The 57,671-nt window shown below is 44.3% G+C and carries 48 protein-coding genes; 25 read left to right on the forward strand and 23 right to left on the reverse strand.

The annotated features are described in order from the left end of the window. The first annotated feature begins 81 nt into the window (after positions 1 to 81). Positions 82 to 963 carry a LysR substrate-binding domain-containing protein gene (locus tag MD535_RS04920; RefSeq protein ID WP_265673816.1) on the forward strand — a complete coding sequence of 294 codons (882 nt, stop codon included), beginning with the start codon at positions 82 to 84 and terminating at the stop codon, positions 961 to 963. A gap of 113 nt (positions 964 to 1,076) precedes the next feature. Here the strand turns inward: MD535_RS04920 and MD535_RS04925 are convergent, their stop codons facing one another. The 3 genes from MD535_RS04925 to MD535_RS04935 all read right to left on the reverse strand — a co-directional run bounded on the left by MD535_RS04925 (position 1,077) and on the right by MD535_RS04935 (position 5,129). After that, positions 1,077 to 1,973 carry a hypothetical protein gene (locus MD535_RS04925; protein ID WP_265673817.1) on the reverse strand — a complete coding sequence of 299 codons (897 nt, stop codon included), beginning with the start codon at positions 1,971 to 1,973 and terminating at the stop codon, positions 1,077 to 1,079. Positions 1,974 to 2,274: 301 nt separating this feature from the next. Beyond that, entirely contained in the window at positions 2,275 to 3,471 is a 1,197-nt protein-coding gene (locus MD535_RS04930) for a porin (protein WP_265673818.1), read from the reverse strand. 410 nt (positions 3,472 to 3,881) lie between these two features. Then, positions 3,882 to 5,129, reverse strand: coding sequence for a porin (locus MD535_RS04935; protein ID WP_265673819.1), 1,248 nt, complete (start codon positions 5,127 to 5,129; stop codon positions 3,882 to 3,884). 626 nt (positions 5,130 to 5,755) lie between these two features. On the opposite strand from MD535_RS04935, the gene MD535_RS04940 reads away from it, so the two are divergent. From MD535_RS04940 to MD535_RS04955, 4 genes are all read left to right on the forward strand, one after another. Then, the gene (locus MD535_RS04940; RefSeq protein ID WP_265673820.1) at positions 5,756 to 6,700 is read left to right on the forward strand and encodes an aldo/keto reductase; all 945 of its coding nucleotides are present in this window, start codon (positions 5,756 to 5,758) and stop codon (positions 6,698 to 6,700) included. A gap of 445 nt (positions 6,701 to 7,145) precedes the next feature. Beyond that, positions 7,146 to 8,429, forward strand: coding sequence for a peptidoglycan DD-metalloendopeptidase family protein (locus MD535_RS04945; RefSeq protein ID WP_390902894.1), 1,284 nt, complete (start codon positions 7,146 to 7,148; stop codon positions 8,427 to 8,429). A 19-nt stretch (positions 8,430 to 8,448) separates the two neighbouring features. Continuing rightward, complete coding sequence (locus MD535_RS04950; protein WP_265673822.1) at positions 8,449 to 9,099, forward strand: DUF1007 family protein; 651 nt, start codon at positions 8,449 to 8,451, stop codon at positions 9,097 to 9,099. Further along, positions 9,089 to 10,024 carry a hypothetical protein gene (locus MD535_RS04955; protein ID WP_265673823.1) on the forward strand — a complete coding sequence of 312 codons (936 nt, stop codon included), beginning with the start codon at positions 9,089 to 9,091 and terminating at the stop codon, positions 10,022 to 10,024. Before MD535_RS04950 ends, MD535_RS04955 begins: the two co-directional genes overlap by 11 nt. A gap of 132 nt (positions 10,025 to 10,156) precedes the next feature. Here MD535_RS04955 and ylqF read toward each other — a convergent pair whose 3' ends face one another. Beyond that, positions 10,157 to 11,095, reverse strand: a complete 939-nt coding sequence (ylqF, locus tag MD535_RS04960; RefSeq protein WP_265673824.1) for a ribosome biogenesis GTPase YlqF — start codon at positions 11,093 to 11,095, stop codon at positions 10,157 to 10,159. 290 nt (positions 11,096 to 11,385) lie between these two features. Here ylqF and MD535_RS04965 point away from each other — a divergent pair, with 290 nt between their 5' ends. Continuing rightward, entirely contained in the window at positions 11,386 to 11,577 is a 192-nt protein-coding gene (locus tag MD535_RS04965) for a hypothetical protein (protein WP_265673825.1), read from the forward strand. A gap of 30 nt (positions 11,578 to 11,607) precedes the next feature. After that, the gene (locus MD535_RS04970) at positions 11,608 to 13,662 is read left to right on the forward strand and encodes a di-heme-cytochrome C peroxidase (RefSeq protein WP_265673826.1); all 2,055 of its coding nucleotides are present in this window, start codon (positions 11,608 to 11,610) and stop codon (positions 13,660 to 13,662) included. A 188-nt stretch (positions 13,663 to 13,850) separates the two neighbouring features. On the opposite strand, the gene MD535_RS04975 is transcribed toward MD535_RS04970, so the two are convergent. The 7 genes from MD535_RS04975 to MD535_RS05005 all read right to left on the reverse strand — a co-directional run bounded on the left by MD535_RS04975 (position 13,851) and on the right by MD535_RS05005 (position 22,301). Then, positions 13,851 to 15,719, reverse strand: coding sequence for a cellulose-binding domain-containing protein (locus MD535_RS04975; protein ID WP_265673827.1), 1,869 nt, complete (start codon positions 15,717 to 15,719; stop codon positions 13,851 to 13,853). A gap of 98 nt (positions 15,720 to 15,817) precedes the next feature. Continuing rightward, positions 15,818 to 16,516 carry an Lcl C-terminal domain-containing protein gene (locus tag MD535_RS04980; RefSeq protein ID WP_265673828.1) on the reverse strand — a complete coding sequence of 233 codons (699 nt, stop codon included), beginning with the start codon at positions 16,514 to 16,516 and terminating at the stop codon, positions 15,818 to 15,820. Beyond that, the gene (locus MD535_RS04985) at positions 16,513 to 17,952 is read right to left on the reverse strand and encodes an ethylbenzene dehydrogenase-related protein (protein ID WP_265673829.1); all 1,440 of its coding nucleotides are present in this window, start codon (positions 17,950 to 17,952) and stop codon (positions 16,513 to 16,515) included. The genes MD535_RS04980 and MD535_RS04985 overlap by 4 nt, the downstream gene beginning before the upstream one ends. A 490-nt stretch (positions 17,953 to 18,442) precedes the next feature. Continuing rightward, on the reverse strand, positions 18,443 to 19,072 hold the full coding sequence (locus MD535_RS04990) for a heme-binding beta-barrel domain-containing protein (protein WP_265673830.1): 630 nt from the start codon (positions 19,070 to 19,072) through the stop codon (positions 18,443 to 18,445). A 458-nt stretch (positions 19,073 to 19,530) separates the two neighbouring features. Beyond that, complete coding sequence (gene nagA, locus MD535_RS04995; protein ID WP_265673831.1) at positions 19,531 to 20,670, reverse strand: N-acetylglucosamine-6-phosphate deacetylase; 1,140 nt, start codon at positions 20,668 to 20,670, stop codon at positions 19,531 to 19,533. Between the two features lie 87 nt (positions 20,671 to 20,757). After that, positions 20,758 to 21,618, reverse strand: a complete 861-nt coding sequence (locus MD535_RS05000; protein WP_265673832.1) for an N-acetylmannosamine kinase — start codon at positions 21,616 to 21,618, stop codon at positions 20,758 to 20,760. Beyond that, positions 21,618 to 22,301 carry an N-acetylmannosamine-6-phosphate 2-epimerase gene (locus MD535_RS05005; protein WP_390902895.1) on the reverse strand — a complete coding sequence of 228 codons (684 nt, stop codon included), beginning with the start codon at positions 22,299 to 22,301 and terminating at the stop codon, positions 21,618 to 21,620. The genes MD535_RS05000 and MD535_RS05005 overlap by 1 nt, the downstream gene beginning before the upstream one ends. 252 nt (positions 22,302 to 22,553) lie before the next feature. Here MD535_RS05005 and MD535_RS05010 point away from each other — a divergent pair, with 252 nt between their 5' ends. The 8 genes from MD535_RS05010 (at position 22,554) to MD535_RS05045 (ending at position 31,920) form a co-directional block, all read left to right on the forward strand. After that, the gene (locus MD535_RS05010; RefSeq protein ID WP_265673834.1) at positions 22,554 to 23,519 is read left to right on the forward strand and encodes a sialic acid TRAP transporter substrate-binding protein SiaP; all 966 of its coding nucleotides are present in this window, start codon (positions 22,554 to 22,556) and stop codon (positions 23,517 to 23,519) included. A 73-nt stretch (positions 23,520 to 23,592) separates the two neighbouring features. After that, positions 23,593 to 24,114, forward strand: coding sequence for a TRAP transporter small permease (locus MD535_RS05015; protein WP_265673835.1), 522 nt, complete (start codon positions 23,593 to 23,595; stop codon positions 24,112 to 24,114). Between the two features lie 8 nt (positions 24,115 to 24,122). Continuing rightward, positions 24,123 to 25,406: a TRAP transporter large permease gene (locus MD535_RS05020; RefSeq protein ID WP_265673836.1), complete on the forward strand. Its 1,284-nt coding sequence runs from the start codon at positions 24,123 to 24,125 to the stop codon at positions 25,404 to 25,406. 150 nt (positions 25,407 to 25,556) lie between these two features. Next, complete coding sequence (locus tag MD535_RS05025) at positions 25,557 to 26,447, forward strand: dihydrodipicolinate synthase family protein (protein ID WP_265673837.1); 891 nt, start codon at positions 25,557 to 25,559, stop codon at positions 26,445 to 26,447. Positions 26,448 to 26,667: 220 nt separating this feature from the next. Then, positions 26,668 to 27,504 carry a MurR/RpiR family transcriptional regulator gene (locus MD535_RS05030; RefSeq protein WP_265673838.1) on the forward strand — a complete coding sequence of 279 codons (837 nt, stop codon included), beginning with the start codon at positions 26,668 to 26,670 and terminating at the stop codon, positions 27,502 to 27,504. A gap of 239 nt (positions 27,505 to 27,743) precedes the next feature. Then, on the forward strand, positions 27,744 to 28,922 hold the full coding sequence (locus tag MD535_RS05035; RefSeq protein WP_265673839.1) for an N-acetylneuraminate epimerase: 1,179 nt from the start codon (positions 27,744 to 27,746) through the stop codon (positions 28,920 to 28,922). Positions 28,923 to 28,931: 9 nt separating this feature from the next. Then, positions 28,932 to 30,020: a YjhT family mutarotase gene (locus tag MD535_RS05040; RefSeq protein WP_265673840.1), complete on the forward strand. Its 1,089-nt coding sequence runs from the start codon at positions 28,932 to 28,934 to the stop codon at positions 30,018 to 30,020. A 115-nt stretch (positions 30,021 to 30,135) separates the two neighbouring features. Continuing rightward, entirely contained in the window at positions 30,136 to 31,920 is a 1,785-nt protein-coding gene (locus MD535_RS05045) for an exo-alpha-sialidase (RefSeq protein ID WP_265673841.1), read from the forward strand. A gap of 99 nt (positions 31,921 to 32,019) precedes the next feature. Here MD535_RS05045 and MD535_RS05050 read toward each other — a convergent pair whose 3' ends face one another. From MD535_RS05050 to MD535_RS05065, 4 genes are all read right to left on the reverse strand, one after another. Next, positions 32,020 to 33,111 (reverse strand): ABC transporter ATP-binding protein, encoded by a 1,092-nt coding sequence (locus MD535_RS05050; RefSeq protein WP_265673842.1) that lies wholly within the window; start codon positions 33,109 to 33,111, stop codon positions 32,020 to 32,022. A gap of 5 nt (positions 33,112 to 33,116) precedes the next feature. After that, on the reverse strand, positions 33,117 to 33,974 hold the full coding sequence (locus tag MD535_RS05055; protein ID WP_265673926.1) for a carbohydrate ABC transporter permease: 858 nt from the start codon (positions 33,972 to 33,974) through the stop codon (positions 33,117 to 33,119). Positions 33,975 to 34,025: 51 nt separating this feature from the next. Further along, a complete protein-coding gene (locus MD535_RS05060; RefSeq protein ID WP_265673843.1) occupies positions 34,026 to 34,919 on the reverse strand; it encodes a carbohydrate ABC transporter permease in 894 nt (297 codons plus the stop codon). A gap of 68 nt (positions 34,920 to 34,987) precedes the next feature. Further along, positions 34,988 to 36,214, reverse strand: a complete 1,227-nt coding sequence (locus tag MD535_RS05065) for an ABC transporter substrate-binding protein (protein WP_265673844.1) — start codon at positions 36,212 to 36,214, stop codon at positions 34,988 to 34,990. 250 nt (positions 36,215 to 36,464) lie between these two features. On the opposite strand from MD535_RS05065, the gene MD535_RS05070 reads away from it, so the two are divergent. Then, on the forward strand, positions 36,465 to 37,472 hold the full coding sequence (locus MD535_RS05070) for a LacI family DNA-binding transcriptional regulator (RefSeq protein WP_265673845.1): 1,008 nt from the start codon (positions 36,465 to 36,467) through the stop codon (positions 37,470 to 37,472). Between the two features lie 95 nt (positions 37,473 to 37,567). After that, positions 37,568 to 39,931, forward strand: coding sequence for a GH36-type glycosyl hydrolase domain-containing protein (locus MD535_RS05075; RefSeq protein ID WP_265673846.1), 2,364 nt, complete (start codon positions 37,568 to 37,570; stop codon positions 39,929 to 39,931). A 143-nt stretch (positions 39,932 to 40,074) separates the two neighbouring features. Here the strand turns inward: MD535_RS05075 and rnb are convergent, their stop codons facing one another. Further along, positions 40,075 to 42,087 (reverse strand): exoribonuclease II, encoded by a 2,013-nt coding sequence (rnb, locus tag MD535_RS05080; protein WP_265673847.1) that lies wholly within the window; start codon positions 42,085 to 42,087, stop codon positions 40,075 to 40,077. A gap of 376 nt (positions 42,088 to 42,463) precedes the next feature. Here rnb and MD535_RS05085 point away from each other — a divergent pair, with 376 nt between their 5' ends. After that, positions 42,464 to 44,383, forward strand: coding sequence for a DEAD/DEAH box helicase (locus MD535_RS05085; RefSeq protein ID WP_313897272.1), 1,920 nt, complete (start codon positions 42,464 to 42,466; stop codon positions 44,381 to 44,383). Between the two features lie 283 nt (positions 44,384 to 44,666). Continuing rightward, complete coding sequence (locus MD535_RS05090; protein ID WP_265673848.1) at positions 44,667 to 45,860, forward strand: acetate/propionate family kinase; 1,194 nt, start codon at positions 44,667 to 44,669, stop codon at positions 45,858 to 45,860. A gap of 260 nt (positions 45,861 to 46,120) precedes the next feature. Here the strand turns inward: MD535_RS05090 and MD535_RS05095 are convergent, their stop codons facing one another. Further along, the gene (locus MD535_RS05095) at positions 46,121 to 47,038 is read right to left on the reverse strand and encodes an ornithine cyclodeaminase family protein (protein WP_265673849.1); all 918 of its coding nucleotides are present in this window, start codon (positions 47,036 to 47,038) and stop codon (positions 46,121 to 46,123) included. Position 47,039: 1 nt separating this feature from the next. Continuing rightward, positions 47,040 to 48,194, reverse strand: coding sequence for a DSD1 family PLP-dependent enzyme (locus MD535_RS05100; RefSeq protein ID WP_265673850.1), 1,155 nt, complete (start codon positions 48,192 to 48,194; stop codon positions 47,040 to 47,042). Positions 48,195 to 48,337: 143 nt separating this feature from the next. Between MD535_RS05100 and MD535_RS05105 the strand changes: the two genes are divergently transcribed. After that, complete coding sequence (locus tag MD535_RS05105; protein WP_265673851.1) at positions 48,338 to 49,246, forward strand: LysR substrate-binding domain-containing protein; 909 nt, start codon at positions 48,338 to 48,340, stop codon at positions 49,244 to 49,246. Between the two features lie 79 nt (positions 49,247 to 49,325). On the opposite strand, the gene MD535_RS05110 is transcribed toward MD535_RS05105, so the two are convergent. Next, positions 49,326 to 49,787 (reverse strand): hypothetical protein, encoded by a 462-nt coding sequence (locus tag MD535_RS05110; protein WP_265673852.1) that lies wholly within the window; start codon positions 49,785 to 49,787, stop codon positions 49,326 to 49,328. Between the two features lie 110 nt (positions 49,788 to 49,897). Further along, complete coding sequence (locus MD535_RS05115) at positions 49,898 to 50,236, reverse strand: protease inhibitor I42 family protein (RefSeq protein WP_265673853.1); 339 nt, start codon at positions 50,234 to 50,236, stop codon at positions 49,898 to 49,900. A gap of 315 nt (positions 50,237 to 50,551) precedes the next feature. On the opposite strand from MD535_RS05115, the gene MD535_RS05120 reads away from it, so the two are divergent. After that, positions 50,552 to 50,794 carry a hypothetical protein gene (locus MD535_RS05120; RefSeq protein WP_265673854.1) on the forward strand — a complete coding sequence of 81 codons (243 nt, stop codon included), beginning with the start codon at positions 50,552 to 50,554 and terminating at the stop codon, positions 50,792 to 50,794. Positions 50,795 to 50,943: 149 nt separating this feature from the next. On the opposite strand, the gene MD535_RS05125 is transcribed toward MD535_RS05120, so the two are convergent. Beyond that, positions 50,944 to 51,504, reverse strand: coding sequence for a DUF2301 domain-containing membrane protein (locus tag MD535_RS05125; RefSeq protein ID WP_265673855.1), 561 nt, complete (start codon positions 51,502 to 51,504; stop codon positions 50,944 to 50,946). Positions 51,505 to 51,696: 192 nt separating this feature from the next. Here MD535_RS05125 and MD535_RS05130 point away from each other — a divergent pair, with 192 nt between their 5' ends. Further along, entirely contained in the window at positions 51,697 to 52,698 is a 1,002-nt protein-coding gene (locus MD535_RS05130; RefSeq protein WP_265673856.1) for a Gfo/Idh/MocA family protein, read from the forward strand. A gap of 125 nt (positions 52,699 to 52,823) precedes the next feature. On the opposite strand, the gene MD535_RS05135 is transcribed toward MD535_RS05130, so the two are convergent. Continuing rightward, positions 52,824 to 53,084, reverse strand: a complete 261-nt coding sequence (locus tag MD535_RS05135) for a DNA polymerase III subunit epsilon (RefSeq protein WP_250618517.1) — start codon at positions 53,082 to 53,084, stop codon at positions 52,824 to 52,826. A 434-nt stretch (positions 53,085 to 53,518) separates the two neighbouring features. Between MD535_RS05135 and MD535_RS05140 the strand changes: the two genes are divergently transcribed. Further along, positions 53,519 to 54,262 carry a class I SAM-dependent DNA methyltransferase gene (locus tag MD535_RS05140; RefSeq protein ID WP_265673857.1) on the forward strand — a complete coding sequence of 248 codons (744 nt, stop codon included), beginning with the start codon at positions 53,519 to 53,521 and terminating at the stop codon, positions 54,260 to 54,262. Between the two features lie 83 nt (positions 54,263 to 54,345). Here MD535_RS05140 and MD535_RS05145 read toward each other — a convergent pair whose 3' ends face one another. Beyond that, on the reverse strand, positions 54,346 to 55,410 hold the full coding sequence (locus MD535_RS05145; RefSeq protein WP_265673858.1) for an NAD(P)H-dependent flavin oxidoreductase: 1,065 nt from the start codon (positions 55,408 to 55,410) through the stop codon (positions 54,346 to 54,348). 361 nt (positions 55,411 to 55,771) lie between these two features. Between MD535_RS05145 and MD535_RS05150 the strand changes: the two genes are divergently transcribed. Together MD535_RS05150 and MD535_RS05155 are read left to right on the forward strand one after the other, a co-directional pair. Next, complete coding sequence (locus MD535_RS05150) at positions 55,772 to 57,229, forward strand: lipid-binding SYLF domain-containing protein (RefSeq protein ID WP_265673859.1); 1,458 nt, start codon at positions 55,772 to 55,774, stop codon at positions 57,227 to 57,229. Positions 57,230 to 57,499: 270 nt separating this feature from the next. Further along, positions 57,500 to 57,667, forward strand: a complete 168-nt coding sequence (locus MD535_RS05155) for a hypothetical protein (protein WP_265673860.1) — start codon at positions 57,500 to 57,502, stop codon at positions 57,665 to 57,667. Positions 57,668 to 57,671: the final 4 nt, after the last annotated feature.

Here is a 57,671-nt window from a genome sequence, read left to right on the forward strand (position 1 = left end):
TTTGCTGCTTTACCAAAGGATAGGGATATTTTAGGATGAAGTTAAATGATAAATATTTTTTTAGTATGAGTTATTTAGATAATGAAATTACCTCCATTGAGAGCGGTACACTGCTTTGAATCCGTCGCTCGAAACTTAAGTTTTTCGACTGCGGCGGCGGAACTGAGTGTGACGCAAAGTGCGGTGAGCCATCAGATCCGTCTACTTGAGGATTACTTAGGTGAAATACTGTTTATTCGGCAAGGGAGGAAATTATCCCTATCGGAAAGTGGAGAGCAGTACCTAGAAGAAGTGAGCCCTGCTATCGCTTCCATTGCCAAAGCGAGCCAGAGAATTAGAGAAGGTGAGCAAGGGACAATCCGTTTGGCGTTATACAGTTCCCTTGCGGTGAAATGGCTTATACCACGCTTATCGGAATTCAAGCGACTCTACCCAGATATTGAGCTAACACTAAACATGGTGGCAGAGGATCCCGATCTTTCCGATAAAACGGGAGATTGCTTTATTACCGTTGAACAACCTACGCGAAACTACGTGGCCGTGCCGCTTTATAATGAAGTCCTTTATCCGGTTTGCAGTCAAAAAATATGGAAAGAAATCCACGATAAACCGTTACCAGAGGCGATTTGGGATTATCCCATACTGTCAACCGATTCGGTATTTAGAGAAAGGGGGAGAGATTGGAAAAAATGGTGCGAAGCAGGGGGAATTGAGTTACCAAAAACCATCGATATGCAGCATTTTAGTCATATGTTGCTTGCAGTAGAAGCGGCTAAATATGACCAAGGAATCACATTTGCTAATGGCTATATGGTCACGGAGCGCGATCTGCAAGATTTGGTCATGATACCGTCACACGGTTTGGAAACCGGGGATCATTTCTACTTTGTTTACAAAAATAGCCGAGCCCGTCAGCCTGAAATCAAAAAATTGGCTAACTGGTTGCAGCAACAATGCGTCTAAGAATGCGTATCTCATTACGTTTAATAATACGCGAACTTAACCCCCAAGATAGCACAAGTGACGGTCTCTCCTGACACAACGCGATAGACTGTGTGAGCGTCAGGAGATTTCGGTTAAACCATCTCTTCTACGTGATGGATGTTATGCAGCAGTTGCAGAACTTTGTCGATAGAAAAATGTTTGTCGACGGCTAAGGTAAATTCACACAGTGCGACTTTAATGATCAACACGTTTAATTCAGGGAAGTTGGGGTGGGGTTCCAATGCAATACTTTCGATAAGCCCCAAGCGTATAAAGGTGTGACCAAATTTGTAATTGGCATCCTTGATATCAATAATGTGCTTACCCTGATTGGCGATGATTAAATCAACACCATCAGTCATTATCATCGAGCGAAGCAGTTTGTATTGTACGAAGTTATGGTACAGATCCATCAGACTACTGCGTTTGCGCTCGGTGAGCGACAGCTCGCTTTGATAGGCCAAAATGTGTAAAGGATCGATGGGCTTTTCAGTACCGCAATAAAAACTGTAGGTCACTTTGTCGAGTAAGCTGTGATCATTCAACTCGTTAGAAACTGGGTAATGCTTACGTGGTGAAACCATTTCCCGTAGCAGTTTGATGACATGGCTCGCGACGTCTTGAGAAACAAGGTTGTACTTGATCACCATCTCACCTTGAATGGACTGCAATCCGATATAGTTATCAAGTAAATCTCCTCCGTGAGTGAGAAAGAGCACGTCGGTATACCACATTTTTTCAGCCTGAATGCGTTCCCCATCAATCTTTAGATGCAAAATAAAGTCATTTTGAATGATGACGACTTCAGGATAGAGCAACATGCCTGGTTTCATGTTCCTTCTTTCTTGGTGAACTGGAATTTTGAAGCTATAGACGGCATCGTCAAAGAAATGCTGTTGCTCGGAAAATTGCGGAGGAATATCTTGTTCTGACCGGATTTCGACCAACCAAGGGCCGAACTGGTCATACTCTTTTTTTAGGTCGTACATACCTTACCTTCCTTGCTGTCTAGTAATTAATCAATACAACTCTATGTAAAATAATAGCACTTTGTTGTGATCTTTCTCGAAAGACACCAGAAAGGGTATGGATATGAGCGGAAAATTAAAGGGAAATGGCGCGTTCCGGGCTCCTAGAGATCGATATGAGATTGGTGTGAGGAGGGAAGGGACAGGAGAAAGAGGAAACAAGAGAAATGGCCTCTTGTTTCCATGTTTAGTTGGGCTTCTTTGTTTGGAATGAGTTATTCGTAATGAGTTGTCTGAAGTTAGCTGCTTAGGCAGCCCTTAGTTAGAAAAATACTGCTGCGCCAAGGAAGAAGTGAGTGTTCCTGCCATAATAGTCATGAACCCCACCTGTTACCCAATTTGTTGAGTTGTTTAACGTGACAGCATCAGAGTATGACTCTAGGTAGAGCTCTCCCCAAGGAACAGGCGCCCATGCGGTGCCGAGGTTAAACATAGAGGTTTTGGTGGCAACGGCGTTGGTGGTGTTGTCTCGCTCAATGCCAAACTCGTACCCACCATAAATGCGCACAGAATCGGAAACGTATAGGTTTGCGCCTAGACCAAAGTTGTCGGTGGTGGTATTTAAGTCGGTGCCACCGGTGCCGTTGCGCGCTTCAAATCGTTCAAATCGAGCAGACAGGGAAGCGTCGCCGTCTAAGAAGTGCTGCTCTACACCAAGTGCCAATTGTTTAATATTGGCATTATTTAGTGTGATCTCTTGGTTTGCATCGCCGAGCAAATCAATCACCTTTCCTGAAATATCGTTGGCTTGGTTATAGGCCGCGACAAAATAAGTCCCAAGGGACGTTGTGTAAGTAGTGGCGGCGCCAAACCCACTATCGATGGTGATTTCGTCACTCACAGCTGGCAGAAATGCACCAAAGTTCAGACGGTTACCAAATCCAATGTGGTCTTCGGACCGCTTGGCTTGGTATTGCAGCCCAATATAGAAGTTATCGGTTTCTTTCTTCCATATCAGGGTGTTTTTAGTGCGGCGACTACCCAGTTGGTCTGACTGCATCATGTTTAATCCGCCAGCAAAATAGGCGTAGTAACCGACGTCGGATTTTACGTAGGGGCTTTCTTGGCGACCAATCGTAATGTCGCCATAGGTCGTATGGCCAAAGCCTACATAGGTTTGTCGTTGGGCTAAAGCGACATCGGATTCATCGGATTGGGTGCCAAAGTTGACATCGTATTCAAGTTTAACAATGGCGCGATAATCTCCGAGGGTATGGGTGATGTCAAATCCAATCCAAGAGCCGGGATCTTCGATGTAGAGGTTGCCAGACTCGTAACCAATGGCATCGCCACTGCCCATTGGAGATTCTGGGTCATAATGATAGCTGCTCAAATGCGCGGCAATGGCACCATACATCGTCAGATCTGTGTTGTCATCGCTGTAGAGCTCCACTGCAGTGGAAGAAAAAGTTGCCAAAGCTAGTAGGGAAAGGGCGTGCGAAAAATTTAATTGCTTCATATTTTTGTACTTATATTAGGTAATTAAAAGCGAGTGTTTGTTTAAAACACCAGCGACTACTTTATTAATTAGATAATACTTTGATTATTGATATGTATAATATTTGTTAATCTGATTAACGGCCTTAATAACCAATAATTATCGCAAGCAGTCTATTAATAAAATGCCATTGTATTCATGAGGTTTATCACAGTTTATTTTTTTATAAGTTTTTATGCATTCGATTATCACGGGGTAATTGAGGCGTTGTATTGATAAATTGAATTGATGATGTGATTTTTATCATTACTGGTAGTTATAACGAGTTTGAGGTGAATATGAGTGATTTGGAGTATTGTTGAAGAGATGTAAAAAAGCCCTTAAGAGAACTTAAGGGCTGAATTGGTCGTTACGTTTTATCTAGATTAGGCTTAGAAGAATACGGCTGCGCCTAGGAAGAAGTGTGTGCCTTTTGACTCTGCACCAATTTCACCGGTCGTATAGTTAGCTGCTTTGTTTAGCTTAAGATCATCAGTGTAGCTCTCTAGGTACACTTCACCCCATGGTACTGGCGCCCACGCTGTACCAATATTAAACATTGAGACTTCTGAAGTAGTTGAATCTGTTTTATTATCCGTTTCCTTGGCCATTTCATATCCACCATAAATACGTACACTCTCAGATACATATAGGTTGGCACCTAGGCCGAAGTTATGTGTGCTACTGTCAAACGCGTTAAGACCATCTTTAGCTTCGAATTGCTCAAATCGAGCAGATAACGATAAAGCACCGTCCATTAGGTGCTGTTCAATAGCGATAGCATATTGCTTAATGTCTGCGTCTGTTGCTGTGATATTTCCTGATTGCGTTACACCATAATCACCTTCTGATAGGTAGTCGTACATTTTACCGTTGATACCATTCGCTTGGTTGTAAGAAACGGCCACGTAAGTTGCAGTGTCAAATGTATAAGTTACTGCAGCACCGAATCCATCATCGATTTGGATTGCAGGCCCGTATTTCAACTCAGTACCGTCGAACTCACCACCAACCAAGAAAGAACCAAAGTTCAATCCATTACCAAACTTAATGTTGTCTACAGAACGTTTCGCTTGGTATTGAAGACCCACGTACAAGTTGTCAAAATCGTGTTGCCATACAATCGTGTTTGGAGAGCGGCGGCTTCCCAACTCATCGGATTGCATCATGTTTAAACCGCCTGCCCAGTAGGCGTAGTAGCCTTTGTCTGTTTTCATGTACGGGCTTTCTTGGCGACCAATGGTCACACTACCAAAGTCTTCATGGCGGAATCCTGCATAGGTGATTCGGTCACTAAGTGCTTCTTGTTCCGTAAAATCGGCGTTGATATCCGTTTTGGTGCCAAAGTTCACATCCCACTCTAAACGTGCCAGTGCTGACCATTTACCGATAGTGTGCGTTACATCAAAACCAAAATAAGAGCCTGGATCTTCAATATGGGTGGCATCGCTGTTGTAGTCGAGACCTGCAGGGTTACCAATAATCGTTGATTCATCGTAATCGTACTTGCTGACTTGTGCAGCAATTGCACCTGTCATATTAACAACGGTTCCTTCGTTATTATAAAGCTCAATCGCGCCAACTTGTGAAGCGGCAAATACACTGATTGCAAGCGTAGAAAGTTTAAATAGACCTTTCATAGTTAGTTCCTTTTTATTGTTATCCATTTTTGGAGTTTATTACCCCATTTAAAAATAGGTTCTATTTTTAAATACCACTGTTGGGGGACAGGTTTACATATTGCTAGTATTTCAGTTTTGTATATTTTTCTTGTATTCCAATTCGCGAATTCATCTACGCGTCATTTGAGTTAAGTGTAAAATATTTCTTTCAAACAGGTGTTTAATCTAGGTCACATAAATTGGACCGATGTTTTTTTAACTATTATGTTTGTCAATAGTTGAGAGGGGGTAACTGACAGGAAATAAGATTGGTGTTAACTGGATGTTTCTCGTTATAGGTGCGTTGTTATTGTTTTAGGTTTTTGGATTACTTCTGTGAATGATAAAAATAACTCTTTCGGGTTGTCTGCTAATGGGTCTTCCTCGGTTGCTGGCCTGCTGGCCTGCTGGCCTGCTGGGTATTTGATTGCTTGCTGGGTATTGGTTGAGCATTGGCTGGGTTGATGGTTTTTTACCTTTTGTGTGTCATTTTTAGGTGCGGTGGCGCGGGGATAAGGGTGTTATTCACTAAATGCGGTAATTATCCATTGAGGGCAATGTGAAAGCAGCTTAGGATATCGCTAGGTAAAATAAGGAGTAAACCTATGGTTTCAACAGCGGTTTCAACATCAGCTTCAAAAGCAGTTTCGAAAGTCACCACTGCGCCAAGTGGGCCAGAGCTGTCACAGTTGGTTCAGGGGTATTGGCGACTAGCTGATTGGGGTATGACCCCTCAGGAACGATTAACCTTTCTCAAACAGCATATTGAACTCGGTGTAACAACGGTTGATCACGCCGACATTTATGGCAATTATGAATGTGAACAGTTGTTTGGTGAAGCATTAGCGCTAGATAGCCAAATCAGGGATGAGATTCAAATCATCACTAAATGCGATATCAATTTATGCAGTGAAAAATTTGCTGCTCGCAAAATCAATCATTACGACACCAGTGCAAAACACATCTACCAGTCTGTAGATAATTCCTTGCAGCGACTTGGGGTTAATGAGATAGATGTGTTGTTGATACACCGCCCAGACGTATTAATGGATGCCGATGAAGTGGCAGAAGCGTTTACTGAACTGCATAAAGTCGGCAAAGTGAAGCATTTTGGTGTGTCCAATTTCTCACCTCGTCAATTTGACTTGCTGCAGTCCCGTCTTAGCAAACCATTAGTGACCAACCAGGTGGAAATCAATCCACTGAACTTTGAAGTGGCTCATGATGGTACGCTTGACCAGCTACAGCAACTTCGCGTTTCTCCAATGGCGTTGTCAACACTGGCTGGTGGCGAAATATTCTCCGGACAATCTGAGCAAGTACAACGTGTTCGCGGTGAATTGGAAGCGATTCGTCAAGAGGTGGGTGCGAGCAGTATTGATCAAATTATTTTCGCTTGGGTGAAGCGCTTGCCGTCAAAGCCCCTGCCTATTGTAGGCTCAGGTAAAATTGATCGTGTTAAAGCGGCGGTAGAGGCAATGGATATTGAGCTTACCCGTGAGCAATGGTATCGAGTTTGGGTGGCGTCTAAAGGCCATGGTGTGCCATAAGCATCATTCGATAAAAGTGCATTAACAAACAGAGACGAATTGAATTTTCTTAACGTTTCCGTTTAGTGCCTTAAATACAACCGCACGTGCTAGGTCTAACTACCTAAATGAAGTGACTTCATTATGCTGTGCGGTTTTTTGTGCCTAAAATCTGAATCCTCCCTTTACCCTTCAATAAAAGACGACGGCTTTATCAGTTTATTTCTTTGTTTCTTTCTCTATGTATTCTTTACCATAGAACCATAGAACCATAGAACCATAGAACCATAGAACCATAGAACCATCTTAGAAACGAGTATGTCGTTAAAGTACGCACTCTGATTGTTCTTTTTTGTATTGTTATGTTATAACGTAACAAATTTACGTAATTCGCTCATTACCTATGTTGTACAGACCCTTTCATTTAGCCATTAGCCTAATTTGTTTCACTGTTATTCTTGTTGGCATGACACTCACCAGTGGTCGATCTTTTATTGCAGATGCCTTCTCACTCGCTACTTACCCGCAGAACGACGACTACACGGTAAAAATCACCCCGTTTGATACCAAGCTTTTACTTGATTCAGATCTTGAATCGGTATCAGAGCTCAACATGGCCAATGTTGAACGTATTCATTACCGTATTCAATCCGGCGACTCGTTAAGTACGATTTTCGAAACACTGGCCCTGCCGCTCGCAACGATACCTGAACTGTTGTCGGCGGATATCTCAGATTTAAAGCTCGATAATCTTGTGCCAAAGAAACGCTTAGAGTTTGTTGTCGATAGGTCAACAAGTCAGCTTATCGCACTGACTTATCACCATAGCCTGGTTGAACGATCAGTCTATTCTCGTATCAGCAATGATGAAGAACCAAACCAAACACTGTTTCATTATGACTTCATAGAAGAGCAGGGGCAGTGGAAACCACGTATGTACATAGGCGAAATTGTTGGAAGTTTCTCTGTATCTGCCAATAAGCAAGGGTTGAGCTCTCGCCAAATCGCAACCATTAGTCGTGTTATGGCTGAAAAAATCAATTTTTCCCGTGATTTAAGGCGTGGAGACAAGTTTGAAGTATTGGTGAATGAACAATATCTAGGCTCGTATTCAACTGGAAACTCCGAGATACAAGGTGTCCGCTTTTATATAGGTAAAGATGTTGTGTCCGCCTTTTTAGCGCGAGATGGTCGATTCTATGATCGTGACGGAAACAGCTTAGAGCAAGCTTTCAATCGATACCCTGTTGCCAAAGAATATCGCAGGATCACATCGCCTTTTAATCGCGACAGAAAGCACCCAGTTACGGGAAGAGTCTCACCTCATAATGGTACCGATTTCGCGACGCCGGTAGGGGCGCCAATCTACTCGACAGGGGATGGTAAAGTGTTGGCGCTAAGGAAGCACCCATACGCGGGAAAATACTTAGTGATTGAACACAATAGTATTTATACCACACGTTACCTACATCTAAGCCGCTTTCTCGTTAAGAAGGGCGATGTAGTTAAGCGCGGGCAGAAAATTGCGTTGTCTGGTGATACCGGTCGTCTAACGGGTCCGCATCTTCACTTTGAGGTGCTAGTGCGCAACCGGCCCGTTGATCCGATGCGGGTAGATTTGCCATTGGCACAATCGCTAGCCGATAAAGAGCAGGACTCATTTTCGATGCTGATCGCCACTTTTGACGATGTCTCTTCACAGCAATGGCAGCGTCGCGGCGACGATCTGGCGGCTCGACATGCTTCTTAGTATGGGGCGCATACATAGGATGATTGGTCATCGAAAACATCGTGCAATAAAGCTCGTTCGGTTATTTTTGTTAGTGATGGTGCTGTCACCATTTTGCTACGGTCATCCACACTCTTGGATAAGCCATACCTTAACTATTCATGGAGAAGGTACTCGTGTAGATAGCCTCGAAATGGAGTGGGTGTTTGATCCTTTTACCAGTGCTTATGCATTGGATGGCGACTTTTCTATCTTCGAGAGTGAGGAGCGTGCATCACAAGAAGCACGGCGTTTAATGTCGAATTTGCTTAATACCCATTATTTTACCTATCTGTATCTGAATGGTGAGCCACTTAAGTTTCGAATACCTACATCGTACTCTTTAAAAAAGCGTGGTAAGAGAATGGTATTGGTATTTTTGCTTCCGCTTTCTAAATCAGTTGAACTTTCCACGCAGAGCTTGGCTATTCAGACTTATGACAACACCTACTTTATTGATATTGCGTGGAAATCTTCACGGGCGATCAAGCTAGATTCGAGTGTCGCTTCTCAATGTCACGTCGGCTTAGCACAGCCCTCGCCATCGCAAGACATTCAAAATTACGCCATGTCGCTCGCAAGAGACAGCGAAGAAGATGCGGATCTGGGCCAGCACTTTAGCCAAACGGTGAGTATCTATTGTGGTAAATAATCGACATCGAATTAAGTTTGCTTGCACGATAGTGCTTTTAAGCGTGTTGCTGATAGGTGGACTGTATTGGATTGCCGAGAACTGGGTTTACCTGCGTTGGAGTTTTCAATCGCTGCAACGGACGTTGTTAGAGCACCTCACTGACGCCCTTGAAGTGAATCAGCCAGAAGAAGGGGAGCAATGGTTCAGCGTAAGTGGCTGGAGTGGCTCACAATGGTGGGTGGTTCTTGCGGTTTGTGGCTACGGTTTTGTTCACTCACTGGGTCCTGGTCATGGTAAGTCGGTATTGCTTATTGCTATGCACGCCTCTAAACCGACGCTACGCCGGATAGCGGGTTTTGCTTTGGCAATCAATGTCGTGCAGGGTCTTAGTACTTGGCTGGTGGCATCTGCCTTGCAGTGGGTTTTAGTCTTAGGGTTTAAAGACACCATAACGTTAGTGGGCAATCTTAATCAGTGGGTTGGTGCAGGGATGCTCGCAATCGGGCTATTTGGCGTACTTAAACGAGTGGTATTTTTGTTGAGGCAAAGCGATCAAGTAAAGCAGATTGAACCGTCCATGCTATTTACTAGCAGAGCGTCCAATATTTCGTCGTCCTATTGGGTGATGCTGGTTGTGGCGCTTCGGCCATGTCTAAGTACTAGCCTGATATTTCTCTATACCGCTATGTGGTTCGAACAATCCATTGCAAATCTATTGTTAATTGCCAGCTTTGTGGGCAGTTTTTTATCTTTGCTGTTGGTCTCTATTTTAGCGCTAAGTGTCCAACGCCGTTTTGTCGTTCAAACAAAAGACAACGGGGCAGAGTCACTAGCGCATCAAAACTGGCAAAGTATAACCGTGCTAGCAATCAACCTCTTTTATATGGGGTTAGGCTGGACATTGTTAGTAAATGCAAAGGTGACAATGTCACCGATATTCTAGTGGTATGATTTTGAGGTAGTGCTTTAACTTAAGGCGCGGGTCTGTCTCGAGAGACAGGGTTGGCGAATACAAAAACGCTCTCATGAAAGAGAGCGTTTTATTGAGTGACTTTTGAGCGGATAGTGGTATTAACTAGCGCTTATTCTTCAAATAGCGCTTACGGCGTTCTTCTTTTTTCTTAATTTTCGCTTCTGTCTTACGAGCTTCTTCAATCTCGACTTCAATCAACTCTTTGGTGATCATTTCAGGCAGCTCAAGCGTAATCTGTCCAAGCGTGCCACTGCGTAGCTCATGCAGCAAAATCTCAGAAGCTTTGTGAAGATTGACACGACCACCGGATTGCAGCGCACCACGCTTCTTACCAATCAACTCCATGAGTTCTAGGTCAGATTCTGGTAGCTCTTCATCAATTTGGTAGCGATCTTTAAGTCGCTCTGCATAGTACTGCGCAAGGTATTCAACTGTATAAAAGGCCACTTCATCGTATTCAATCGCGGTATCTTTTACTGCACCGGTAGCCGCAAGGCGGAATCCACTGTGCGGGTTTTCCACTTTTGGCCACAGTACTCCTGGGGTATCAGATAGCACGACCCCATTTTGCAGGTTGATTCGTTGCTGGCGGCGAGTAACCGCAGGCTGGTTACCAGTAACGGCGATAGTGCGACCCGCAAGGCTATTAATGATGGTGGATTTACCCACGTTAGGGATACCCATGATCATGGTACGAATGTTTTTACCAATCGCTTCGCGATTTGGAGCCAGCTTTCGACAAAGCTCAAGGATTTGCTGCACTTCATGCTGATTACTGGTGGTAATCGCAATGGCTTTCACACCTTGCTCTTTTTCTAAGTGTGCAATCCACAACTCAGTTTTTTCTGGATCGGCTAAGTCACGTTTGTTCAACACTTTAACGACCGGCTTATCGCCTCTTAGGCTCGCTATTGTTGGGTTCTCACTACTAAAAGGGATTCGAGCATCAAGGACTTCGATGATGACATCGACTTGCGGAATCACTTCCTCAATTTCTTTAAGTGCCTTGTGCATGTGGCCCGGAAACCATTGAATGGACATGAATGAAACCCTCAGTGTTAAATTTTTTGCCCATTTTAGGGGGATCGTAGAGATAGTAAAGGGCTAGCGGTGTTTGATTGCCATTTATTGCTAAGAAAAATCTAGTAGAGGCTTTGTCTGTGATGTTGAGATACGCCCCGTATTTCGAGTTAAAACAGGCGATTGAAGGGAACTGTATACTTTTGTTCTGCTTTGTTGAGTTGTAATGAGCTGTAATAACCCTTTCGTTCCTCTTGTATTAGTTTTTGAAGATAGTTTTTAAAAAAGTAGCAGCCGATAAAGGAATGACCATGAGTCAACAATCAAACCACATGAGTGTTAATGAGCAAGATGGGTTCTCTGCCAAAGGGATGCAGAACATTCCAGTCTTAGAAACATGGAAAGGCGGGGTTGAGCGGTATAGCACAGAGGACAAGCTTAATACGCGACTGAAGAAAAAACCTTCGCTAAGGGTTGCGCTAAAACAGTCGGAAACGGTTTAACCCTTTTAACTAACGGAGATAGGTAAGATTATGAAAATGTGCAATTTTAGTTTGTTGATTGCGGTTTCGATTGGTTTAGTAGCTGGCAGTACCCATGCCGCGGATACTATAGAACAGCAAAAAATAGACAGTAGCTTGATAGGAGAAAGGATACTGGCGATGGAGGCAAAGGGTCTACTTGATTTGATTCCGTATCAAACGGGATCCGAACTCGTTTATCCTGAACCTGTAGCGGATAGTGTTAACGGTGCTGTGAATTTGCAGCAAGGGTGGACACTAGCATCACAGCAAGAATTTTACTATACCACCCAAGGTTCCCAGATCCTTCCATATAAGTGGTATTTACACTTAGAGCAGAGTGACAGCGTGGCGCTTTTTCGCAGTGATGCCAATATTCAACAATATGGTTATATCGCGAGTGAGGCAAGCGAACTGAATCCGGATGGTTTAAGTGTTGGCTTTGCAAAAGATGTGGGTAGCGATGGAAAAGCGTGGGTGGGGTTAACCTGTGCAGCCTGTCATACAACGGAAGTTACCTACCAAGATTTGCGAATGCGGATTGATGGTGGGCCGACAATGGCGGATTTTCAGACATTTAATGTCGATTTGGTGGCTGCACTAACCGCAACGTTAGCTGATCCTGAAAAATTTTCCCGCTTTGCTGACAACATGTTGCTAGACAAGAATACATCAAGCTCCGAACAAGCGGCATTAAAGAAGGCGTTGCAGGAACAAATTGTCGTATTGAGTAATCGTAACATGATCAATGTCCCTAACGACCAACAAGTACCCTACGGTTATGGAAGGCTAGACGCGATCGGTGCGATTTTCAATCAAGTTTTGAGTGTTTTTACTGCTGAGCCGACGAATGCTCGCCCAGCAAATGCGCCAGTCAGTTACCCCTTTATCTGGGGGACGCATCAGTCTGATTATGTTCAGTGGACGGGATTTGCGCCTAACGGGCCGTTAAGTATTGGAGCTTTGATTCGAAATGGTGGCGAGGTACTTGGGGTTTATGGAAAAATCGATATCAATAGCCAGAGTCATGGGCTTGGCTATAGTAGCTCGATAGACTTTAACGGATTGGGCCTATTAGAAGCTCGCGTTGCGCAGCTGAGATCCCCACAATGGCCGAGTGAAGCAAAGTTAGCGGCATTCCAGATTGATACAGACAAAAGCCAAGCAGGGAAAGCTCTGTATGATAAAGAATGTGCAAGTTGTCACACTACTGTTGCGCGTGCTGACGAAGGGCAAAATTACCAAGCCGTGTTAACGCCGCTTTCGGAAATACAAACCGACTCTCAAGAAATCTTAAACTTAGTGGCGTTGAGAAACGCTGATAACTACCAAGGTCGTAAAGAAGCAATCGTGGCGGGGCCAACGATAGGGTATACCACTCTTGGTCTTAATCCGTTGGTGAATTCTGTGGTTGGTAGTGCTATCGATCAACTTGAAGATGCCGCACGAGCCGCATTCGTACAGTATATGGGAGGCAAGTTAGCGGCTAATGAGAACAACGGAATTAACGTATCTGATAAAGATAAAGCACTCCAGCAAGCAGAAGTGGTCGCTGAGTTTGCGGCTCTCAAAGATGCTTATGGTGAGCTCATTAAGGTGTATAAAAGGTGTGAGGCGTATCGAGCTGGTTCAACTAAATGTTCTCAAGCGCTTGAGCTCACGATTAAATTGGTGAAAGGCAAGGCGCTAGCCAAAGATATAGACAGTCAAATAACCCAGTTTTTTGAGTCCCAAAAACCGAGTCCAGTTAACGAAGAAGTCCTAACAGGACAGGTATATAAAGCACGGCCACTTAATGGTATTTGGGCAACGGCTCCGTATCTACATAATGGGTCAGTATTGAGCTTGATGGAGTTGCTTACTCCGCCAAAAGAACGTTTAAAAACATTCTACGTAGGAAGTCGCGAACTTGATCCTGTTAACGTGGGTTTCGTCAATGAACAAACGGAGCACTCTTCACTGCTTGATACGTCTTTGTTGGGTAATAATAATCAGGGCCATGTGTATGGCACACAACTGTCCGTTCAAGAAAAGCAAACGTTAGTGGAGTATATGAAAACGTTGTAACGAAATACTTACTCGTAGCGGTACGCCTATCGTTGACAATGCTCAGTATTAAATGAGCATTGTCTTTTTCATCGATCTCACTTTTTAGTTTGTGAGTTGAAGAAAACAGATTCACAGTAAAAGAATAATAAGGCCCCTAACCAATAAAGACCCACCACCGAATGCATTTGATGGGTCTTAAGCCTATTTTATTGGCAAACCGTACTCCAGCTGTTGTCGCTGCCGGGTATGGTTTGAGTCCAGTATTTGGCTTGGTAGATACTGTCTTGATACACCATTTTATCACCACTGCTTGCGTGACTCGGGTTACCTTGCCAGTCTAGCTGTGGCCAATTTGGATAGACATCAATACCGGTAACGTCGCAAGTACCACCTCCGTTTCCCCCACCAGTATTGCCATCGACTTCACCCGTCACTTTAAGCGTGACAGAAGAGAAGCTTGAGTAACCTTTTAACATGACAAAGTAAGTATCGGACGTTGGAGTAGTGTATTGGCATGACTCTGCGTTACCGCTTTTATAAGGGCGGCAATCATAGCGAGTTGAGCTGGCTTTTTGACCCGGGTTAACATAAAGATCGACGTCGCCAGAACCGCCACTGGTAGAAATAGACAGGTTTTTGGTTCCTGCTGGCACAGGGATAGAGAAGTGAATCTCCGCAGACGATGAACCCGCTAGCCCAGACTTGGTTTCGCCGATGGCTATTTCCTTGGATGTTGGGGGATCAACTGGGCCGCCATTACCAGAATCAATAATGCTGAGTCCGTTGGTTGCTTTGCTTAGAACAAGGGAGTCTCCTATGTCACTGGCTGACCACCACTGAATACTTCCGGGCAGCATTAATGGGTCGAGGTCTCGCTGTGATTTCGTTAGTGTCTCTGCGCCTGAGCTAAATTGTGCGGTGCGAACCGTGAGTTTTTCTTGCGTGACACTGATAACTTTAAACTGCTGGATACTGGCAAAATCGATTGTCCAACTTTTAGGATCATTGGCGGAACGAGCAGGTGCACCCCAACTACCTTCACCAACATAGACGGTCCCACCCGTTGTCGTGCTAGTAAAGCCAATACCAGAGGGCTTCAGCGCTTGTGTGATTTTATTGATATGAGTGTCAGACTCAACCACAAGGTTAACCCCATGATTGTAGAAAAGCTGTGCCCACCAACTCACCAGAATGGTGTTGTCTGACTTTCCGGTGTAATGGGGATACATGGGTTTGTGGTACTGCGCCATTCTCCATTTTGCTGAGCCGGCATTTATCGATAAGTCTTGTGAAAGCCACTGGTTCATGCTGTTGGCATGGCTAGACCAGCCACTATTTTTAAATTGACTATTGAGCGTGTAGACCCGTAGCAATGGCGAGATATTAAATGCGCCGAACGTGTCTTTGGCATCACAGTAATTATCACTATTATAATCTACGCCAAATACCTGACATAACGTGTTGTAATTGCGATCTTCGTGATTACCATGAGTGGCGATAAATGGGTAGATGCGTTTGTAAGCCGTGCCTTCGATAACATCATTTGAAAAGGTGAGTTGCCAATCCGACAAATACTCAGACATTTCACTGGCGGTGTTGGCATTGGTGTAATCGCCGCCATGCATAATAAAAAGAGGTCTTATTTTGGCAACGAGCTGGTTGCCTTTGCGTCTTGTCGTCCAACCGGTTCGAGTGTCTCCTCCCGCTATCACCGTATAAGGGCTGTTATCGGTAGGGGCAGTTTTGAACCACAGCCTTTCACCACAGCCACTGCTTGAACAGACACGATAGTAAACGGGAGAGTTGGCGGGCAGTGAAGAGAGGGTGACAAACTCGCTTTCTAGCGTGTTGTCGAAGGTTGTTGAGGTATGAGGAGACTTTGACTGCCAATTTTGTTCATTGGGCGAAAATCCATAAGTAACATAGTATTCGGCGTTGGTGGTGGGCGTGTAGCCAATTGTGGCTTCAAATTGAGGGGAGTTATCCCAAATGAGTCGGTGGTAGATCGCCTCCGCGTTGGCTGAGGAGGAGAGGGTGAATATGATAATAGTCGCAAGGTAAAATAGCCCCTTCATTGTCGTTTCCTTATTGTTTTTAGCTAATTGAGCGTGCTGGTTGTTTAGGTTAATAGTTAATAGTTAATAGTTATTAGTGAACAGTTAATAGGTGATCGCTAATAGGTAATCGTTAAGTGCGAGGTATCGTCAGAGACTAATATGACGAAAGCCGCATTTTGGTATGGCAGTCGTAAGTCGTTATTATTAAAGAAGTTGACGCTTCTCGCGCCTTTGCCATGGCGGGAATAAATAGCGTCTAGCTTTGGTTCTTTAGTTGCACTCCAGTAATCCCCAGATAGGATGAAAGGAAAGAAATCAGTATCGATCGTTGCCGTTCCTATTCTATGGCGGGAGGTCCTAATGGAATTGAGTTCGTGATAGGTAGGGAGTCGCCATCGTGTCGCGCCACATAATTGTTCATTATTGGTGGCATCGACTAAATCTTGGGTATCACATTGCTGCCCAACTAAGTGGCAATCCCCCTTATTGGATGCACCTTGTATTTTGGTTGTCCCTTTCGGCATTTGTGTGCTTTTTAGGTCGGACTCAAATGGATTGGAATTGATTAACCATGAGTAGGTCCAATTAGCATGATGCACTCCTTCATCATCGGTTTTTTTCTCCCAAAGTAGCTTAGTTTTTTGGTCATAAATGCATGACCAAGGGCCTTGCCAAGGCGAGACAAATAAACCGTTGAGTGAGATTTTAGAATATCGAGTTGATGCGGGTTCGCTAGGTCGTTGATGAGGAAATACGAATAGTCCTATTACGACGAAGACGAATAATAGCAGTGAGCTTAAGATTCGAAGTTTCATAGCGGGAGCACCAATTGTATTGGTTTTTGGTGCCGAGTATGGCCGATCTGACTCCGATCAAACGCAGCAACCCACATGCACACCGTACCGTGGAAGGGAAGATCGGTTTGAGAGCCTGTTTGTTTTTTCCGCGCCATTTCTAACGACCATACTCCGTCGTTCCAAGTCGCGAATGCACGAACATCGCCACGATCGCCTTCAAACTGATTAGATTGTAAAATGACGGACGGTAGGAATGTGCCTTCGGGGTAGTGGTCGTTTTGTGGTTTGTAAGGTTCGCTGCCAAACCATGTGAGGGATTGTGCTGAAGAAAAGGAAGCGGTAGGCAGCCTTTTAGGTATGATGTGCTCAGTTTGAAACCATTGCCAGTTCATCGTGTATCCGCCGCTCTCTTTTGCATCGCTGTAGTAGCCTGCTGTGTATCGTTTTTGTCCCGCCCTTGGCTCTAATGCAGGACCGATATGGCTATCATCGGCTTGAACCATTGGATTGGTTCTAACGGCTTTCCAGTGCCACAGATCTTTTAGATCTCCGCTTGTGTAGTGATAGCCTTTGCCATGCCAGTTGGCTGGTGCATGGTGTAAGGGTTTTGGTCCCAGCTTGACACTTCCATCGGCCCCATATCCGCATGATTGAGAGAACATGACGGCAAACTTGTCTTCGTAAAATCTCGACTCTTCAAAGGTATCGAATTGGCTTTGCTTTACCTTCCAGCGGCCATTTGTTTTCACGAGCGGGAGGTGTTCAAGGCTTTGAGATGGGTCTTGCCAAGTAAAATAAAAAATCAGCTCTTCAGAGTTGTAGGCGGCTTGGACGCTAATTTCTGTTTGACCACTTTGGAAATTGTCGCCGCCGGTGGTCTGAACTTTCAAAATGGGTGAGTTATCCCAAAAATTCTCAGACTTCACGCCATCAACAACAAATAAAGATTGATTGTTGATTTCCAAAGCGTTGAGTTTATAGAAGGGTGGTTGGAAAAATAGGGTGTAGAAAAGTAACAGCGAAAGGACAATGACACTGGTGGTAAAGCTAAGGAGACGAAGCGTAAGCCCACGAGTAGGCGTGGGGAGTAGCCAATGAACGCTGTTTTTTCCTAGCTGAATGACATAGATCCAACTGTGTAGTACTAAGTAGCTGATAATGCCAATAGCGGAGTATAAATGTAGGCGTGAGGTCTGGATTAGAGCTGTGTCAAGGTAGTGGAACCAACCGGACAAAATGGTTAGCAGCAAAACCGTGATGCCATAATATCGTGTGAGTCGATGGTAGCGACTGGGTGTATGAGTATCACGACGACGATGTTGGTAACTTCTCCATTTGAAAGTCGCGTAGACAGCGGACAATATTGATAAGCATGAGGCTGAAAGGAAGTGCCACGTGTAGACATCTCCTTGAAGTAGAACGGGGGATAAAAATTGCCATTGTTCTTCCGTCATGAGTGTAAATCTAATTCCACTTGTTAGGCTTATTAGGATGGACAGCACCGTGACTAAATGGAGGCATCTGATGACTTGTTTGGATGGTAGCCAAAAATGGGTGTTCATGCGCCGGACTCTTGAAAAATTTCATGAACTATAGGTAGTGGTTAGGATGTTGTAGGTTTTAGTTACAATAAGGGGAAGGGAATGGCCAAACTTTGCGACGTATTTCGAGGTTTTAATGCGATATCTATGCAGAGAAAGTTGGGTAAATTGAGGGGTAAGCTGCTTTTGTGTGGATTTTTTAGAATTGAACGGAGACTAATGGGTAGAACGGGTAGTAGAGGAAGAGGTCGCGAGGAAAGGATAAGTGCTATATGGTTTTGTTTTTTAGGCTAGATTAAATACAAAGTCCCTCTTTGCAAGGGACTTTGGGAATATATCAATTCAATGGTCTATACGTTTAAATCGTATAATACGTACCAGAGTAGGTCTGAATTAATAAGGACTAGTCTTTTACACGCTCTAATACAGACGCATCAGTATGAGCAAATACACCACTGTAGATTTTTAGCATAGTAGATTGAGAGTAAGTGAGTTTGTCACCCTCAATATTTAGATTCATAGTAAAGTCAGTCGTACTTGCATTTTCAGTCATAAAATTAGACTCAGCAACACCACGGCCTGACATCTTTAATGTCATGTTATTTCCGGCAGGGCCTTCTGCTGTTACACACGTTGTTCTTGGTACACAGAAAGAGTTGTAAACAATTTGGTTTTCTTGGTCATAAATAAAATAACCGCGTTGGTCATGGAATTTAGAATCGTCTTTTTTTCTGAATACTTCTTGCTTGTAATAAAGGGCAACAAGTGTTTGTTTACTAGCGTTCACAGCGTCAGCGGCCACTTCGAATGTCATGACTTCATAAAATGGAGTCACAGCTGGAGCGCCTTTACCCTGTGGTGTGCCAGCTTGAGCAGGAGACATATCAACACCGCCGGTTTCTGCTGTTTTCCATGTGCCTACAAGTTGCGCTAATGGGCCAAAGTCTAAACCGTTAATTACCGTATGAGCGGCGTAAGATGACATAGGCGTTAATGCTAAAGATGTTAAGGCTAAAGTTGTTGCTAATTTCATTTTTACTTCCTGTATGTTTTATTTACTTCGTTGTTATGTCGGTATAATAGATTGTTAATTTGCTTTAGAAATTAATCGAAATCAATTTATTTTCAAAAGAACAATAAAAAATTGAAAATATACATTGGAAAATGTTGCGGGATGTAAGTGTTATTGTGAAATGCATTTATCTGAAGCATGGTGTTGGTGGTGTTTATTTGCGTTGATTATAGGCTGATGTGATTGGATTATAGTAAATAACTGATATAACTAACATTAATAAATGGTGGCGCGAACGCGTTTCTGAATGTATCGTTTCACTTATGTGAGTGTTATGCCTGATTTCAGATAATAAGTGAAAGGTCAAACCTGAGCACTTGGGATAAAAAATAGGCCATATTTTCATAGGGGGAAAAGTATGGCCTAAGCGGCTTAATGTGCAGAGCTAGCGTTAATTAAAGTGCTCTGCAAGCTGAAGGTTAAGTAAAGAGTTTCCCGTCAACGATGACGGCTTCGGTTTGGTAGTGTTCATCTAGGATAGTTGCTGCGGCGATATACTCAGGCTTAAGGTAGCCAAGAGTTTGTTCACTTTGTAATGCGTGAGCTGGGTAGGTTGATGCCATCTTAAATACTTCGCACTCATCAATACCCCAACTAATGGCATAGGCGACGGACTGGTCCATGCCAATATGAGCCCCAGCCAAACTGCCATTGGCATTGACTAGCTGATTATCAACAACCCGAATTACTTCGTCATTTAGGACAAAATAGTCGTCGCTACTACCCACCGTTGCCATGGCATCCGTTACTATTACTAACTTTCCTTTTGGTTTTATTCGCTGCGCTAATTTCACACTCGTTGGATCGACATGAATACCATCGGTAATGATTGAGCACCAAGCGTGGTCTGTCATTAGTGCACTGCCGACCACTCCAGGCTCGCGGCCAGTAAAAGGAGACATGGCGTTGTAGAGGTGAGTAAAGCCATTGATATAAGATAAAGTGTCTGGATTTAATTGGCTTTGAGTCGCGTTGCTGTGCCCACACGATAGAATAATGCCTTGCTGGGATAGCCACTCTATGGCTTCGTGGTTGACCTCTTCTGGTGCCAATGTGATGAGCACCTTGCCATGAGTTGGCCAAGTCAGCGCTTTTAATGACGAGACGCTAGGGTCATAGAAGTGGTGGCTGTCATGAGCGCCTTTTTTGTTGGGGCTCAGCCATGGGCCTTCTAAATGAACGCCTATCACACCGGTAATATTGGCATTCAGTGCGTCTTCGGTAGCGATTAAGGCTTGATTGATTTTATCTTGGCTGTCACTGATGAGGGTGGGTAATAAATACGCAGTGCCATGTTTTCGGTGAGCGTCACAAATGGTGCGAATACCGTCCGCGTCAGTGTCCTGATTGAACATGACCCCGCCACCCCCGTTGACTTGAAGGTCGATAAATCCCGGGGTGACCGTTGAATTCGGGTAGTGACTAATCTGCGCATGGCTAGGGACAGAGGCGTTAGGTACGATACCAATAATGCGCTGGTTCTCCCAAAGTAAGGCAGAATCCAAGTGCATGGTTTCGCCATCAAAAATGCGGTGAGCGGAAATAGCGTGTAGTGTCATACGGAATCCTTGTCTCTTTGCTAATATTGCGTCTGGTCGGCATTCTACTCATTGACAGTATGGTATGTGTCAGCGAAATTGTATGTTCTAGTCAAAAAGCGCAGCAGCGCCCAGTAAGCAGGCGTCATGGTTGCCTTTTGCTTTGGTGATAGTGACTTGAAAGACCGCGGGTTTGTTTGCTATGTAGCGCCTTATCCTTTCAATATATCCATCGGCAAGGCCAACGCCACCACCAATGACGATAATATCTAAGTCTAGGCTGGCTTTTAAATTGCTGCATACGGTGGCAATGGCTTGCGCGCTACTGTCAATAATAGCGTTAGCTTGTGTGTCGTGGTGAGCTCGTTGGAATAATTCAACATTAGTGATACAAGCCGATATTTGTTGGCGAGCCACCTTTTGTATTGCGGTGCCGGAGGCTAGGGCTTCAACACAGCCTTGTAGACCACATCCACATAAAGGCCCGTTTGGGTCAACAACCATATGACCAATATGTCCCGCGAAATTGTTGTGGCCTCGATGGAGCTTTCCATCGATGATGAGTCCACCGCCAACACCAGTCGATACTGTGAGGTATGCCATATTGTTAGCGCCATGACCAATATGTAAATATTCATACCAAGCGGCGGCTTGCGCGTCGTTTAGCATGAGCGTTGGTTTATTGGTCGCTTTTTCCAGTGCTTGCTGAAGGGGAAATGGGGTAGGGAAGGCGAGTGTATCGGGGTTGATGGCGCTGATACCTTGCTCGGTGACTAGGCCTGTTGTCGACACGCCGATTTTATCCACCTCGTTAAGCCACGTTTGGCAGTGTTCGAGAATGTAGCCAGCAAACTGCTCTGCTGAAAGCGCACGGGTGGTAGGAATCTGTATTCGTTCGTCAAGTTGCCCGTCTTTAATCAATCCCAGAGCAATCTTTGTGCCCCCAATATCTATAGCAAGGGTGTTCATTAGTGTACCTCGGCAGCGCGCGTAGCTTGATTAAACCAACCAGTCACGACTTCTAGTCTTGTGAGGGCAGAACCAACGGTGACTGCCGTGGCGCCGCATTCAATGGCCTTGGCGGCGAGTTCTGGTGTGTTATATCGACCTTCCGCCATTGTAAAGAATCCCGCCTGCGAAAACTGTCTAACAAGTTCAAAATCTGGCTCAGTAGGTTCGACGTCACCGACATAACCCGATAGGGTAGAACCAATGATTTCAACACCATGCTCATGAGCCCAGCGCCCATCTTCAAAGCAGGCGCTATCTGCCATCGCAAAGCAGCCCGATTTTTTGATAGTAGCGATAATGGATTCTCTGCTTTCTGGTCTTGGTCTGTCGGTGGAGTCAAAGGCAATAATGGTCGCGCCAGCCTCGGCCAATGCGGTCACATCACTGCAGTATGGCGTGATTCTTACCGAGCTATCGACTAGGTCTCGCTTCACAATTCCAATGATTGGTATACCCACGTGAGCCGAAACCGCTTTAACATTACGGACACTTTCAATTCTTAACGCTCGAGCCCCTGCTTGTTCGGCGGCTTGAGCCATCGCCACCACAATCTCGGTTTTAGCAAGCGGGCTGCCATCTACAGGTTGTATAGAAACGACAGTCTGTCCGTTAAGAATTCCTTTTAAATCATTGATGTTAATCGCTTTATCTCTCACGGTGGACCTCTCAAATCAAGTGTTACTACAAAAAAATGTAAATGGACAAGGGCACTAGATGAGTACTTTGAATGTTATCTGGTTCGAATATCTGCCCGTGATCACATTTTGTTAAATCTAGGTTTGAAAATAATCTTCACCGCTATGATAATCCATAACGAAGATTTTTTTCAAACAAAATAAAATTTTTTTTTGAAAGTGGTGAAATCAGGTAGAAAATAAATATAAGGGAACAATATGAAAGCCATGAACAAAATTACCATCGCGATGCTGACACTCGGATTTGCAGTTTCAGCACAAGCAGCAACAACACTAAAAATGGGTATGCAGGCGTCGGTTGGATCGGTTGAGTACACGTCAGCTAAATTGCTTGCCGATACCATTGAAGAGCTTAGTGATGGTGAATTGAAACTATCACTTTTTCCAAGCGCACAGCTTGGTGATGACCGAGCAATGTTGCAACAGTTAAGCATGGGCGATTTGGACATTACTTATGCAGAGTTTGGGCGAATGGGTCTTTGGATCCCACGAGCTGAAGCTGTTACGTTGCCTTACGTCGCTAAGGATTACGAGCATCTGCGCCGTATGTTTGAATCGGACTTTGGACAAGGCATCCGTGAGGAAATGCTGACTAAATTTAACTGGCGTGCTTTGGACACATGGTACAACGGTACTCGTGAAACCACATCAAACCGACCATTGGAATCGATCAGTGATTTTAAAGGATTGAAACTTCGTGTTCCAAATGCCAAACCAAACTTGAATTACGCGAAGCTGTCTGGCGCCTCTCCAACACCCATGGCGTTCTCTGAAGTGTATTTGGCACTGCAAACCAATGCGGTAGATGGTCAAGAGAACCCACTTCCAACAATTAAAACGATGAAGTTTTACGAGGTTCAAAAGAACCTAGCCATCACTAATCATATTGTTAACGATCAAATGGTGATCATTTCAGATACGACATGGCAGAAGTTGTCTGATGCAGAGCGTAATGTTGTCACTGAAGCCGTAGCAAAAGCGGGGGCTGCGCATACGGCTTCAGTGAAACAACAAGAAGCTGAATTGGTCGCTTTCTTTGAATCTGAAGGGGTTAACGTCACTTACCCTGATTTGGCACCATTCCGTCAAGCAATGGAGCCACTGTATTCAGAGTTTGAAGCAAAAATTGGTCAGCCGATTGTGAAAAAATTAGCCGGAATGTAAGGACTAAGCCTAAACAATAGGTCGCGATTTACTTTGGTTGTAAACAAGCTTGGCTGGCCATTAGGGGCCAGCCTTGGAGCTAAAAATGTTACGTAAGATTATTGATAATATAGAAGAAATTATAACGGTTCCTCTAATGGCGGTGTTGCTGGCAGTGTTGACGTGGCAAATAGGCACACGATGGCTGTTAAATGACCCATCCCTTTGGAGCGAAGAGTTAGCAAGGCTGCTCTTTATGTATATGTCGTTAATTGGTTGCGCATTGGCAATCAAAAGCGGGTCACACGTCAAAATCACATTTTTCTCGGATAAGCTTTCCTACAATACTCGCTTTGTACTGGCTTTCACTCTGGAACTGGCGGTTTTAGCTTCTATTTTCGCCATCGTCTACCTTGGTTATCAACACGTGCAACGTACCGCATTTTTTGAACTGATTACATTGGAAATATCCAGTAAATGGATGAACTACAGCTTGCCAGTGGGTGGGGCGTTTATGGTGGTTCGCCAAGTGGAAAAAATGGTTCAGCTCGTAAAGGATTTTCGTCGCAACGACGAAGTAGAGTGTGAGCAGAGCTCGCAAACAATGGCTAGGTAGGATTCGATATGGCAGGTTCAATTTTTGGCTGGTTAGCCCTTCTTTTTGCAGGGATGCCAGTAGGCTTCTCACTCATTTTTGTCGCGCTGGTATTTTTGCTATTGACACAAAGTACCGGTATTAACTTCGCTGCTCAGCAAATGCTGGGGGGTATCAATAACTTTACCTTACTTTCTGTTCCGTTCTTTGTATTAACTGGGCACCTAATGAACAGTGCTGGTATTACAGAGCGAATTTTTAATTTCGCCAAATCTATGGTTGGCCACATTACGGGCAGCTTAGGGCATGTCAATATCATGGCAAGCCTGCTGTTTTCTGGAATGTCTGGTTCGGCTTTGGCCGACGCGGGTGGTCTTGGGCAGTTAGAAATTAAGTCAATGAGAGATGCAAAATACGACGACGATTTTGCTGGTGGACTTACGGCGGCATCATGCATTATTGGTCCCCTGGTGCCACCATCGGTTCCGTTAGTTATTTACGGTGTCGTGTCTAATACGTCCATTGGCGCATTGTTTCTCGCAGGTGCAATACCGGGTTTAATGTGCGCGGCATCGCTCATGATTATGAGCTATGTCATTTGTAAGAAACGCGGCTATATGACGCTACCTCGTGCATCTCGCCGAGACCAGTTTAAGTCACTTAAAGAAGCGTTTTTGTCGCTATTAACCCCCGTCATTATTATTGGCGGTATTTTCTCTGGTAAGTTCACACCAACAGAAGCGGCGGTTGTATCCTCTTTATATGCGCTATTTTTGGGTACGGTGGTATATCGTCAATTAACACTTTCTAGTTTTGTACATATTTTAAAAGAAACGGTTAACACCACAGCGGTAGTGGCTCTAATGGTGATGGGTGTAACGGTGTTTGGTTGGATTGTTGCGCGTGAGCAATTGCCACAAATGATGGCGGACTACTTCCTAACCATTAGTGATAACCCTCTGGTTCTATTGTTACTTATCAATTTACTCCTGCTGTTTTTGGGTACGTTTATTGAATCACTGGCACTATTGCTGTTATTGGTTCCCTTCTTAGTACCCGTCGCGGCCGCGGTCGGTATTGACCCGGTGCATTTCGGTGTCATGGCTATTTTGAATTTAATGATTGGTATTTTGACACCGCCGATGGGGATGGCTTTGTACGTCGTTTCGAAAGTCGGTGACATTCCATTCCACACGTTAACAAGAGGCGTTATTCCATTGTTGGTGCCTTTGTTTATTGTGTTGGCGCTGATTGCGGTGTTCCCTCAATTTACGTTGTTCCTACCAGAACTTATGTTGGGATACGGGCAGTAGCCAAGTAATGAGCCATTTGAGCATTAGGTTATTCAAGTGATCATCACGCTAGTGCTTAAAAAGAAACGAGACCAACTTATAAGATGGAATAGGGACCTCTGTTCCATCGATATGACCAGAATATATAGATGTTATTTTTAAGGGATGAAGATGAAAAAATTGTCAGGCTTAATTGCTGCACCTCATACGCCGTTTGATTCTGCAAATCGCGTGAATCTTGGGGCGATTGATCAGATAGCGGCACACCTTATTGAACAGGGCGTTACTGGCGCATACATTTGTGGAACCACAGGTGAAGGGATCCACTGCTCGGTCGAAGAGCGAAAAATCATTGCCAAGCGCTGGGAGAAAGCGGCGGATGGTCAGTTAGATCTAATTGTACATACCGGGGCGTTGAGCATTGTTGATACATTAGAATTGACTCGCCATGCCGACACGCTTGATATCCTAGCGACATCTGCCATTGGCCCCTGCTTTTTTAAGCCGGGTAATGTAGAGGATTTGGTTGAATATTGTGCTCAAGTTGCGGCGGCTGCACCGTCGAAGGGCTTCTATTATTATCATTCTGGCATGTCCGGGGTGAATGTTGATTTAGAGCAATTCCTCATTCAAGGAAATGAACGCATTCCTAATCTGTCTGGCGCTAAGTTCAATCATAGTGACCTTTATGAGTATCAACGTTGCGTGCGTGTGGCTGGTGGGAAATTTGACGTACCGTTTGGAGTTGATGAGTTCTTGCCTGCCGGTCTAGCGGTTGGGGCAGTGAGCGCGGTGGGTAGCACTTATAACTACGCAGCGCCTTTATATTTAGCGATCATTGAAGCGTTTAATCGTGGTGATCAAGCTCAGGTTAGCGCTCTAATGGATAAGGTTATCGCCATTATTCGGGTATTAGTTGAGTACGGTGGTGTCGCTGCAGGTAAAGCGGCCATGGCGTTACATGGTATTGATGTTGGTGATCCTCGTTTGCCTATTCGCGCTTTAACGACAACACAGAAAGCCGATGTTATAGCAAAAATGCGAGATGCTGATTTCTTATAAACCCCGTTTTCTAAGAATTTAAGTCTGTACTGAGCGATACAAAGAGGGGCATCGTTCCACGGAAAATCCCCTTTTTGTATGGTTTCCAACCATTAAATTGCAGCTTTATTTGTTGAATCTACTAATTTACTGCTTAAATACTTAGGGCTATGTCATTGTTTTCCTGAGTCTGCTATTTTTACGCTAGCAGAAGCTATGCCAACATGAGAAAGAGGCTATTGTGAATTCGCCTAAAAACCTTTTAGTCAGGATGCGCTCTAATATTGAGCCGTTGAGTAAAAAACTAAGAATCGTCGCTGATTACATCATAGAAAATGCGCATGACGTGCAGTTTCAAACGATCACCGATCTTGCCAAGAATACTCAAACCAGTGAAGCGACAGTAGTCCGGCTGTGCCGTGATATGGGGTACAAAGGGTATTCTGATTTTCGTATGGCGCTTGCGATAGATTTAAGCCAAACCGCGACGCGCAATGCCCCCATCGTTGATGGAGACGTATGCGATGTGTCTGCTCAAAATGCGGTAGCAAGTTTACAAGATACCGCCAAGCTCATAGATAGAAAATCATTAGACCGAATCTGTACCCTTGTTCATAAAGCCAGTTTTATTAGCTGTGTAGGGGTCGGCGCATCGAGTATTGTAGGGCGTTACTTGTCATTTCGATTACTAAGAATTGGCAAAAAGGTCACTATGTATGAAGATACTCATCTTGCAGCGATGAACGCCGTTCGCTGTAGTGAGGGCGATTTATGGATATCGGTGTCCAGTTCGGGTTCAACCAAAGAAGTGGTCCATGCCGCCACGCAAGCCTACAAACGCAATATCCCAGTGATTGCGTTAACGAATATTAGTCATAGCCCATTATCGGCTATTTCGAGCGAAATGTTGGTTGCCGCAAGGCCAGAAGGCCCCTTGACTGGCGGCGCTTTTGCGTCAAAAGTGGGCGCATTGTTGCTGGTGGATGTGTTAGTCAATAAGCTTCTTGAAACCTACCCTGAATACTCAGAATCCGTACAAGAAACTGCGGAAGTGGTTATGCCTCTAATGACGAGTTAGTACTCTGATTATATAAATTTAATAAGCTCGCTTCGGCGGGCTTTTCTTTTATGTCCCACTTGGTTTACACCTTCACCGCCAAAATTCTTGCTATTTTCAGTAAAGATTATTTTTTTGTTAAATTGATCTTGTAAAAATTATTTTTTTTGATCAATACTATGTATGAAAATTAAACAAACGACGTTCATGTTGGCTGGAGCGTTGTTGGCATCATGGTATAAATAAAAGGAATAATTAGAATGGACAATCTCACTAAACGCCGTGCCCGAATCCCGGCTCTCGCAACTTCACTCCTTGGTAGTCTCACACTTTTATGTAGCGCATCGCTATATGCCAACCAGCAATGGCCGGATCTGCCGGTTGGTTTTAAAAGTGGCGTCGGTGTCCAGGTTGACAACAAGCTTTACGTCGGACTTGGCTCAGCAGGTAAAGGATTTTATATGCTTGACCTTGATAATGTATCGCAAGGTTGGAGAGAACAAGCGACGTTTACAGGCCCTTCTCGTAGTGGTGCAACCGCGACAGTCGTTGATAACAATATTTATATATTTGGTGGCTCAGGAAAGCAAAGTGTTAACGATGCTGCTCCTGTTTTGTTTGATACGGTGTACCGCTATGACATTAAGAGCAATGAGTGGTCGCAGGTTGAGACGCAAACTCCAGTCGGCCTATTGGGAGCAGCGTCTTATTCTCCCGATGGGAAGCAGGTGCTGTTTTTTGGCGGTTACAACAAGGGTTACTTTGACCAATATCTTTCAGACATTAACGCAACCGATAAGAAAACACAGCCTAAAAAGTGGCAGAAAATTGTTGATGATTACATGGGAATGAAGCCGCTAGATTATAAATGGAATCAGAATGTGTTGAGCTACTCTCCCCAAACTGGACGTTGGGATGACTTAGGGGCTTCACCGTTTATTCCTAATTGTGGCTCTGCCATTGTAACGAAAGGGCCAATGGCAACATTAATCAGCGGTGAAATTAAACCGGGGCTGAGAACGGCTGAGGTGAAACAATTCCAGTTTGGCGCAGAGCAACCATGGGTAAGTTTGCATGATCTTCCTCAACCTACAGGCCAGGGTGTGCAAGAAGGGGTAGCAGGGGCATACGCAGGTGAAAGTAATGGTGCCATGATTGTGGCTGGCGGGGCGAATTTCCACGGAGCCAAAGGTGCGTTTGAGCAAGGTAACATGTTTGCCCATAACGGATTTGGCAAAGCATTTAACCGAGAAACCTACGTGCTCTCTAATGGGCTCTGGTCACAATCGACAAGTTTACCGCACGGTCTGGCTTATGGTGCGTCATTTACCACTGATAAAGGCGTATTAGTCATTGGGGGAGAAGATCAGCAACGTGAGGCTCGTAAAGAAGTGTACTTACTGTCTTGGGATGGTAAATCGGTTCAAGTGACGAATTAGGAGCGCACCATGACTCTGTCAATAACCGCTTATCCTGATTTTCCCATCGCTATAAAAAATGGTGTCGCGGCGCGTGTTGGTCAGCGAGTCTTTGCTGGGCTAGGAAGTGCGGGAACGCAACTTTTTTATTTAGATTTAGAGACGTTGCATCAAGGCTGGCAGCCGTTGCCCACCTTTCCTGCTTCAGAGCGAAACGACGCAGTTATGGTGGCGACCGAACACCGTATTTGGGTATTTTCTGGTGCCGGATTAGCCGAAAACAGCTTTACAACTCAAGTGCTGACGGATGGATATTATTTAGAAGTTGGTGCATCCGTTGCCTTTGAAGAAAGTCAGTGGCTTAGAGCGTCTTCAGATACCCCTATTGGATTGCTAGGTGCTAATGCCTGTGAGATTAGTCCTGACAAAATCGCATTTTTTGGCGGCTATAACAAACCGTTGTTTGATGATTTTGTTCGGCGGTTATCTTTAATCGATTCGCAGGAAGATCCCGTTAAACATCAAGAGACGTTAGTCGAATACATGTCAATGGCACCAGAAGATTACCAATGGAATCAGGATGTGTGGTTGTTCGACTGCCAAACTCAAACGTGGCAAGTCTTAATGAAAAATCCATACCCCGCTAATTGCGGTGCCAGTTTGATTCATGATGGGCATAAGGTGGTTTTAATTGAAGGCGAAGTGAAACCAGGGCTACGCAGCACTCAAGTTAAACAGTTCACGTTCCATCCTCGCCATCCAGTCGTTAGCCATTTATTGCCCTGTATTCAGCAGTCGTTTCCGAAACATGAAGGTGTAGCGGGTGCTTTTTCCGGACTAACAATTTCTGGGTATTTAGTGGCGGGTGGCGCTTACTTTATTGGTAGTCAACAAAGGGCGAAAGAGAAGCAGTGGTATACCCATCAGGGGTTAACCAAGACCTATTGCGACGATGTGTGGTTATTTTCTGCTAGGCAATGGCAGCGCATAGGCCGGTTGCCCCGTGCATGTGCATACGGGATGAGTGTCTCGACAGATCTGGGTATGTTAGTTATCGGGGGAGAAGACGGTAAGGGGCATGCGTCGACGCAATGTGCGCTTTTGCAAGTCGTTAAGTAAGTCGAGAGTTATTGCCAACAATATTTAAACGATAAACACTTTGTGAGTATCCTCACGGGATACTCGATGTCTGTGGTGGTGCGTGTCGTTTTCTGTATCAACAAGGAGAAAGACAGTGCAAGAATTTATAAAGTCAATAAAAGGGATGACAGATTTAATGAAAGTGGCGTGGCTGGCATCGTTGCTGTTTACGCTATTACTAATGACGTCACCAGCGAATGCTATCGCCCCAAATATTCGAGATGTGGTGGTTTTTAAAGGGGGAGAAGGAGGCAGCAGCCATTTTAGAATACCATCAATGATCGTCGCTGCTGATGGTTCACTCGTGGCGTTTGCCGAAGGTCGCGGTACATCTGGGGATCCGGGCAATGGCGTAGCGACCAGTATAAAAAGCCGACGTTCAGTGGATAACGGTCAAACATGGTCCGCTTATCAGGCGATCCATGAAGTGTCTGGTCAGGCGTTTTCTGATCCTAGACCTATTTTAGATTCCACTTCAGGGCGGTTGTTTGTTTTTTATACGCAGTGGGATATCGATTGCGCTCAAAATGGCAACTGCGTGCCGTTTGATGACCCCAACCATAAATTGCTTTATCGCGTGAGTGATGATCATGGTCAGACGTGGTCTACCGCGACGGATGTGTTGGACCAAGTTCGCGATGTGAACTGGTTTGCTAACGGAGATGCGGCTATTAATGGTAGAGCAACATGGTCACTAACACCGGCATCGAGTGTCATTACCCAAGCAAACAGCAACGGTTGGGAGTTAGGGTGGCAGTCAAGAGTGGCAAATGGCTCTTGTAACGTTCAATACTACGGTAATGGTAATACGCGATTTTTGGTTGATTTAGTCGTGAACGAGGACAAGTCAGTCAAAGCGGTGTTGTACGCGAATGGTCAAAATCTCGAGTACCCGTTAGGTTTCGATATTGGTGGTTACCATGATTATCGTATTACTGGCGATGGAACTCATGCGAGTTTCTATGTCGATGGTACGTTAATTGCCAGCCAATGGGCTGGACAATCACACAGCTCGAAAACAGTCACGTGGGGGAATGGCTGTTCTTCCACGCAAGGAAGTTCAGCGTATAAATCGGTTTCATTCACCGTGGCGAATGTATTACAGGGTGATTTTAATGCCACTTTAATGCGACGTGAAAATGGCAATGTGGTTAATCATCCAGGTGAGCAGGGGTGGACTAAAACAGGTGCAAGCGGTGGGAAAGGTGATCCTGGATGGAAGAGCATTAACGCCGGACCGGGTCAGGGTATTCAATTAACGTCAGGTCGGTTGATTTTCCCGGCGATTGTTTTGGATGCGTTTTCGCACCTTTCAGTGGTGTCTATATACAGTGATGACCATGGCGTAACTTGGCATGCAGGACAGCAAACCCCGACCTATGCCCAAGAACCAAGTGAAGCAGATATGGTGCAGCTTAATGATGGACGGTTGCTCATGTCTGCTCGTAACGATGGCGTCACTGGGACAGGTAACTTTAATCGATATCACTATATTAGTGAAGACGATGGCGTGAGTTGGGTTGAGGTTGTCGAATCTCGTCACTCAGTCAATGGCTCGATATTCTTCAAGTTGGATCAAGTGGATATTGGTCTAGTTCGGTACGGAGATAATCGAGTGCTTATGTCTGGCCCACAAGGGAACGGAGCAATCAGTTCTGATAGAAACGATCTAGCAATATGGAGCGCAATAGATAACGGTAGTGGTGTTTACGATTTCACGCAGCGTACTCAATTTAGAGATGGCTATAGTGCCTATTCAGATATTGTTGTCTTAAAAGATCAAGGCGTGAATGGTAATGAAACCTTAGGGGTTATTTATGAAGCGGCATCCAGTACCGAAATTCGAGTGATGATTATTGACATTGATTCGGTAAATTAACTTAGAATATTAGGAATCTGGGAGTAAGGTAATTGTTACCAGCAAGACCAGACTGGTAAAAAAGAGGTCCCGGTACTGCGTAGTATCGGGACCTAGTTTTTATAACCTTTGGGTAGTGTTGGAATCAAATATTGAACAGCGTGCGGCGTCGACTTTTACGGTAATGTTTTCCCCGGCATGAATTTCAAATTCTGTGGTTGTGCGATGAGATAACGTATGTTCACTGTCAAATCTTGACCACACGAGAGTATCTGAACCCATTGGCTCAACCAGTTCGATAACGCCCGTTAGGCTGTTTTCGTCATCATCTTTGGTTAACGATGTGAACAAGTGTTCTGGGCGCATGCCGAGTGTGACAGGCATGCCATCAATCGCTGGTGATTTAAACGGATAGTCGGTGACATTAAGCGACAGCTGATGGGATTGAAAATACGTGCTTTGACCTTTGATCTTCAATTGCCCCTCAACACAGTTCATCGCTGGAGACCCTAAGAATGTTGCCACAAAAAGATTGGCCGGTTTATTGTAAACATTATGTGGTGTATCAAGTTGTTGAATGATGCCATCTTTCATGACGGCAATACGATCCGCTAAAGTTAGCGCCTCAATTTGGTCATGAGTGACGTAAATCATGGTTGATTTCAAGGTACGGTGAAGTTTCTTGATTTCAAGCCTGAGCTCTGCTCGAAGTTTTGCATCTAAATTGGAAAGAGGTTCATCGAATAAATATATGTCGGCATCACGGACGAGTGCACGACCAATCGCAACCCGTTGTCGTTGCCCACCAGAAAGCGCTGATGGCTTACGGTCGAGTAATGCTTCGAGTTGCAATAATTTAGCCGCCCATTGTACTTTTTTGGCGATAATATCTTTATCAACACCTGCAATACGAAGCCCAAAAGACATGTTCTTCTCAACCGACATTGTTGGGTAAAGTGCGTAGGACTGAAAGACCATACCGATGCCACGATCCTTGGGATCCGTCCATGTCACATCTTTTCCATCAAATGAGATACTCCCACCACTGGAGTCGATCAGTCCGCCAATTGCATTGAGTAAGGTGGACTTTCCACACCCTGATGGCCCGAGAAGAACGAGAAACTCGCCATCATTGATATATAGGTCTAATTGTTTTACTACTTTGGTGCTCTCGTAGCTGATATCAAGCTTATTAATATTGACTATACCCATGATGATTATCCTTTTACTGCACCAGAAGCGATGCCTCTGACAAACCAACGTCCCGATGCCACATAGATGATCAGAGGAACAAGAGAAGTAAGAATGGTAGCGGCCATGTTGACGTTGTATGCACGCTCACCGGTTGTGGTGTTTACTATGTTATTAAGCTGTACTGTCATTGGTAAGTTCTCGGTACCAGCGAAAACCAAACCAATTAAGAAATCATTCCAAATATTGGTTACCTGCATAATCACGGCCACGATGATAATAGGCACAGACATAGGCAGCATGATGGCAAAAAACACTTTGAAGAAACCTGCGCCATCGATTCGGGCAGCGTTAAACAATTCCAAGGGGAGTGTGCTGTAATAATTACGAAATAGTAGCGTCATTATTGGCATACCAAAAATAACATGCGATACCACAACGCCAGTAAGTGTGCCATAGATACCTAAATCCGCGTAGACGCGGATAAGCGGGTAAATAAAAACTTGGTAGGGAATAAATGCTCCAAGTAGTAAACAAGCAAATAAAAGGTTAGCGCCTTTTATTCGCCAAAAGGAAAGCGCATAGCCGTTAACCGCGCCAAACAGAACAGAAATGATCACACTTGGTATCAAAATTTTAACTGAGTTCCAAAAGCCAACTTGCAAACCATTGCATTCGAGTCCAGTACACGCGCTACTCCAAGCGACTTTCCATGAGTCGAAAGACAGTTGCTGGGGCAGGGCAAAAATACTGCTCATACGAATTTCATCGAGTTCTTTAAATGAAGTCACAACCATGACATAGAGTGGCAGTAAGAAAAACAGTGCTGTTATGATCAAAAAGCCGTAAATGCCGACCCGTCCCCAACGTGCTCTTGGTGACATTGGACGTTTAGTGACGGCTGGCGTCATTGTAGGTGAGAGAGTATTCATAGCCTACCTACCTTGTTTCTTGATGTAATTGGTATAAATGAACGGTGCGATAAGACACAGAACGGTGGTGAGCATCACAGTTGATGCTGCGGTGGCAATGCCGATGTTGGCTCTTTCAAAAAGGTTATCCATTATGAACTTTGCTGGTACTTCGCTTGCGACACCTGGCCCACCAAGTGTCATTGCTACCACCACGTCATACATTTTGATAATGCTGATAGAAAGCAGTACGACGGTGGTGATAATCATTGGACGAAGCATGGGCAATATAATGCTGACATAGACGCGCCATGTCGGAATGCCATCGATTTTGGTCGCTTTCCAAAGGTCTTCATCAATACCGCGAAGTCCAGCAAGTAACAATGCCATAACCAGACCAGAGCCTTGCCAGACGGCAGCGATAATAACGGTATAGAGCACCATGTCTGGATTCACGATCCAATCAAAAGTAAACGACTCCCAACCTAGACTGCGCATTGCACTTTGAATTCCTAGCTGTGGATTGAAAATCCACTGCCACACTAAGCCAGTTACGATAAAAGACATGGCATAAGGGAAAAGAAAGATGGTCCTAAAAAAGCTTTCCGCTTTGATTTTTTGGTCGATAAATATGGAGAGTAAAAACCCAAGAACAAAACAAATAGCCAAAAATAAAAAGGCAATAATGAGTAGGTTTTCGAGCGACGTTACCCAGCGTGATGTTTCGAATAAGCGTTCATATTGAGATAATCCGACGAAGTCATACTTAGGTAACATTCTGGAGCTGGTAAACGATAATCTCACCGACCAAAACATCGTGCCCATGTAAGCCACAATAACGGTAAACGCCATTGGAAGGATGGCTACATAAGCTAGCGTGTTTCTTCTAATATGCCGTTTAATGGCGACTAGATCCATAGGGGATCTCCCGTGTTAATTGGATACAGAAAAAGGCATCAGCAGCATAGCCGTTGATGCCTGTCAGGTTAGTCTCTTAGTGCGCGCTCAAAGACAGTGACGGCTTGAGCTGTGGTGATATTTGGAGAGTTCCAAACTTCGGTCACGGCGTCCTTTAATGAACCATAGAGGTATTCTTCCATCAACATGGAGCCATCAGGAATCTGACGCTCTGCAACTTTTAAAATGGCCGCGCCTTTTTGTGCACAAATGTCCATGGAAGACACATCGATGTCCGTTCTAACTGGGACAGACCCTTTTAAGTTGTTAAATTCCACTTGGGTTTCAGGCTTCAGCATGGATTCGACAAGACTTTGTTGAGCCGCAATTTGTTCTTTATCGTTGGTTTTAGGAAAGACAAAGACGTCGCCACCAACAATATAAAGAGAATCATCGCCTAAACCAGGAAAACAACCATAGTCTTGACCCGGAATTTTTTTCGCTTGGGTGAATTCGCCTTTTGCCCAATCTCCCATCACCTGAATACCGGCTTTGTCGTTGATCACTAAGCTGGTGGTATCGTTCCAGTTACGGCCTGGTGAGCCAGTATCTACGTATGGTTTGAGTTTTAAAAATGTGTCTACTACGGCTTTGAATTCATCAGAGTTCAACGTCTTCGAGTCTCTTTTACCCAAAGCGTCAAGATAGAGTTGTTTACCGCCAATATTACTCAGTACGGTGGCGAATAAGAGGTTTTCTTGCCAGTTTTGTCCGCCTAGTGCGAGGGGGATATAGCCGGCAGCTTTTAATTTGTCTAATGCAGTAAACAGCTCTTCTGGAGTCTGCGGCTCTTGCTGAATGCCTGCTTTATCAAATGCTTCTTTGGAATACCAGAACCAACCAGGCATATGAATATTGACAGGGGCTGCGTAAAAGTGACCATTGACTTTGATGGCATCTAGCGTTGGCTGTGGCAGGATTTGGTCCCAATTATTGGCTTTGGCGACCGCATCGATATTATTGAGCATATCCTCGGCGATCATCTCATGATATTGCTGCGAGGTATTAAACAGTGCGGCTGTCGTAGGCGAGCCACCAATCATACGGTTAATAGCAGCAGAGCGAGCGTTTGAGCCACCAGCTACAGCACTGTCTTTCCAAGCGCCTCCATCGGCTTCATAAGCCTCCGCTAATACTTTTATCGCAGCGGATTCTCCGCCAGATGTCCACCAGTGCATAACTTCAGCTTCTTCTTTGGCAAAAGCAGGTGAGACGGAAATGGCGATGGCAGCAGCGAGTGTCACGTTCTTGATCATGAGAATACCCTTTCGTTAATTTGTTATTGTTCCTAAGTAGTATTTCTTTAATGGAATCGATTCCAATTGCTATTTTATATCGCTTCTTTATTTCTAGATCTAGAAACTTTTTGAGTAATTTATAAACATGAGAATTACGTCACGAATTTTACGACTTTGTATGATACGTGTAAAAAATGGTGTCTAAAGTGATGAAAGTTAACTAATATGGAGCAAGTATAAACGTGAGTAGCTCATAAGGTAATGTTCAATGGCGACGATAAAAGATGTAGCGAAATTAGCAGGAGTAGGTGTTGGAACTGTTTCCAGATATCTGTCGGGTAACGCCTCGATTTCGCAAAAAACAATGGATAAAGTCGCGACAGCGATGGCAGAACTTAATTATCGCCCCAACAGTATGGCGCGTTCATTGTCATCTAAGAAGTCGAACATTATTGGTCTTTGGGTTCCCTCATTTTCTGGTTCGTTTCATCGAAAAATGTTGCAAACAATAGAAAGGGAATTACGCAAGCGTGACAAACACATCATTCTAGCGAATGCGGAGGATGCGACTACGGATGAAGAGCGGATAGCATGTTTAGACTACCTCATAGAACGTGATTGTGACGGAATACTGATGTCATGCCCGGAGTTGTCAGTGATTGAATTGGCGAAAATTGAAGCACGTTATCCAAAAGTGGTGTTTATTAATCGTGATATCGAAGAATTGAGTCAAAAAACGTTTAGCGCAGACCATTATCAAGGCGGAAAGCTCGCTGCCCAACATCTTGTTGCGCTTGGGCATAGAGATATTGCAGTGGTAAGTGGAAGAATGAGTGCACAGGATGCGAAGAAGCGCCATCAGGGTTTTGTGGATGAGCTGAAATTATCGGGTATTGAAATTGATGATGATTTGGTCGAGTCAGGTGGCTATAGCTTTGAGCAAGGTGCGCTCGCGACCCAACGTTTGTTGCATAAAGATAAACCATTTACCGCCATATTTTGTGGTAACGATAACAGCGCGATGGCGGCGATGGCAACGTTGCATCGTGAAGGACTATGTGTTGGTGAGGACGTTTCAGTCGTAGGGTATGACGATATCGATATATCAAGTTATACCTCTCCGGCAATGACCAGCATTCATGTACCACTTGAAGAAATATCCCGTAATGCTTGCCATCAATTATTGAATTTATGTTACGACGAACAACTGCCTATAGAGCACAGTTTTGAACCCACTTTAACGATTAGAAAATCAACGGGCATTGTGAGGAAGTAACCGAGCTTCCATACGATGTGCGAAATAGTTTTAGCTTTAACACGTCATTAAACAGGTCAGAAAATCATAACCATAATGTGTAAAGAGGTCTCATCATGTCCACATTTCTCGAACAAGGAACCCGATTTTCGCTTTCGGATCCTACGCTTCTTCCGAACTCTGCAGGGTATTTGTGGAATCGTAAGATGATGATTCATGTTAATTGCCAAGGTTATGTAGTGGCACAGTATATGAATCCTGAGCCCAAGAAGTATACGCATGTTCCCAACCTCGCCGCGACAAGTTTTATGCAGCCAGAGCAACCGTATTTTGCTCATCATCCAGGGCGTTTTTTTTATGTAAGAGATGATGAAACGGGTGAGTTATTTTCGGCGCCGTTTGCGCCCATAAAAACCCAACTTGATAGCTTTGAGTTTCAACCGGGATTAACGGATGTGAAATGGGTAGTGAAGCACAGTGACATTGAATTGGTCATTACTTTAACATTAGGAGAAGATGAAGCTGCAGAGCTATGGAATGTCACGGTTTCCAATACGGGAACAACGCAGCGTAAACTCTCCATCATTCCTTATTTTCCTGTTGGTTACATGTCTTGGATGAACATGGGGGCGCACTATGATGCTTCCCTCAATAGCATTGTGTGCACGTCGATTACGCCTTATCAAAAGCTAGAAGACTACGAAAAGAATAAGCATCTTAAAGATATGACCTTTTTTTATTCTGATATGGCTCCGGACGCTTATGAAACAAGCCTTCCCAGATTTGAAGGGCAAGGCGGACTTCATAACCCTAGTGCGCTTCAACATAAGGGGGATTTGAGCTGTAAAGAAGCGTGCTATGAGATGCCTACCTGCGCGATGCAATTTAAATTGGACCTTAAGCATGGAGAGAAAAAAGCACTAAACTTTGTCTTCGGTCCTGCACTGAATAAGCAAGAGATTCAGCAAATTATTGACGCGCATACTGGTGATGAAAAAGATAGCGCAACGCGAGCATATGCAGATTACGTATCATCTGGTGTTGGTGTAATTGAGATTGAAACACCAGACGACACATTTAACCACTTCGTGAACCATTGGTTGCCTAGGCAAGTGTTTTACCATGGTGACACACACCGTCTTACGACAGACCCTCAAACTAGAAATTACTTACAAGACGGTATGGGGATGGCGTATGTACAAAGTGAAGCGACTCGAAAGGTGATTCTGACCTCATTATCTCAACAAAAGGTGGATGGAGAGATGCCAGACGGCATTTTACTCACGCCAGAAGCAACGTTGAAGTACATTAACCAGATCCCGCATACCGATCACTCCGTTTGGCTTGCTCTTATTCTTGAGTCCTATTTGAATGAAACTAATGATTTAAAGGTTCTTCATTACCCTGTGGTCTGGGCGGATGATGAAAGACCAAGTTCAGTGTTAGAGCACATGAATAGAGCCATGATATATATGTGTGAAGCGCGCGATCATCGAGGCTTACCTTTTATTGCACAGGGTGACTGGTGTGATCCTATGAATATGGTTGGGCCTAAAGGTAAAGGGGTATCGGGTTGGCTAGCGCAAGCACTCAGTGTGGCGTTACAAAAGTGGGTGAAGATTTCACGTAAGTATAATGATGAGGCACTGATTAAACAGTTTGAGTCGACAATAGAACAATTGGCTACGATCTCCCATGAATATTTGTGGAAGGGGGATTGGTACGCCCGTGGCATAACTGATGATGGTGTGACGTTTGGTGTGCCGGAAGATAAAGAAGGACGCATTTTTTTGAATACACAAAGCTGGGCGCTTTTAGCGAATATGCCAAGTGCCGTTCAGAAACAGAAAATGCTTACGGCTATTGATGAGCAATTGGATACACCTTACGGTGTGATGCTGTGCGCGCCCGCTTTTACTGCCATGCGTGAAGATGTGGGTCGGGTAACACAAAAATGGCCAGGATCTGGCGAAAACGGCTCTATTTATAATCACGCGGCGGCATTTTATGCTGCTAGTCTCTATGCCATTAATGAACCAGATCGCGCATTTAGTGTGTTACGTAAAATGGTAGCAGACCCACAAAGTGATACGTTTGAGCGAAGAGGGCAGTTACCGGTTTATATCCCTAACTATTATCGTGGGGCTTATTATCAGTATCCAGATACTGCTGGGCGTTCAAGTCACTTATTTAACACAGGGACTGGTGCTTGGTTTTATCGGATGGTTATTGAAGAAATGCTGGGGCTAAAAGGCTGTGAGGAAGGACTAATGATTGACCCTAAACTCCCATCTTGCTGGTCAGAACTGACGGTGAAACGAGAATTTAGAGGGGCTCAATTTCACGTAACATACCGACGTTTACCTGATATACGAGAAGCTGAAATACACATAGATGGCATTAAGTTACAGGGTAGCGTAATTAAAAAGGTTGAATCTCAGTCAAATTATCGACTAAGGGTGGATCTGCCCCTGACCTAATTAAGATGGTCGTTGAGCGTTATCCTTGGTGGCGCAGAAAAAGTTGGGTGGGCAGAAAGTAATACCCGGAAAATAATACCCAGAAAATAATAAAGCCAGTTGGGAATACCAACTGGCTTTATTCGATTTAGCAAGTGAGGCGTTTACACTTCGTTTGAAGACGGCTTTTCTTCTGGGGCCATGGCGGGCTCAGCAAACACTTCAACTGGTTTAGCGACAATGCTACGCGTTTCTAGATTTACATCTGACAATAGAACTTTAAGTGTATCGCCTAAACGGTAAACGAGGTTCTTATCAATCGACACAGTGCCATTCTCGTTATTACTGACAATACGTTCTTTATTACTCACAATGAGCGAGTTTGGAATAAAGACTGCTGCGCCATTTTCGGTCAAACGGGCACGCATGCCTGCGCGGTTAATGTCGAAAATCTCGGCAGTAAATTCGGTACGGTTTTTTGGTTCGTTGACCAACGTACGCGCATAGAGCCAATCACCCACTGTACGTTCCGCCATTCTATGGTGCTTACGGTGGACTGCCAGTTCATCGCCTAATACATCATCAGGCTTTTGGGTTGGCTCTGTTTGAGTGATATGTGCCTTAAGAAGACGGTGGTTGACCATATCGCCGTATTTACGGATGGGCGATGTCCACGTCGCGTAGACATCAAGTCCCATCGCGTAGTGAGGAAGCGGTTCATTGCCTACTTCGCTATAAGCTTGGTACTTGCGAACGCGGTTATCCAAATAACTTGAATCTAATCCGCCCAAATCACGACGTAATGCAGCAAAACCTTCTAATGAGGTGATTTGCTCATCGGTGTAGATAGGCTCTTCGTTTACTGGATTAACCAACTCGAGTACGTCTTTAATTTTTTCTGGCTTGAAACCTGCGTGAGTATTGAAGACGCCAAAGCCAAACGCTTCTTTTAACGTACGACCCGCACAAATATTAGCCGTGATCATGGCTTCTTCAACGAGACGGTTAGCACAACGTCGTGAGTCCGCGTGAATAGCGATAACATCATTATCATCGCTCAATTCAAAGCGGTAATCTGGGCGGTCAGGGAAAACCACGGCGTTATTTTCACGCCATGCTGCGCGAGCTAAAGAGAAGTCGTAGAGGTCACGGACAACCGTCGCGATTTCATCAGTTGGTTGCCAAGTCTCGCTTGAACCAGTCTCTAACCAATCGGATACGTGTTGGTAAGCCAATCTTGCATGAGATTTCATGGTTGCCGCAAAGAATTTGATGTCATCTTGAATAACGCCATCTTTATCTACGGTGACCGAGCAGCAAAGTGCTGGGCGCAGTTCATTTTCAATCAGTGAGCAGACATCGTCAGCGAGATCGCGAGGAAGCATTGGAATATTGCGACCTGGCAGATAGATGGTGTAGCCACGCTGGCGAGCCACAACGTCCATTTCATCTTCAGGTGTAATATAAGCGGTAGGATCAGCGATGGCGATGGTGACTTCAAAGTCGCCATTGTCTTTTTTCTTCGCATACAGCGCGTCATCCATGTCTTTGGTAGACTCACCGTCAATGGTAACAAATGGCATGGCTGTCAGATCAGTACGCTCTAATGCTGAGTCGTCTTTGATTTCCCAAGACTCTAAACCAGTCGGTTCACTGTTAGGTAAATCATTTTGCGCTAAGGTTACCCACCAAGGCGCAATTTTGTCGTCGCCATCGGTGATCTTCTTAGAAATTTCAACTAAGAAACCGTTGTCCCCTTTTAAAGGGTGGTTGATAACGTGTGCAACAACCCAATCGCCTTCATTAAGGTCATCGGCTTTGATGCCCTTTTGAGTTTTCGCTTTCAGTGATAGCTTTTTAAGGGCAGGGTGGTCGGGTGTGACATTGAGACGGCCCTTAAAGCGTTTTACTCGTCCAATAAAACGAGTGACACCTTGCTCTACCAGTTCTTGTGGTTCTGCTAATTCACGATCATTTTCAGTTCGGATAATGGCCACGACTTTATCACCATGCATACATTTCTTCATTTGCGGTGGTGGAATAAAGAAACTGGTTTTAGCATCAACTTCTAAAAAGCCAAAACCTTTCTCGGTTGCCTTGATTGTGCCTTCTTTTTTAGGAAGGTTCTCTTGAATCTGCTGTTTGAGTTGAGCGAGTAGCGGGTTATCTTGAAACATGTATCTACTTCTTAGCAATGAAAGTGCCAACACTATACCCAAAGGCTAGGTTGTTGCCTAGTTGAAACTCAAGGGTGAAAGCGCAGTAATATAAGAGGGGAACGCTTAAAAAGTTGCCAATTCGATTGCACATTACTCAAAAATGACGATGTATGAAGAAAATTGTGATGTATTTCAATTTTTTCTGGCTTTTTTTGTGCATTTAGGGAATAATCCGCCTCCTTGTTTACGTCCCTAGTGGCTTGATGCGATTTGTCACTTTTCCGCATCTGAATGGAATCAGCTCTTATCTATTGTCATTTCGACAGTATTGGATCAGTTTGGAATTGGTAGAGCTCATGGGACCTGTGTTTATATTTACTTTAATGGGATCCCAATGCAAGATTCTGTAATTCAATTCAATGAATTAGCGCTTAACGAAAACATCCTTTCAGCTCTAGACTCTATGGGCTTTGTATCGCCAACTCCAATCCAGGCGGCTGCAATTCCTCTATTACTAGAAGGAAGAGATGCGTTAGGTAAAGCTCAGACGGGTACGGGCAAGACAGCAGCATTCTCTTTGCCGCTTCTTAACAAAATCGATCTTAACCAGCACAAACCTCAAGCGATCATCATGGCTCCTACACGTGAGCTTGCGATTCAGGTTGCTGCTGAAATCAAAAACCTTGGTCGTGATATCAAAGGTTTGAAAGTTTTAGAGATCTACGGTGGTGCTTCTATCGTTGATCAAATGCGTGCTCTAAGCCGCGGTGCTCACATTGTTGTGGGTACACCTGGTCGTGTTAAAGACCTTCTAACTCGTGACCGTCTACACCTAGACCAAGCTCACACATTCGTTCTTGATGAAGCGGATGAGATGCTAAAAATGGGCTTCGTTGACGACGTTACTTGGATTCTAGAAAAAGCGCCAGAAACCGCACAACGCGTTCTGTTCTCTGCAACTATGCCTCCAATGGTTAAAACAATTGTTGATCGCTACTTGCGTGATCCAGCACGTGTTGACGTTGCGGGTACTAACCACACAGTTGATAAAGTTGCTCAAAACTACTGGGTAGTGAAAGGCGTAGAAAAAGACGAAGCAATGGCTCGTCTACTAGAAACTGAAGAGACTGATGCTTCTATCGTTTTCGTTCGTACTCGTCAAGATACTGAGCGTCTAGCGGATTGGCTAAGTGCACGTGGCTTTAGCGCTGCAGCACTACACGGCGATATTCCTCAATCTCAACGTGAGCGTACTGTTGACAACATCAAACAGGGTTCAATCGATATCCTAGTAGCAACAGACGTTGTTGCTCGTGGTCTTGATGTGCCTCGTATCACTCACGTATTTAACTACGACATCCCGTTCGATGTTGAGTCATACATTCACCGTATCGGTCGTACTGGTCGTGCTGGACGTAAGGGTAAAGCTATCCTTCTTGTTCGCACAAACCAAATCCGTATGCTGCGTACGATTGAGCGCGTAACTAAGTCTCAAATGGAAGAGATTCAACTTCCTCCTCGTGACCAAGTTGCAGCCGCTCGTCTGGTTAAGCTTGGTGCTGAGCTTGAAACAGAGAAAGGTCACAAGTCTCTAGAGAACTTCGCTGAGCTAATTGAAAAGCTTCAAGAAAGTTTAGAAATTGATGCAGCAACGCTAGCAGCGATTCTTCTTAAGCGTCAGCAAGGCAAGCGTCCATTGTTCTACGTTGGTCCAGATCCAATGATCGAAGCGATTGAACGTGACAAGAAGCGTCGTAAAGAGCGTCGTGATAACCCGGATGCTGGCCGTGATGGTCGTCGTAGCTTCAACACTCAAGATTGGGATACGTACCAACTTCAAGTGGGTCGTGAGCAAGGCGTTCAAGTTAAAGACATCGTTGGTGCTCTAGCGAACGAACTTGGTCTGACTAAAGGCTCTATCGGTGCTATCAAGCTAGATAAAGGCCAAACTTACGTTCAACTGCCTAAGCAAATGACGTCTGACGTTGCTGGTAAACTTCGTAAGCTACGTATTCGTCAGAAAGAAGTTGGCGCAGTGGTTGTTGAATTTAGCGACTTCCGCGAGTCTCGTGGTCCTCGTCGTGACGGCGGTCGTGATAACCACCGTGGTGCGCGTCGTGAAGGTCACCGTGGCCAACGTGACGGCAACCGTGAAGGTGGCAATCGCGAAGGTGGCGGTTACCGTGGTAACCGTGACGGTGCTAATCGTGGTCAACGTGCTGAAGGTGAACGTCGTTTCGACCGTAACCGTGGCGGCGACCACCGTGGTAGCCACCGTGGTGAGCGTGGTCAATCACGTAACACTGAGTCTTAATGCTATTGAGCATTAAACACTAATTGAAGGCCGAGCGAATGCTCGGCTTTTTTGTGCCTATAAGATTCGCACATGCAGACTGTTAACCCAAAAGGGTTAGGTTTTCTGATTAAATTCAATGGGTGAATTAATTTAAATATTGATCATCATCAACAAATGTCATTTTGATACAAATGTTTATTTAAAAGAAAGTTGAAAGATTCAAAAATTATTGAATAATACGTGTAGAATATATTAGGAAGGCGTTCTTCCACTAATGCTCAATAACAGGATACATTTTCGCATGTCTGATTCGTTTGTTCTCGTCATCAATTCTGGTAGTTCATCTCTCAAGTTTGCCGTTATCGATTCTCAAAGCGGTGAGGCAGTCTTAAGTGGCTTGGGTGAATGTTTTGGCCTAGCCGATGCTCGTATGAGTTGGAAATTTAACGGGCAAAAATCCGAAATCGCAGTAGAAGGTGAAGAAAACCATCACAAGCTAGCAATCGGTAAGTTAGTTGGTTTAACGGAAGAGTTAGGTTTAGCGAGTAATATCGTTGCAATCGGTCATCGTATTGTTCACGGCGGCGAGAAATTTACGAAGACAGTACGTATTGATGAAGCAGTAACGGCAGAAATTGAAAAACTTGCGGATCTTGCACCATTGCATAATCCAGCGGGCGCTATTGGTATTCGTGCTGCGATCGAAGCGTTCCCTGCGCTTCCTCAATTTGCAGTATTTGATACGGCTTTCCACCAAACAATGCCTGAAAAAGCGTTCACAGGCGCTATCGCGAGTGAATTGTATTCTGAATATGGTATCCGTCGTTACGGCTTCCACGGGACTAGCCATTACTTCGTTAGCCGAGAAGCTGCGAAAATGCTGAACAAGCCAGTAGAAGAATCAAGCTTTATCTCTGTTCACCTTGGCAATGGCGCATCTGTATGTGCCATTAGCAACGGTAACAGTGTGGATACGTCTATGGGCTTTACCCCGTTATCGGGTTTGATGATGGGCACTCGCTGTGGTGACCTAGACCCTGGCATTATCGAATTCCTAATGAAAAAAGGCTGGAGCCAAGAGAAGGTGTTTGAGACGCTTAATAAGAAGTCTGGTTTCTTAGGGGTGTCTGGTATTACTTCTGACGCTCGTGGCGTGCTAGAAGCGATGGAGGACGGTCATGAGGGTGCTAAGCTAGCGTTTGAAGTCTTTACATATCGTGTGGCGAAGTACATTGGTTCTTACCTGATTCCGCTTGACCACTTAGATGCAGTTATCTTCACGGGCGGCATTGGTGAAAACTCGCTTCCTATCCGTCGCGAGATCATGCGTAACCTTAAGCTACTAGGTTTTGTTGAAGACGAGAAAGGCAATGAAGCTGCTCGTTTTGGCGCGGCAGGTATCATTGGTAATTCAGAATTGCTAGGCGCAGTGGCTTTAGTTGTGCCAACTAATGAAGAATTTGTGATTGCTCAGCAGTCGGTAGAATTACTGTAAATTAAGCGATAACAAAGACGATGTGAAAGCGAGCCCAAGTGGCTCGCTTTTTTGATTCTAAATGCCTATAACATCAGAGGATAGGAGGGTCTCATTTTGTTTACATGCATGGCCCACCATTACTTGAGTAGTCGAACTCTAAGGGAATCTCACAATGATTATAAGTATTCGTCACTTAGTTGAAAAAGCGAACCACATCGTTCGCTTTTTGTCTTGGTGATATGATTCTAGCCCCGTCCTCACGGTACTCTGAATGTGAATTATTCGACGTTCGCCATTTCAAGTAATTTAGCTGCAACAAACAGATCTTGAACTGCGATACCTGAACTATCAAAAATAGTAATATCGTCGGTATTTGCACTCCCAATAGCGACACTGGTAATGACTTTTCCAATTTCTGTAATAGAAGCATTGGTCGTATGCTGGAACTCGCCAATAACAACAGATTGAGACTCGTAGTCACAAAATAGTCTTGCACGCGGGTAGAGTTCCGTTGGTAGCTCTTGCTTGCCAACTTTATCTGCGCCCATCGCAGAGATATGGGTGCCAGGCTTAACCCAGTCGGCTTGGAATAATGGCGCGGTCGCTGTCGTAGCGGTAACAATAATATCGGCTTGCTCACAACCATATTGAGCAGTGCCCACTTCGGCAGGAATGCCTTTTTTGATGAGCTTTTCAACAAATATGTCGGTATTACTTTTGTTTCTGCCAACCACAATGACCCGAGATATTGGTCTAATGGCGACAATGGCAGATACTTCATACTGAGCTTGATGGCCTGTTCCAAACACAGTTAATACTGATGCATCTTTTCTAGCTAAGTAATCGACGGCAACTGCATCCGCAGCAGCAGTCCGGTAGGCATTGACTTGACTCGCCGCGACCGCTGCAACTAACTCACCCGTTTCTGGGCTTAATAAAAAAACGGTCGTACCATGGCAAGGTATGCCATGCTGATGGTTATCTGGCCAGTAGCTTCCGGTTTTCCAACCAACCAAATTTTCAGTACAAGCAGACTTGAGTGAAAACATGGAGTCGACTTGTGGACCCTGTGCATTGACGACGGGAAATAACTGCGTCTCACTGCTTGTTGCGGCGACGAGTGCTTCCTTTACTGCAACATAGGCGAGCTCGTGAGAAATTAATTGTGCTGTTTGTGTTTCGCTTAAATAAATCATGTTACCACCCTTGAACTCTGGTCCATACATCGTAGGTATTCGTCTGTATATCAAACACGTGATAGTGCTGGTGCATTGAAGCGGTTGCGCAAGCATGGTTAGGTAGGACATGTAAGCGGCAACCAATCGGGAAATTATCAAAATTAATGTTGCTGCCGTCCACGGCTTCAATAATACCGTGCTCTTGGTTTACGGTAGTGACTTGCAGGTTGTCGAGTACCTTACCTGCGCTATCTGTTAATAGACCATACCCGCAATCTTTTGGTTGACTGGCGGTTCCCCGATCAGAAGAGAGCGCCATCCATCCCGCATCAATAAAAAGGCTGCCTCTTTCCTTATTATGACCGATCACTGTGGTGACAACACTCGCGGCAATATCATGGGTCGTGCACACCCCAATTCCTGTCATGACGAGATCAAAAAAACCATAGACTCCGGCTCTCACTTCGGTGATGCCATCTAAATTTTGGTAGCTGTGTGCGGTAGGCGTCGAGCCAATACTGACAATGTTGCAGATAATATCGGTGGCGCGAAGGTGACGGGCTGCGTTGACTGCCGCGTCGACTTCGTTTTGGGCTGCTGCGCGTAATGATGCTTGATCAAAGCATTGATATGACTCTCCGGCATGAGTGAGTATACCCTGAAAGCAGGCTGCACCACGGTCCAACAATTGAGCAATTTTGACCAATGTAGGATCGTCAGGTGTGATACCACCTCGATGTCCATCACAGTCTATTTCTATTAGTGCCGAGATAGCACAATGGTTGTTTATGCTGAAGTCATTCAGGAGGTTAGCCTGTTCGACACTGTCTAGTATGACTTTGATCTCGATGCCTTTGGATAAGAGGTTAGCGACACGCGGTAACTTAGACGCTGCAATACCAACCGCATAAATGATATCGCGATAGCCTGCGCTTGCCAGTGCTTCCGCTTCTTTCATGGTAGAGACGGTAATAGGAGAACTTTTTTTAGGCAGTAGATACGGTGTTGATTCAAGGGCTCGGAGGGTTTTAAAATGTGGTCGCAACTCACACTTGAGTCCCTCTATTTCAGTGCGCAATCTTGTTAAGTTATTAAAAAATATTGGCTTATTGACGAATAAGAATGGAGTATCCAACTTATCGTAGTGAATCTTTAAATCTGAATTTTGAAGCATAGTGGCATGACCTAATGTATCAGACGCTAAATTAGATTGATGTATCTCGAAGACACCAAATCTGTTGATGAGTAAACAGTATCTAAAAACTATGTTTTGTTTTACATTAATATTTACTAACTCATAGATTAGGTTTTAGCTAAATGATTACGACGGAAGACCTTAAATTCATTGCCACAATTGCTAATCATAGAACGTTAGCCGATGCGGCCAGAGCTTTAAATATCACGCCGCCTTCTGTCACTCTTAGGCTCCAGCACATAGAGCGAAAATTATCGATTCAGCTTATCCAGCGACCATCACGAGTCGTGAGCCTGACAGAAGAAGGGCAGATCTTGTTGGAGAGAGGGCTTTCTATTCTTAGAGAGTTAGATGAGTTACAAGAACAGCTTGATGAGAGAAAAGAACTGGTGTGTGGCAAGCTGAGAGTCTTGGCTCCGCTTGGTTTTGGTAATGATTATGTTGCTCCGATGCTGGGGGAATATAAACGGCAACACCCGCAACTCGATATCGAGTTGGAGCTGTCCGACAATCCTATTTGGTCGAGTCATCATAAGTGGGACATCATTATTTACATCGGCGCGTTAAATGACTCATCATTAAAAATGATCACTCTGGCGACGAATCAGCGCTTCATTTGCGCATCGCCAACTTACATTCAAGCAATGGGGTGCCCTGAAACCCCTCAAGCGTTAGTTAACCATCAGTGTATTGCGCTAAGAGAGAATAATGAGGACGTCACATTGTGGCAGTTTACCCATGTTGAAGATGGGAAACATGAAGTAATCAGAATCAATCCGGCATTGGCAAGTAACGAAGGTCGAGTCATTAAGGATTGGGCTATGGCGGGCTTAGGCGTCATCATGCGATCGGAATGGGACGTTCAACCTCAAATTAATAATGGTGAGCTGGTGCGCCTGTTACCGAATTATTCTTTACCTAACGCTAATATCGTCGCCCTGTTAAGCAGCCCAGAGAAAGAACGTTCCGCTCGTATCTCTGGGTTTATCTCGTTATTAAAGCAGCGATTAGCGCCTGTGCCTTGGAAGTAACGGAGTATAAGCGAGGGGGTTATAGTCAGGGCTTGGTTTAGTCGATTGTCACTCGTCCACTATCGAGCGCAGTGACAAATCAATTAGTCAAATTTACCTCACGTTTATCAAAATTAACTTTGGAGCCGTATGCCATAACATGGAAGTACAGTCGCTCGACTTTTGCTGCATCGACATAATGCCAATTGTCATTTAATTGGTAGCTAAACTCCGCATTATTCTTCCCATGATTCCAAGAGTCATTTAAAATCACTCTTAGCTTTGTATTTGGTGGAATATATTCACCAACAGGTGGTATGCCCATAACGAATGGATAGCCTGTAAGATTAATCATAAAGCCCCGTGGTCCATCGATCCAGTACGGGCGAAAGTCACCAACAATATTCGAATTAACTAATGTGTTTCCTTTATCGTCAATCACTTTCCCAATGCCAGAAATTGTATTGCTATCAGCTAGATCCCAGCTCAAATTAATAATAAATGAAACACCATCGTGTATATTAGTAAGTTTGTAACCGGCAATGGCTATTTGGTTATCCATAATATGTTTTCCTTAATGCGAAAATCAGATTTTTGACGATGTAAATACCTGATCAAACTATCCATCTACCTTGTATCTCACTCCACAAGATAGAGGGATAGTTGACTTTGTTAGGCGTTAGCTAGAGCTGCTTCCCCTTGAGAAACTGTTACTTCGTAACGAGTAGTCTGAACGGGTGCCTTTTCCCACGGTCGCATATATGCGAACTCTAAGTACTCGTTTGTACAGGCTTCTTTGGCTAAAAAAGTGAAGGTTCGCTTACCGGGAGCACCTACTATACCAGGTGCGTGTAGGTCAGTTGTATATACCGCGGATGACAACCAAAGCGCATCAGGTTTTGACTTAAGGTACCAGTCATAGCCAGTAGTGATATTTCCATGAAGTGTCACTTCAACTACTTCGCCAACTTGTTTTACCATGCAGTCACTGACAATATTTGCATTCGACATTTTATTCCCTTATTTTTAATTGTTTGAAATTCCGTTGTGATTTCAGTATTTAAATTAGTGCAAAAATGTAGCTTAAGATATTACACAGTTATTACGCGAGGGATGGAAAGTATAGTGTTGAGCTAAAGCTCTATGTTTACTGGCTTTTCATTACAAAACTCTTACAAAGAGTAGATGGTCGTAGTAATTATAATCCTTTAGTCTTTCTGCTCCGTTCAAGGCAAAAAAATAATAATTATGATTATATTTACTATAGATTCTTGTAATGAGATCTTTCATCTACATACGTCATTGAAAAATCGTTGTCAGACAGTGATGTTTTTTAATGATGGCTCTAAGCTTCATCAGTTAAAAAAAATTGAAGTAAAAAAAGACGTTTTCGATGTGTCAGGGATGTACCACGAGGTTATTACTGGCTGTAAGTTTGTGTTTGATAGCCGAGCTGATATGTCAGTAAAAATTGTAGAGGGTGAGTTACAATTTGAAGAGAAAGATCTGAAGGATTACTCAGTGAAAGACGACGGCATGAGCTTGTCCGTGGCTCAATCTCACTTCTAGTTATTGCATTAGTGCGTTATATAAGTGCATTGCATAGCTGCATTGTATTAATCGATGGCGGCGGTTAGTTTTTGTAAGCTAAACATAATATTAGCTGAACTAGACTGAAAGGGGGGATCCCTTTCGGTCTCTATCTCTATGGCTGTATACTAAATTTCATAATTGGCTTTAATACCAATATCAAAATGCAGCGGCATTCGCCATTTTTGCACTGCCAGATACATCATGATTAACCCAGTGATAGAAGAGCAAACGAGTACGCCTTGCCAGTATTCCAGCAAAATGAAAAGGGTGTTCATTGCGAGAAATAGTGGCACCAATTTTAGACCGTAAACCTTAAAACAGAATGACTCTTTTAGGGCGATACCGGAAAAAGTAACAAAGAAAAAACCAAGCGCGAGCCAGTATAGGTTTTGTTGCGCGGAATATAGCATGATCAATAAACCCAGCCACGTTGACCAAACGATAATCGCTCGGACGTGTTTGCTGTAAACATGCAAGTTCGCAGCGGTGAACACGCTCGCAAGACAAAATACCAATATCACCACTTGTGATGCATTGTCAGGCAGTGTGATTAATTTAAGCTGATGTGACGCGATAAAGGCGCAGCCAAATAAGGCAATAGAAAATAGAGAGATGCCGAACCGATAAAAACAGACGCTCACTTTGTCGAGCTTATCCAATTCTTCACGATGTTCAGGGTTTGCCATAAGTTAATCCATTTGGTTGGTGAATGTTGTGCCGACTGCTGATTCATGTGGCGATGCCAACACGGTTATCATAAAGAATTCAATATAGTTATCATAAAGAATAATGGCAGGTTTGCTTGATTAGCTTCCCTGAGATGGGGAAAATAACCTAATCAAATCACCATTTATAGCCAAACCGTGAAGGAGAGTCGTTTGAATAACAAAGTACGCTGGGGCATTGCAGGTCTGGGTAATATTGCTCATCGATTTGTTAAGGACTTAACGGGGTCGGTGGAAAACGCAGAACTCTACGCCGTCGCGGCGAGAGATCTAAGTAGAGCACAACAGTTTTCAGAACAATATGGCTGTAATACGAGCTATGGGTCGTACGCGGATCTAGCGGCAGACAGCCAAGTCGATGCCATTTATATCGCTACCATTCACCCATTTCATAAAGAATTGATTGAGCTGTTTTTAAACAACGGTAAACATGTGCTCGTTGAAAAGCCCGCATTGACCAATCTTGCCGATTGGGACGCGATGGCAGCATTGGCTGAAGGTAAGGGTTTACTGTTAGCTGAAGCCATGAAGAGCGTGACGTTTCCCGCTTACCGTGAGATGAAGCAATTTATTCGACAGCAAAATGTTGCCATTACTTCCGTGGAGGCGTCATTTGGTAATTGGCATGAATTTGATAGTACATGGCATTTATTTAACCCTACATTGTGTGGCGGTGCGACGTTAGATGTTGGCGTTTATGGCCTGTGGTTGTATGCGGATCTATGCCAACTGGCTGGAGTATCGGTGACTGAACCACAGGTTGAATTTGCGCAAGATAATCCTCAAAGTGAAGTGGATGAAAACGCTACGTTTACTTTTTCAGGTGCGCTGGAAGGTAAAATAGGCGCTTCCATTACTCGAGATCTCACTCGAGAAGCCATTATCCACGGTCCTAAGTTAGAAATTGTTATTCATGGTAAGTGGTGGAACCCAACGACGATAGACATAACTTATCAAGGTCAGTTCAAGCAGATTTCAATGCCAGTTAAGGGTGGGGGATTTGCTGATGAAATTGAGCATATATCAGCGTTAGTGCTAAGCAATGAGACTCGATCTGAGTTACTTAATCACACAACCAGTCGTCGTGTGGTCAATATTATGGAGAAAGCGCTGCGTGAAGGTGGTTATGCTGAGCTACTTAACAGCAAGTCGTAAGAGATTGGTGTTAAATAGGACTGATCGAGAAGCGTAATACTGAAAAAGCCTAGTGACGACACCTTTCTTGTTAAAGGCATGATGTCGATACTAGGCTTAACGTTCACCGATTAAGGTTAATTAATCTATTCAGCGTCAGTGTCGTTGGTGAACGACGCTTCAATTCGCTTAAGTTCTTCTTTTTCTTTGAGTTGCTTTTCTTCTTGATTAGCAAGCTTTCTACGGTTGAGTTCTTTTCTCTCAGACTTACTTAAAAACTTCACGGCTTTTTTTGTCGTCAGCGCATAGGCGATAACGTCTTCACCTTTTTCTCTGCGTTCTGCCACACGTTGTGAAAAGCGCTCATCATCACGAGCTTTTCTTTGCTCTGCTGTTAATTTACTCATTGGTGGATCCTCATTTAGTTAATTCATAGCAGGTTGCTACCATGATCAGTCAAACAAATGAGATCAGTTGCACATTCATAAAGCTGATGGGCGTATGTTATCACAGAACACGCTGGAAGCCCTATTCTATATGGGCTGTGCAGCCAATCACCTATTAATAAATTTGTGCTTTACCGTGAAGGTCTAACAAGCTCTCTAGGTGGCAAATGACCAAAAATGTGTTTCTCAGATAAACCTTACATGATCAATGGTCAGTAAATCTCATACCTTCTTCGAAAGATTATTTTTAACTACTTGTTTTTATTTACTTTAATAGACTCTTAGATGCTGTCGCTTGGATTTCTAAGCCATTGAGGCAATATCTTGTTAGGGAAACCAGTAAAGTCGTATACGATGCGCCACCAAAAAATTATGTCTACCACGACTAGGCCACCATGTCTGCTAACGCCCTTTATACTGACCTTTCCCATTACTACGATCTTATGTGTGCTGATATTGACTATCAATCTCAGAGTCATTGCGTTCAAAGGTTGCACCAAATATTTGGCAATTCGGGTAAATCACATCTCGATCTGGCTTGTGGGACGGGGCCTCACGTTCGTCATTTTATTGATTTTGGCTACCAAAGTAGTGGGTTAGATATCAACCAACCTATGCTTGATATTGCAGCACAACGATGCCCTGAGGCGCGATTTACTGTGCAAAACATGAGTGACTTTGACGCGGCGCAGCCTTTAGATTTGATTACTTGCTTCTTATATTCGATTCACTACTGTGATGGACTGAAAAAGCTTCAAGATTGCATTTCTAGTGTGTTCAAAGCACTCAATAGCGGTGGTGTGTTCTGTTTTAATGTTGTTGATCGGCTTAAAATAGACAATCGCTCATTTGTGAAGCACGCTACTCAGCATCAAGGTGAGACGTTCAGTTTTCGTTCTGGTTGGCATTACGCTGGCGAAGGTGAAAAGCAGCTACTTAAGCTCAATATTGAAAAGGCAGACGGTCAAAAAACACAAGTTTGGCAAGATGAGCATCCTATGGTCGCGTTCACCATTGAAGAAATATCGGCCATGCTTAAACCTTGGTTTGAGGTACACATTTTTGAGCACGATTACGATAAAATATTACCTTGGGATCAACGCTCAGGTAATGCAATCATCGTTTGTGTAAAAGCGTAATTTAATCACTTAAAAAGCGAGTAATTTAATCACTTAATAGCGAATAGTTAAATCGCAGAATGGGCTATTCGCATGGATATTTTTTATCGCTGGCCAGCTAAACTCAAGGTCAAGTCTTGTGCCGATATTTCGGCACACCCCAGGGTATTTTGACCACACCATAATGGTGAAAAGTCGCTAGATGCTTTGTACTCAGATTTTAAGCGTAATTGCCCCATTTCTATCGACGCATAAGGAAAGTCAGGGACAGTCTTGTTGATGTAGCTCAGTTCTTTCATGACTCGGTTGATAATCCCTCTGGCCGGACGACCAGTAAAGAGATTGGTTATTGCCGTATTTGATTGTATCGAGTTTGTTTTTATCGCTTCCCGATGGAGCTGGGACGTGTTGGTTTCTGAGCATAATAAATAGGCAGTACCCACTTGTACGGCTGTGGCGCCTAGTAAAAGGGCGGCTTCGACGCCTAAATTATCGCCAATGCCTCCTGCGGCGATGACAGGGATATTTACCTGCGCAACCACTTGCGGAAGCAGTGCCATAAGCCCCATTTGGCTAGAAAGATCTTGAGATAAGAACATCCCTCTGTGTCCACCAGCCTCTACACCTTGCACAATAATCGCATCTGCACCGTTAGACTCCAACCATATTGCTTCTTGAACCGTGGTTGCGGTTGATAGGATCTTGCTTCCCCAGCTTTTAATTCGGCTAACGAGCTCCGGGCTAGGGAGACCAAAATGAAAGCTGATTACCGTAGGCGAAAAGGGCTCGATAGCATCGGCGATATTGTGATCAAAGGGCGTTCTACTGGCACTTGTCGGTAGAGTACTCTTATCAATGTCTAATTCATCAAAGAACGGCGTTAACAGTTGCTGCCATTTAGTATGCTTGGCGACGTTATAACTCGGCATGTCATGGCAAAAGAAGTTGAGATTATAGGGACGTGTCGTCTTAGCTTTGATGGATCGAATCTCATTGACCATTGTGTCGATATCTAACATGCCACATGGCAGTGAACCAAGTCCTCCTGCCTGACTAACCGCAACGCAAAGGCGGTGATCTTGCACGCCTGCCATTGGGGCTTGAATAATGGGTAAATCGGTTCCTATTAGCGCCTTAACGTGGTCTATTTTCTCGGTCTTTTGATACATCGCCATCTTCCTTTTGTTGAGTGTTTTCTACTAAACACCCATATGTACATCCGTTGTGCTGCTCTGTGTAAGCGGAAAATAATAGTCTACGGCATGGCGGTTTACTCTGTATTTAGACTTAAGTTGTGAGGTAAGAACAAATAGTCTTCTGAGGTACCGAGAAAAATCGTTGGTCATGGCGTATGGTTACTACTAGGGACTAAAAATAAGTATTCTACGTGATTGATGTTTACAACGGATTCAAGGCGGAGTGTTGTGTGGGCAACAGTAAAAGTACGGTATTTCTAGTGGGTGGGTTTTAGTAGGATGTGCCGCCATAGTGTTGACCGCACGAATAATAATAAAAATGAGGTTTTAAAGCATGCAGACAAGTTTACGGTGGTTAGGTTCTTTGTCATCTCTTGTGTTACTTGGGTGTAGCAGCGCTATTCCTCCCAATGAGCGACAAATGGTGCGTGATGAGATAGATGCAACTTCCGCTGAAATTGTTGGAAAACTGAGTGATGAGTACAGTGAAATACCGACGTTAGTCGATGAAGCGTACGGTTATGCTGCAATCAGCATGGCGGGAGTCAAAGTGCCTGTTATAGGTGGGGGCACCGGAATTGGGGCGATCTACAATAACCAAGATGGTAGCGTGACCTACATTGATGTTGATCGTTACGATGTTGGGGCAGGCTTAGCATTGGGCAGCAATGAAGCTTTGCTTATCTTTGACGATGAACAATCGTTGGAGTCCTATCGAGCCGGTGTGTGGCGATTTTCAATTGGGGCGGATGTGAGTTTGGGAGAAAGTAGTTCGCATGCCAGTACTACTTTAGCGGGTGATGATGATGTTCCAATATACTTAATTACGAGCTCTGGTGCATCAGCCGTTGGTAGCGTCAGGGTAGTGTCGAGCTCAGTGAACTATGACTTAACGGAAACTGGAGTTGGGGACATTGGTATCGCGAATAAAGACTTGAACACCGAGGTTCCACCGAAAGGTGCAAAAAAATGGGATAGAGCACTGCCGTTTTTTGCTCAGGAAGTGATTGATAAAGGGTATTCACTGCCTAAGCCTTATGGTATTAGCATTATCTATACCGATACTTTTCAGTATATGGACATAACAGACCTTAATGTAGGGATAAATGGCTCTCAGAAGTACCCGATAGAGTTTGTTTCCTTTGATAACAATAGCAACAATACGCAGTCACCTCAGCTCAAACTTGATGCTTGGGTATTTCCCTTTATGAATGTGTTTGGCGCAGTGGGGAAAATCACTGGCACGGCTGATATAGGGATTAAATTCAGTGGTAATGATCTCATCAACCAAATGGGAGCAGACTGCAGTTTACCGCCCCTCCAACGACCAATAGTGTGTTTATTGAAAGATGAGGAAGCAGAGTTTGTCGCGCCAGCTCAGCTTGACGGAAATAACTATACGTTAGGTACCATCTTAGCGACAGGATGGAATGATTATTTTGTTACCCTGCCAATTTCATTTACTTATGCTGACATGCGAAAAAATGATGCAGAAGGGCTGATTCTCAATGTTTCGCCTCGAGTGGGTAAAGTGATCCCTACTGTGGGCTCACAATCAGTGGCGTTATATACCGGCGCGACCTATCTTGATAGCACGCTAACTCTGACAGGGACTTACACCTACAGTGGGGTTGGTATTGACTATAAGGTAAAACAAAGCAATACCGATAAATGGGCGGGACTCGTTGGTGCGAACTACAACTTTAATCGTGATTGGTCATTGATGATGGAATACGGTTGGAAAAGTGATAGGAAACGCCAATTCATCTCTGCATTAAATCGACGTTTTTAATATATCGGGTTGAGAGCGTTGAATTAGGATAAATCGAAAGGGTTGGCAGAGGAGGAGGTGCTGATGACGGTTTATCAGTTCTAGTTAGGGAACACGAGCAAACCGATAGTGAGATAGAAGTCGTGGTGATTATTGGCCAAGCATTAGCTTTTCTAATAAGCGAACATGAATATAATTAGTAAGTTAATTACCAAATAATATTTGACCTACGTCACAATTAGAGTAAAATTTTTCCTGTTCTTGAAATCAAATTACAAAACGGTACATAAAATGAACTCAGCACTACTATCAACACTCGACAATTCAGCAGAAAAAACAGAAGTAGCCCAAACTGCAACTAAACAAACGTCAACGCTTGTAGAAATCGTATCTCTAGCGACGATGTTTTTAGCAACGTCAGCAGTGGTTCTATTACTTAGCCTTACTTGGGTGATGTAATACT

The sequence above is a fragment of the Vibrio qingdaonensis genome, from assembly GCF_026191675.1.
GTDB classification, from domain to species: domain Bacteria; phylum Pseudomonadota; class Gammaproteobacteria; order Enterobacterales; family Vibrionaceae; genus Vibrio; species Vibrio qingdaonensis.

What these genes read in the sequence shown, in the direction of transcription:
- MD535_RS04925 (WP_265673817.1), bottom strand. Translation starts at nt 1,973, where the DNA reads ATGTACGACCTAAAAAAAGAGTATGACCAGTTCGGCCCTTGGTTGGTC.
- MD535_RS05070 (WP_265673845.1), top strand. Translation starts at nt 36,465, where the DNA reads ATGGCGACGATAAAAGATGTAGCGAAATTAGCAGGAGTAGGTGTTGGA.
- MD535_RS05090 (WP_265673848.1), top strand. Translation starts at nt 44,667, where the DNA reads ATGTCTGATTCGTTTGTTCTCGTCATCAATTCTGGTAGTTCATCTCTC.
- MD535_RS04935 (WP_265673819.1), bottom strand. Translation starts at nt 5,129, where the DNA reads ATGAAAGGTCTATTTAAACTTTCTACGCTTGCAATCAGTGTATTTGCC.
- MD535_RS05125 (WP_265673855.1), bottom strand. Translation starts at nt 51,504, where the DNA reads ATGGCAAACCCTGAACATCGTGAAGAATTGGATAAGCTCGACAAAGTG.
- MD535_RS04980 (WP_265673828.1), bottom strand. Translation starts at nt 16,516, where the DNA reads ATGAAACTTCGAATCTTAAGCTCACTGCTATTATTCGTCTTCGTCGTA.
- MD535_RS04930 (WP_265673818.1), bottom strand. Translation starts at nt 3,471, where the DNA reads ATGAAGCAATTAAATTTTTCGCACGCCCTTTCCCTACTAGCTTTGGCA.
- MD535_RS05150 (WP_265673859.1), top strand. Translation starts at nt 55,772, where the DNA reads ATGCAGACAAGTTTACGGTGGTTAGGTTCTTTGTCATCTCTTGTGTTA.
- MD535_RS05065 (WP_265673844.1), bottom strand. Translation starts at nt 36,214, where the DNA reads ATGATCAAGAACGTGACACTCGCTGCTGCCATCGCCATTTCCGTCTCA.
- MD535_RS05105 (WP_265673851.1), top strand. Translation starts at nt 48,338, where the DNA reads ATGATTACGACGGAAGACCTTAAATTCATTGCCACAATTGCTAATCAT.
- MD535_RS05055 (WP_265673926.1), bottom strand. Translation starts at nt 33,974, where the DNA reads ATGTCACCAAGAGCACGTTGGGGACGGGTCGGCATTTACGGCTTTTTG.
- rnb (WP_265673847.1), bottom strand. Translation starts at nt 42,087, where the DNA reads ATGTTTCAAGATAACCCGCTACTCGCTCAACTCAAACAGCAGATTCAA.
- MD535_RS05145 (WP_265673858.1), bottom strand. Translation starts at nt 55,410, where the DNA reads ATGTATCAAAAGACCGAGAAAATAGACCACGTTAAGGCGCTAATAGGA.
- MD535_RS05155 (WP_265673860.1), top strand. Translation starts at nt 57,500, where the DNA reads ATGAACTCAGCACTACTATCAACACTCGACAATTCAGCAGAAAAAACA.
- MD535_RS04920 (WP_265673816.1), top strand. Translation starts at nt 82, where the DNA reads ATGAAATTACCTCCATTGAGAGCGGTACACTGCTTTGAATCCGTCGCT.
- MD535_RS05040 (WP_265673840.1), top strand. Translation starts at nt 28,932, where the DNA reads ATGACTCTGTCAATAACCGCTTATCCTGATTTTCCCATCGCTATAAAA.
- nagA (WP_265673831.1), bottom strand. Translation starts at nt 20,670, where the DNA reads ATGACACTACACGCTATTTCCGCTCACCGCATTTTTGATGGCGAAACC.
- MD535_RS04950 (WP_265673822.1), top strand. Translation starts at nt 8,449, where the DNA reads ATGATTGGTCATCGAAAACATCGTGCAATAAAGCTCGTTCGGTTATTT.
- MD535_RS05050 (WP_265673842.1), bottom strand. Translation starts at nt 33,111, where the DNA reads ATGGGTATAGTCAATATTAATAAGCTTGATATCAGCTACGAGAGCACC.
- MD535_RS05135 (WP_250618517.1), bottom strand. Translation starts at nt 53,084, where the DNA reads ATGAGTAAATTAACAGCAGAGCAAAGAAAAGCTCGTGATGATGAGCGC.
- ylqF (WP_265673824.1), bottom strand. Translation starts at nt 11,095, where the DNA reads ATGTCCATTCAATGGTTTCCGGGCCACATGCACAAGGCACTTAAAGAA.
- MD535_RS05140 (WP_265673857.1), top strand. Translation starts at nt 53,519, where the DNA reads ATGTCTGCTAACGCCCTTTATACTGACCTTTCCCATTACTACGATCTT.
- MD535_RS05120 (WP_265673854.1), top strand. Translation starts at nt 50,552, where the DNA reads ATGTTTTTTAATGATGGCTCTAAGCTTCATCAGTTAAAAAAAATTGAA.
- MD535_RS05010 (WP_265673834.1), top strand. Translation starts at nt 22,554, where the DNA reads ATGAAAGCCATGAACAAAATTACCATCGCGATGCTGACACTCGGATTT.
- MD535_RS04975 (WP_265673827.1), bottom strand. Translation starts at nt 15,719, where the DNA reads ATGAAGGGGCTATTTTACCTTGCGACTATTATCATATTCACCCTCTCC.
- MD535_RS05100 (WP_265673850.1), bottom strand. Translation starts at nt 48,194, where the DNA reads ATGCTTCAAAATTCAGATTTAAAGATTCACTACGATAAGTTGGATACT.
- MD535_RS04940 (WP_265673820.1), top strand. Translation starts at nt 5,756, where the DNA reads ATGGTTTCAACAGCGGTTTCAACATCAGCTTCAAAAGCAGTTTCGAAA.
- MD535_RS05000 (WP_265673832.1), bottom strand. Translation starts at nt 21,618, where the DNA reads ATGAACACCCTTGCTATAGATATTGGGGGCACAAAGATTGCTCTGGGA.
- MD535_RS04990 (WP_265673830.1), bottom strand. Translation starts at nt 19,072, where the DNA reads ATGAAATTAGCAACAACTTTAGCCTTAACATCTTTAGCATTAACGCCT.
- MD535_RS05035 (WP_265673839.1), top strand. Translation starts at nt 27,744, where the DNA reads ATGGACAATCTCACTAAACGCCGTGCCCGAATCCCGGCTCTCGCAACT.
- MD535_RS04970 (WP_265673826.1), top strand. Translation starts at nt 11,608, where the DNA reads ATGAAAATGTGCAATTTTAGTTTGTTGATTGCGGTTTCGATTGGTTTA.
- MD535_RS04965 (WP_265673825.1), top strand. Translation starts at nt 11,386, where the DNA reads ATGAGTCAACAATCAAACCACATGAGTGTTAATGAGCAAGATGGGTTC.
- MD535_RS05020 (WP_265673836.1), top strand. Translation starts at nt 24,123, where the DNA reads ATGGCAGGTTCAATTTTTGGCTGGTTAGCCCTTCTTTTTGCAGGGATG.
- MD535_RS05085 (WP_313897272.1), top strand. Translation starts at nt 42,464, where the DNA reads ATGCAAGATTCTGTAATTCAATTCAATGAATTAGCGCTTAACGAAAAC.
- MD535_RS04945 (WP_390902894.1), top strand. Translation starts at nt 7,146, where the DNA reads ATGACACTCACCAGTGGTCGATCTTTTATTGCAGATGCCTTCTCACTC.
- MD535_RS05110 (WP_265673852.1), bottom strand. Translation starts at nt 49,787, where the DNA reads ATGGATAACCAAATAGCCATTGCCGGTTACAAACTTACTAATATACAC.
- MD535_RS05075 (WP_265673846.1), top strand. Translation starts at nt 37,568, where the DNA reads ATGTCCACATTTCTCGAACAAGGAACCCGATTTTCGCTTTCGGATCCT.
- MD535_RS04985 (WP_265673829.1), bottom strand. Translation starts at nt 17,952, where the DNA reads ATGACGGAAGAACAATGGCAATTTTTATCCCCCGTTCTACTTCAAGGA.
- MD535_RS05095 (WP_265673849.1), bottom strand. Translation starts at nt 47,038, where the DNA reads ATGATTTATTTAAGCGAAACACAAACAGCACAATTAATTTCTCACGAG.
- MD535_RS05060 (WP_265673843.1), bottom strand. Translation starts at nt 34,919, where the DNA reads ATGGATCTAGTCGCCATTAAACGGCATATTAGAAGAAACACGCTAGCT.
- MD535_RS05115 (WP_265673853.1), bottom strand. Translation starts at nt 50,236, where the DNA reads ATGTCGAATGCAAATATTGTCAGTGACTGCATGGTAAAACAAGTTGGC.
- MD535_RS05025 (WP_265673837.1), top strand. Translation starts at nt 25,557, where the DNA reads ATGAAAAAATTGTCAGGCTTAATTGCTGCACCTCATACGCCGTTTGAT.